Here is a 57,671-nt window from a genome sequence, read left to right on the forward strand (position 1 = left end):
GGTTAGCCGCGCTGGGCCAAGGATGGCCCATCGCGGCGGCCCACGGATTCAAGCCGGAGTGAGGGCACACCGAGCCTAGGCGAGGTGCCGAGTGTTGGGGCAAGAGCCCTTTGGTTACTTTGGGGCTCTTTTCCAAAGTGACCCGCCGTAAGGGCGGAACCAATATCAGCCATTACCCAAATAACGGATATGTCCCCAACCCAACCCAACCCAACCCAACCCAACCCAACCCAACCCAACCCAACCCAACCCAACCCAACCCGACCCGACTACCGGCTCTTGTAAGAAATTTCCCACAAGAGTACAAATGTACTCCATGACAACCCTGACCCCCCGCCGCACCGCCATCCTGACCTTCATCCGCGACCGCATCGCGCAACAAGGCCAGCCCCCCAGCCTCGCCGAGATCGCCGAGGCGTTCGGCTTCGCCTCCCGCAGCGTCGCGCGTAAACACGTCGTGGCCCTGACCGAAGCCGGCTTCATCGAGGTCAACCCCAACCAGGCGCGCGGTATCCGCCTGCTCAACCAACCCGCGCGCCCAGAATGGCTGGACGTGCCCGTGCTCGGTCGAGTCGCCGCCGGCCTGCCCATCGGCGCCGATGCCGAAGTGCACAGCCGCTTGCAACTCGACCCCGGCACCTTCGCGAAAACCCCCGATTACCTGCTGCGCGTGCAGGGCGACTCGATGATCGAAGACGGTATCCTCGACGGCGACCTGGTCGGCGTACGCCGCAGTGCCGAGGCGTTGAACGGGCAGATCGTGGTGGCGCGCCTGGATGGCGAAGTCACCATCAAGCGTTTCGAACGCAGTGGCGACCGCGTGCGCCTGCTGCCGCGCAACCCCGCGTATCAACCCATCGTGGTGGGCCCTGACCAGGACCTGGCCATCGAAGGGGTGTTCTGCGGCCTGGTGAGGCAAGGCTGATGGGTGCCGTCGTTGCCCTGGATGCGCTGTTCAATGGCGGCCGCGTCTGGAAGGGCCGGCCGGTCGCGCCTGCGGCCAGTGTTCATCCCACCGGGCTGGCTGCGCTGGATGCGGTGCTGCCCAGCGGCGGCTGGCCGGAATCGGCCTTGAGTGAAATCCTTATGGCCAAGGAGGGCATCGGCGAACTGCAACTGGTGCTGCCGACCCTGGCACGCTTGTCAAAGGCGGGGGAGCGGATTGTGCTGGTGGCGCCGCCCTACACGCCGTATCCCCACGCGTGGCAGAACGCCGGCGTGGATGTGCGTCAGCTCTCGGTGATCCAGGCCGAGGAGCGCGATGCGCTGTGGGCCGTGGAGCAGTGCCTGCGCTCCGGCAGTTGCGGCGCGGTGCTGTGCTGGCCGCGCAAGGCCGATGACCGGGCGTTGCGGCGCTTGCAGGTGGCGGCGGAAACCGGCCAGACCCTGGCGTTTGCCTGGCGCGCCTTGAGTGAGGCGATCAACGCATCGCCTGCGGCCCTGCGTCTGGCGGTCGAGGCAAAACCCGCGCAAGTGCGGGTGATCAAGTGCCGTGGCGGCTTGGCCCATCCGGCGCCGATTGCGCTGGCCGGGCATTGAGGTTGCCATGCGCTGGGTGTGTATTGTCTTCCCGCAATTGGCGCTGGACGGGGTGCAGCGTGTGCACCCCGAGCCCGACCAACCCCTCGCACTGCTGGCCGGTACGCCGCAGCGGCGCGTGCTGCAAACCGTCAACGAGGCTGCCCGCGCCTTGGGCCTGCGTCCGGGCCTTTCCCTGACGGCGGCCCATGCCCTGGCCAAGACCTTTGCCAGCGCCGAATACGACCCCGTGGAAATCGAACGCTGGCAGCAGTTCCTGGCAGCCTGGGCCTATCGCTTCAGCTCCCAGGTCAGTGTGCATTACCCGCGTGCGTTGCTGTTCGAGATCGAATCGAGCCTGGGCCTGTTCGGGCCCTGGCCGCAGTTTGAAGCGCGCTTGCGCAAGGAGTTGACCGAACTGGGCTTTCGTCACCGCATCGTCGCCGCGCCCAACCCGGCGGCGGCGCGGGTGCTGGCCAATATCTACGATGGCATGGCCATCGACGATGAGGCGTTGATGCAGGCCCTGGCACCGCTGCCCATCGACCGCGCCGGCCTTGAACCTCAGGCTGCTATCGCCTTGTCACGCATGGGCCTGCGTACCCTGGCCCAAGTGCAAGCCTTGCCCCGGCACACCCTGGCGCGACGGTTTGATGCCGGCCTGCTCAAACACCTGGATGCATTGACGGGGCAACGCCCGCTGGCCCTGGGGTTTTACCAGCCGCCGGACCAGTTCGATGCGCGCATCGAATTGAATTTCGACGTGCAGTCCCACCAGGCGCTGCTGTTCCCGCTGCGACGCTTGACCGGTGATCTATCCGCCTTCCTCTGCGGACGCGACAGTGGTGTGCAGCGTTTCGACCTGCACCTGGAACACGCCCAGATCCCCGACAGCGTGATCAAGGTCGGCCTGCTCAGCGCCGAGCGCGAACCGGCGATGCTGTTCGAACTGGCCCGTGGGCGCCTGGAGCAGGTGCAAGTCAGCGCACCGGTGCGCGGCTTTCGCCTGGTGGCCCAGGACCTGCCGGTGTTTGTGCCGCAGCGCCAGGACCTGTTCGACGACCGCCCGCAACAGACCCTGCCCTGGGAGCAACTGCGCGAACGCCTGCGCGCACGCTTGGGGGATGAGGCCGTGCAAGGCCTGCGTTTTCATGCCGACCACCGCCCGGAGTGCGCCTGGCAAGCCACCGCTGACAGTCGCCCATGCCCGACCTTGAACAAGGCGCAACGCCCCGGCTGGCTGCTCAGCGCACCCACCTTGCTGGCCGAGCAGGGCGTGCAGATCCTGATGGGCCCGGAACGTATCGAGTCCGGCTGGTGGGACGGCGCCGATATCCGCCGCGACTATTACCTGATCCAGACCCGCGCCGGCCAGCGTGGCTGGGCCTATCGCAGCGTGGGGCAGGGCGATGGCTTGTGGCTGCAAGGCTGGTTTGCATGAGCTACGCCGAGCTGCATTGCCTGTCCAACTTCAGTTTTCAGCGCGGCGCGTCCAGTGCGCTGGAGTTGTTCGAGCGGGCCAAACGCCAGGGCTACAGCGCGTTGGCGATCACCGATGAATGCACCTTGTCGGGCATCGTGCGGGCCTGGCAGGCGGCGAAGGCGGTGGAGTTACCGCTGATTATCGGCAGCGAAGTGCGCATCGAAAACGGCCCGAAACTGGTGCTGCTGGTGGAAAACCTCAGCGGCTACCAGCAACTATGCCGCTTGATCACCCTGGCGCGACGGCGTGCCGAAAAAGGCCACTATCGCCTGCTTCACGAGGACTTCGATCAACCCCTCAATGGCCTGCTGGCGTTCTGGGTCGCCGACGACAGCGACACCCAGGCCTCGATTCAATGGCTGCGCCGCACCTTCGCCGAGCGCCTGTGGCTGGCGGTGCACCTGCATTGCGGCCAGGACGATGCGCGCTATCTGGAGCAGCGCCTGCGCCTGGCCGCCAGCCTGGATATCCCGGCAGTGGCCTGCGGCGATGTGCATATGCATGCGCGCGGCCGCCGCGCCCTGCAAGACACCATGACCGCCATCCGCCATCACGTCCCGGTGGCCGAAGCCGGTACGCGTCTGCACCCCAATGGCGAGCGGCATCTGCGCAGTCTTGAGGCCCTGAGTGCGCTGTACCCCCAAGCCTTGCTTGATGAAACCCTGGCCATCGCCCGCCGCTGCACCTTCGACCTCGGCCAGTTGCGTTATCACTACCCGCGAGAGCTGGTGCCCGCAGGGCATGACGCCAAATCCTGGCTGCGCGCCGTTACCGAAGAAGGCATCGTCCTGCGCTGGCCTCACGGTATCGACGCCAAGACCTTGCAGCAGATCAACAACGAACTGGAACTGATCAGCGAGCTGGGCTACGAAAGCTACTTCCTCACCGTGCATGACATTGTGCGTTTCGCCCGCAGCCGCTCGATCCTGTGCCAGGGCCGTGGCTCGGCGGCCAACTCGGCGGTGTGTTTTGCCTTGGGCATCACCGAGATCAACCCGAGCCTGACGAATATGTTGTTCGAGCGCTTCCTGTCCCGCGAGCGCAACGAGCCGCCGGATATCGACGTGGACTTCGAACACGAACGCCGCGAAGAAGTGTTGCAGTACGTGTTCCAGCGCTATGGCCGCACCCGTGCGGCGCTGACGGCGGTGGTCAGCAGCTACCACGCCGCCGGCGCAGTGCGCGATGTGGCCAAGGCCCTCGGGTTGCCGCCGGACCAGATCAACGCGCTGGCCGACTGCTGCGGGCGCTGGAGTGACGATGCGCCGCCGCTGGAGCGCCTGCGTGAAGGCGGCTTCGACCCGGACAGCCCGATCCTGCGCCGGGTGCTCACGCTCACCCGGCAACTGATCGGCTTTCCCCGGCACCTGTCCCAGCACCCTGGCGGTTTCGTGATTTCCGAATACCCGCTGGACACCCTGGTGCCGGTGGAAAACGCGGCCATGGCCGAGCGCACCATCATTCAATGGGACAAGGACGATCTGGATGCCGTGGGCCTGCTCAAGGTGGATATCCTCGCCTTGGGCATGCTCAGTGCGCTCCGCCGCTGCTTCGATCTGCTGCGCCGCCATCGCAACCTCGACCTGGCGCTGGCGACGATCCCCAAGGAAGACCCGGCCACCTACGCGATGATCAGCAAGGCCGACACCATCGGCGTGTTCCAGATCGAGTCGCGGGCGCAGATGTCGATGTTGCCCCGGCTCAAGCCGCAGACTTTTTATGATCTGGTGATCGAGGTCGCTATCGTCCGGCCTGGGCCGATCCAGGGCGGCATGGTGCATCCGTATCTACGACGGCGTAACAAGGAAGAGCCCACCACTTATCCATCGCCGGAATTGAAAACGGTGCTGGAGCGCACCTTGGGCATTCCATTGTTCCAGGAGCAAGTGATGCAGATCGCCATGGTCGCCGCCGACTACGGTCCTGGCGAGGCCGACCAGCTGCGCCGTTCCATGGCCGCGTGGAAACGTCACGGCGGCCTGGAGCCGCATCAGGCGCGCTTGCGCACCGGCATGCTGAAAAACGGCTACACCGAAGAGTTTGCCGCGCAGATTTTCGAGCAGATCAAGGGTTTTGGCAGCTATGGCTTTCCCGAGTCCCACGCGGCCAGTTTCGCCTTGCTGACCTACGCCAGTTGCTGGCTCAAATGCCACGAGCCCGCGGCATTTGCCTGTGCGCTGATCAACAGTTGGCCCATGGGGTTCTACAGCCCGGACCAGATCCTGCAGGACGCACGGCGCCATCGCTTGCAGATTCGCCCGGTGGATGTGCAGGCCAGCGACTGGGATTGCAGCCTGGAACCCATCGACGGCCAGCAACCGGCGATCCGCATGGGCTTGCGCATGATCGCGGGGTTTCGTGAGGAGGATGGGCGACGCATCGAGGCTGCGCGCCAACGCCAGCAGTTCAGCGATATTGCCGACCTGGACGAGCGCGCCGGGTTGGATGCCCGCGCCCAGGCCTTGCTGGCCGACGCCGGCGCCTTGCGCGCCTTGGCCGGCAACCGGCACCAGGCGCGCTGGGACGTGGCGGGGGTGCACAAACAGTTGGGGCTGTTCGCCGGGCTGCCCAGCCCCGACGAAGCTGTGGTCGCGTTGCCCGCGCCGACGGTCGGCGAAGACGTGCAGGCCGATTACGCCACCGTCGGTACCACCCTCGGCCCACATCCGCTGGCGTTGTTGCGCGAGGAATTGCGCCAGCGGCGTTGTCGCAGTTCCCGCGAGCTGATGGCGGTGGAGCATGGGCGCAATGTGAGTGTCGCGGGGTTGGTCACGGGGCGGCAGCGCCCAGGTACCGCCAGCGGTGTGACCTTTGTGACCCTGGAGGACGAGTTCGGCAACCTCAATGTGGTGGTCTGGCGCGACTTGGCCGAACGTCAGCGCCAGGCGCTGGTGGGGTCACGGCTGCTCAAGGTGGACGGGCGCTGGGAAGCGGTCGGCGAAGTGCGGCACCTGATTGCCGGGCGCCTCACCGACCTCACGCCATTGCTGGACGGCATGCACGTGCGCAGCCGGGATTTTCACTGAGGTGCTCCCAAATTTATACCAGATGAAACCATCTGCGCCGTGTAAGCTCCAAAAATGGCGACTGTCCTCTCTTCTGCACTGAGCCGAACCATGCAATTTCTATCCAACCCCCATGGCTGTGACGGTTGGGCCGGTGAAATGGCCCAGCGTATTCGTACGTTCGATTGGTCGACCACCGACCTTGGCCCCATTGACCAGTGGTCCACCAGCCTGGCCTGCACCGTGCAGATGATGCTCGCGTCGCCGGTACCCATGGTGATGTTGTGGGGGCGGGCCGGTTACATGATCTACAACGACAGCTATTCGGCGTTTGCCGGTGGCCGGCACCCGTACCTGCTGGGCACGCCGGTGGAGCTGGGCTGGCCGGAAGTGGCCGACTTCAATCGCCACGTGGTGGACACCTGCCTGGCTGGCGGCACTCTGTCGTTCAATAACAAAGACCTGGTGCTGCTGCGCAATGGCCAGCCGGAAACGGTGTGGCTGGACTTGTATTACAGCCCCGTCGCCGGCGATAACCAGCAACCGGCCGGGGTGCTGGCGATTGTGGTCGAGACCACCGAACTGGTGAAGTCTGAACAGGTGCGCCAGGAACTTACCCATAACCTCGAACAACGGGTGGCCGCTGAAGTGCAGGCCCGCTCCGCTGCCGAGGACCAGTTGCGCCAATCGCAAAAACTCGAAGCCATCGGCGGCCTCACCGGCGGCGTGGCCCACGACTTCAATAACCTGCTGCAAGTGATCGCCGGCAACCTGCACCTGCTGGCTCGCCATGAGCCGGACAACGCCCAGGTGCAGCGCCGCGTCAGCGCGGCCATTGCGGCGGTGGAGCGCGGGGCCAAATTGTCGGCGCAGTTGCTGGCCTTTGCCCGGCGCCAGCCGTTGTCGCCGGCGGTGTACAACCCGCAACGCATCTATGCTGGCCTTGGCGAACTGTTGCAGCGTGCGCTGGGTGAAACCATTCATATCGATGTGCAATTGCCCCAGGATTCCTGGCACATCAACGTCGACCGCAACCAGTTGGAAAATGCGCTGCTCAACCTGGCGATCAATGCCCGCGATGCCATGAAAGGCGAGGGCGTGATCCGCATCAGTGGCGAAAACATCATCCTTAACCCTGGCGATTGCATCGGCAAAAGCATCAGCCCCGGCGAATATGTGCGCCTGGCGGTCACCGATACCGGCATGGGCATGCCGCCGGCGATCCAGGCCAAGGTGTTCGAGCCGTTCTTCACCACCAAGCGCGACGGCCACGGCACCGGCCTGGGCTTGAGCATGGTGTTCGGCTTTGTGCGCCAAAGCGGTGGACATGTCGATGTCCGCAGCGAAGAAGGCCAGGGCACCGTGGTGCAGTTGTACTTCCCGCGCTGCCTGGGCGAGGAATGCCTTGAGGCGTCAGTCGAGCCGGTCGAATCGGTCGGCGGCCAGGAAACCATCCTGGTGGTCGAAGACAACGAAGGCGTGCGCCTGACCGTGGTGGATGTGCTCGAACAATCGGGCTATACGGTCATCACCGCCGAAGATGGCGACCAGGCCATGTTGAAGCTTAAAACCGGCCTGCAACCCGAGCTGATTTTTACCGACGTGGTCATGCCCGGTCGCGTTAAAAGCACCGACCTGGCCGCGTGGGCCCGCGCACAAACCCCTCCAGTGCCGGTGCTGTTCACCTCCGGCCACACCCGCGACATCCTCTCCAGCAACCATCTGCTGAGCCCCGACATTCATCTGCTGAGCAAGCCCTACAGCCCCGAAGCCCTGACGCTACGGGTGCGCAGCGTGCTCACCGCACGATAAGGTTGACCATGACTTCACAGCGCAACATCCCTGCGATCACTGCCCAGCGCCCAGGCTTTGTCAGGGTGCGCGGCGCCCGCGAGCACAACCTGCAAAACGTCGACGTGGACATTCCCCGAGATGCCCTGGTGGTGTTTACCGGCGTGTCCGGTTCGGGCAAGTCGTCCCTGGCATTTTCCACGGTGTATGCCGAGGCCCAGCGGCGCTACTTTGAGTCGGTGGCGCCCTATGCGCGGCGCCTGATCGACCAGGTCGGCGTGCCCGACGTGGACAGCATCGAAGGCCTGCCACCCGCCGTGGCCCTGCAACAGCAGCGTGGCACGCCGAGTGCGCGGTCTTCGGTGGGCAGCGTCACCACCTTGTCGAGCCTGATCCGCATGCTTTACTCCCGCGCCGGGAGCTACCCGGCGGGGCAAACGATGCTGTATGCCGAGGATTTTTCGCCGAACCTGCCCCAAGGCGCGTGCCCGCAATGCCATGGCCTGGGCCGTGTCTACGAAGTGACCGAGGCGCTGATGGTGCCCGATCCTTCGTTGACCATCCGCCAGCGTGCGGTGGCGTCCTGGCCGCTGGCGTGGCAGGGCCAGAACCTGCGCGACATCCTGGTGACCCTGGGCTATGACGTGGATATCCCATGGCGCGACCTGCCGAAAAAACAGCGCGACTGGATCCTCTTCACTGAAGAAACCCCCACTGTGCCGGTGTATGCCGGGTTCACTCCGGAGCAAACCCGCGAGGCGCTTAAACGCAAGCTGGAGCCCAGTTACCAGGGCACGTTCAGTGGCGCACGGCGCTACATCCTGCACACCTTCAGCCACACCCAAAGCGCACTGATGAAAAAGCGCGTGTCGCAGTTCATGCAGGGCAGCGCCTGCCCTTTGTGTGAAGGCAAACGGCTGACCCAGGCGGCGCTGTCAGTGAAGTTTGCCGGGGTGGATATTGGCGAGTTATCCCAGTTGTCGTTGGCGCAGTTGGCCGACCTGCTGCGGCCGGTGGCGGCGGGGCAGGACACGATGAAGCTGTCGGTGGAGAAACGCCTGGCCGCCCAGCGTATCGCCCAGGACCTGCTGGAGCGAGTCAGCACCTTGATCGAACTGGGCTTGGGTTATCTGTCCCTGGAGCGCAGCACGCCGACCTTGTCGTCCGGGGAGTTGCAGCGTCTGCGCCTGGCCACCCAATTGGGCTCGCAGTTGTTTGGGGTGATCTACGTGCTGGATGAGCCCTCGGCGGGCTTGCATCCGGCGGATGGCGAGGCGTTGTTCAGCGCGCTTGAGCGCCTGAAGGCCGCAGGCAATTCACTGTTTGTGGTGGAGCATGACCTGGAAACCATGCGCCGCGCCGACTGGCTGATCGACGTCGGCCCGGCTGCCGGTGAGCATGGCGGGCATGTGCTGTACAGCGGGCCGCCTTCGGGGTTGGCGGATGTGCAGGCGTCCCAGACCCGTGAGTATTTGTTTGCCGAGCGGCGCGCGGTAGATCCAGCTCGCCGCGAACCCAACGGCTGGTTGAAATTGGAAGGCGTGACGCGCAATAACCTCAACGACCTGAGCGTGGATTTTCCCTTGGGTTGCTTCACCTCGGTGACCGGTATTTCCGGATCGGGCAAGTCCAGCCTGGTCAGCCAGGCGCTCCTGGAATTGGTAGGCAGTGGCCTCGGGCGCGTGGTGGAAAACGACGAAGAACCGAGCCTGGAAGATGACACGCCGCACACCAGTGGCGGGCAGATCAGCGCCGGGCTGGAGCAGATCCGCCGCCTGGTGCAGGTGGATCAGAAACCCATTGGCCGCACGCCGCGCTCGAATCTCGCGACTTACACCGGGCTGTTCGACAACGTGCGCAAACTGTTCGCCGCCACGCCGGCAGCCAAGAAGCGCCAGTACGATGCGGGTCAGTTCTCCTTCAATGTTGCCAAAGGCCGTTGCCCGAACTGCGAGGGCGAAGGTTTTGTCAGCGTCGAGTTGCTGTTTATGCCCAGCGTGTACGCACCGTGCCCGACCTGCCACGGCGCACGCTACAACCCCGAGACCTTGGCGATCAAATGGCAAGGCCTGAGCATCGCTCAGGTGCTGGGTTTGACCGTCGAGCAGGCCGTCGAGGTCTTTGCCGAGCAGCCAGGGGTGTTGCGCTCGTTGCAGGTGCTGCGGGATATCGGACTGGGTTACCTGAGGCTGGGCCAACCGGCCACCGAACTGTCCGGTGGTGAGGCGCAGCGCATCAAATTGGCCACCGAGCTGCAACGCAATGCCCGTGGCGCGACCTTGTATGTGTTGGATGAGCCAACGACCGGGCTGCATCCACGGGATGTGGATCGCCTGCTCAGCCAGCTCAATCATTTGGTGGATGCAGGGCACACCGTGGTGGTGGTCGAGCATGAAATGCGCGTGGTGGCCCAGAGTGACTGGGTAATCGATATCGGGCCTGGGGCAGGGGATTTGGGCGGGCAGGTGGTGGCCAGCGGCACGCCGCAAAAAGTTGCCAAGAGCAAGAAGAGCCGGACCGCGCCGTTCCTCGCCCGCGAGTTGACCTAACCGCTATCGGGGCATAGGTATCTACACAACTCTCAAAGGCTTACACATAACACTGTGGTGAGCGGGACAAGCCCGCTCACCACAACAGCCCATTTGCCATAGATTCAGCATCCACTGGAAGTTGTGTAGATACCTATGGCCATCGGGGGCAAGCCCCCTCCCACAGGGTGATCAGTGGCCGGCCAGGTCGATTTGTTGCTTGGCCTGGTTCACCACATGCTCAACCGTAAACCCAAACTTCTCCTGCAACTTGGCCAACGGCGCCGACGCCCCGAAGCTGTTCATCACCACCTTGGCGCCGGTCTGGCCGACATAACGGTCCCACCCCAACGGCCCGGCCTGTTCCACCACTACCCGCGCTTTCACCGCCGGCGGCAACACGCTGTCGCGATAGGCCTGGTCCTGTTCTTCGAACAACTCCCAGCTCGGCATCGAGACCACCTGCGCGGTAATCCCGTCCTTCTTGAGTTGCTCATAAGCGGCTACTGCAAGGCTGACTTCACTGCCCGTGCCGATCAGGATCACCTGGGGTTCATCCGCCCCCGCCAGCACATAAGCGCCTTTGGCAGCTCCGCAAGCTGAAGCATAGTGCGTGCGATCCAACGTCGGCAGCGGCTGGCGCGACAGCACCACACAGCTTGGCCGGTGGGTTTGCGCCAGGGCAACTTTCCATAGCTCCAGGGTTTCATTGGCATCGCCCGGTCGCAGGGTCAGCAACCCCGGCGTGGCCCGCAACTGCGTCAGGTGTTCGATGGGCTGGTGCGTCGGCCCATCCTCACCCACGCCGATGGAGTCGTGGGTAAACACAAACACCACCGGCAGTTCCATGATTGCCGCCAGGCGGATCGGCGGTTTCATGTAGTCGCTGAACACCAGGAAGGTCGAGGTGTACGGGCGCAGGTACGACAGTGCCATGCCATTGGCGATGGCGCCCATGGCGTGTTCGCGAATACCGAAATGCAGGTTGCGCCCGCTGTAGTCATCGGCGCTGAAACGCCCGGCGCCGTCGAAGGTCAGGTTGGTCTTGGTCGACGGCGACAAGTCCGCCGAGCCACCGAGCAGCCAGGGGATTTGCCGGGCGAAGGCATTCAGCACTTCGCCGCCCGCCGCCCGGCTGGCGACGCCCTTGGCATCGGCGGCAAAACCCGGCAGGTCAGCCTGCCAGTGCTTGGGCATCTCCCCGGCACGCATCCGCTGCAGTTCATCGGCCAGTTGCGGGTCGAGACGCGACAGGGTCTGGTTCCACTGCTGGAACAACGGTTCGGCGCGGGCGTGCAGCGCATCCCGCAACAGCGTGCGCGCCTCATCCGGCACCAGGAAACTGGAATCCTGCGGCCAGCCATACGCGGCCTTGGTCAGGCGGATTTCCTCGTCACCCAACGGCTCGCCATGGGCGGCGGCGGTGTTGTGCTTGTGGGGCGAGCCGTAGCCGATCACGCTGTCGACCACGATCAGGGTCGGCGCGCCAGTGTTCGCCTGGAAGGTCTCCAGGGCCGCGCTCAGTGCCTGCAAGTCATTGGCGTCGGTGACGTACAAGGTGTGCCAGCCATAGGCCTGGAAGCGCTTGATCACGTCTTCGCTGAACGCCAGTTCGGTGTGGCCTTCAATGCTGATGGTGTTGTTGTCGTAGATCCAGCAAAGGTTATCCAGCTTCAAATGCCCGGCCATCGACGCCGCTTCGCTGCTGATGCCCTCCATCATGTCGCCGTCGCCGCACAGGGTGTAGACGTTGTAGTCGAACACCACCTGATCGTCGCGGTTGAAACGCTCAGCCAGCCAGCGCTCGGCCATGGCCATGCCCACACTGTTGGCGCACCCCTGGCCGAGGGGGCCGGTGGTGGTTTCCACGCCGGTGGTCATGCGGTATTCCGGATGGCCTGGGGTCTTGGAGTCGGCCTGACGGAACTGCTTGATATCGTCCAGGCTGATTGCCGGCTGCCCGGTGCGCTGGCCATGGGCATCAATCTCCACCACACCGGCCAGGTGCAGCAGCGAATACAACAGCATCGACGCATGCCCCACCGACAACACAAACCGGTCGCGGTTGGGCCAGTCGGGATGCTCGGGGTGATAGCGTAAAAACCGGCTCCACAGGGTGTATCCCACCGGCGCCAGGCCCATGGGCGTGCCTGGGTGGCCGGAGTTGGCCTTCTGCACGGCGTCCATCGCCAGGGTGCGCAGGGTGTTGATGCATAGGGTGTCGACGGTGGTTGCGGCATGAGTCATGAAACCGGTCTCCCTCAAGTGACGATCTACAGTGGAGGGCAGTGCGTGGCGAAGGTTTGATCCTATTGCCGTTGCCGCGACGAACGGGGATGTATTGAGCGCAAACATGACAAGACCTGCTGGAATGGGCTAGCGTCTGGTATGTAGGCCATTGATCAACTTGCGGAGGTACGTCATGCCAGTGAAACACGACCTGTATCAGGATCTGGGTTTGAGCAAGGAAGTCGTTCACGAACGCAGGGCGAGTGATAAACGTCTGGACTCGCTGCTCACGCAATATGCAGCTGCCGACGAGCATGTGCTGGAGGCGGAGTCGCGCAAGGCCGACGACATGGAGGTGGAGGTGCTGAAGAAGAAACGTCTGTTGATCAAAGACGAGATTGTGCAGCGATTGGGTTAAGCCCGGACCGAGCCCCGTGCGGGAGCGGGCAAGCTCGCTCCCGCCGTGGTTTACGCCAGCAATGCCTGGGTGCATGCATCCATCGACCGCTGCTGCGTCTCGCCGTACAACTGCAATTCATCGATAGTCCTGCGCCCCAAGGCCTCCTCGAATTGCGCCCGGTTTGATTGGGCTGCGTAGTGACTCTGCGCGGCATCCCCCAGGTTCGATTGAAATATCCCCGCCGCACTCACCGGCAGAAAATCCTCATACACCAACGGCTCCACATTCACATGACCGGCGGCGATCAGCGCTTGCAGTGTGCGTGGTTGATCGGCGTGGCCGCGTGCTGCCAGGCCTTTTGGCGTGGCGAAGTAGCGGAAGTACGCCAGGCCTTGTTCACGCATCTGGTCGTGGTTGTCCGGGAAGGCCTGGAAGTGCTGTTCCATCAATTGCATGTAGTGAGCGGCGTTGGATTCGTTGGGGAACGCGCCCAACTCGTCGCGGGCGGCGTTCAGCAACTGGTCGTAGAGGGCACGGCCCTTGGGCGTGAGGGCAACGCCGCGTTGTTCGATTTCACCGAAGCGCGCGCTGTGACTGCCTTGGGCGTCGGTAAAGGCGATGGCTTCGTCGAGGGCCTTGAAGCTGGTCTGGCGCAGCAGGATCGGGCACTGACGGCGCGGTGGGCCTTCGATCACGGCCTTGGGGGTGATGCCCTTGCCGGGCATGGCGGCCTGCACCTGGTCGATGTCCAGGGTGCGTGGGGTGAGGTGGTTGATGTGCGGGCCCTTGAAAGCCACCACGTCGGCGATCAGGCGGTGCTGGTCGCTGAGTTGCTGGTATTGCGCGGCGGTCACGGTAGCGGTGTGGTGCCAGCGGAAGGTTTCCAGGGCCTGGCGGATAAATTCGTCGGCTTGGTCGGCGTTGAGGCCGCCTTGTGTTTGCGCCTGTTCGATCAACGCCAAGACGCCGGTGGTGAAGATCGAACGTTTGGCCAGTGCGCTTTCGGCGAAGGCGCGTAGCTCGGGGTTCTCAATCAGCTCCAGGCGCAGCAGTGAAGTGAACACTCGAAACGGGCTGGCTTGCAGCGCGTGTTCGTGCACCGCGCGAAACGCCGTGGAGTGCACCGGCACGCGGGCTGGCGTGAGGTCGTAGTAGCCCACCGGCTGCATGCCCATCACCGCAAACAGGCGGCTGATCGTGGCCAGTTCGGCCGCCGTGCCCAGGCGGATGGCGCCGTGGCGCTCCATGTCCAGGCGCTGGATTTCGCCGGTGCGTTGCAGCTGTTGCGCCAGGCCTGGCTGGCTGTCGAGCACGCGGCCGTTGGTCTCGGCCACCAGTTCCATCAGCGCCCCATACAAGGGGACTTCGTCCCGGTACATATCGGACATGGCCTTGGAAAAGCCCTTGCGGATCTCGTCGGGGCTGACATGTGCGGCACTGGGCATAGAAAATTTCCTGATGACGATGAAGAGGGCGATGGCCTTTTACTGGATTTTGTTGGGCTCCATGAGCGCTTGCAAACGAAGAATCCTCTGGACTTCATTCTGCAAATGAATGAATGCCAGGCTCTGCCAAGTCTTCATGTGCATCCGGGCGCCGATGGGTTCTACACTGCTCCTCACCTTGTAGGCGATGGAGGACCCCATGACGGCCACGCCCGTTACCCAAACGATTGAAGGCCAACGCTTGGCCACCGAAGACGCCGAGCGCTGGCGCGAATGGGGCCCGTACCTGAGTGAACGCCAATGGGGCACGGTGCGTGAAGACTACAGTGCCGACGGCGATGCCTGGACCTACTTTCCCCATGAACACGCGCGCAGCCGCGCCTACCGTTGGGGCGAGGACGGCCTGGCCGGTTTCAGCGACAAGGCCCAACGCTGGTGCCTGGGCCTGGCGCTGTGGAACGAGCGCGACGCGATCCTCAAGGAGCGGCTGTTCGGCCTCAATAACGCCGAGGGCAACCATGGGGAGGACGTTAAGGAACTGTACTTTTTCGTTGATGGCGTACCGAGTCATGCCTACATGCGCATGCTCTACAAATACCCCCATGGCGCCTTTCCCTACACCGACCTGATTACCGAAAACGCCCGTCGCGGGCTGGATGATGCCGAGTATGAAATCCTCGATACCGGCGTGTTTGAGGACAACCGCTATTGCGATGTCAGCGTCGAGTATGCCAAGCAGCAGCCTGACGATATTTTCATGCGTGTCACCGTGCATAACCGCTCGGAGCAGCCGACACGCTTGCAGGTATTGCCTCAGGCGTGGGCGCGTAACGACTGGAGCTGGACCTTTGATGCGCCCAAGCCGCAGTTGTCGATCGACGGCGAGCGAGTGTTGGCCCGTCATCATGAATTGCCGGATCGTCATCTGACTGCCTGGGGCGAGGATGGCGTGGAGTGGTTGTTCTGCGAAAACGAAAGCAACGTCGTCAAGCTGGACGGGAAAGTGGCGTCGGGGCCGTTCAAGGATGGCATCAATGACTACGTGGTGAGTGGCACTCAATCCACGATTCGCCGGGACACCGGCACCAAGGTCGCGGCGCGCTTCATCCTTGAGCTGGCGGCGGACGAAAGCAAAACCCTGTACCTGCGTTTTGCCCCGGTTGATGCGCCTGCGGTCAATGCGCGCAAGTTGTTTGAACAGCGTCGCCAGGAAGCCGACGACTTCTACGCGGCCCTGCAACACGGCATCGCCGATGCTGATGCGCGCAACGTGCAGCGTCAGGCCCTGGCCGGTTTGCTGTGGTCCAAGCAACTCTATTATTTCGACGTGAACCAATGGCTCGACGGCGACCCGGCGCAACCCGCGCCGCCGCCTGAGCGCCTGCATATCCGCAATACCCATTGGCGGCACCTGTCCAACTTCGACATTCTCTCCATGCCCGACACCTGGGAGTACCCGTGGTACGCCTCGTGGGACCAAGGCTTCCAGGCGGTGGCGATGGCGCTGATCGATCCGGGATACGCCAAGCAACAGCTATTGTTGCTGGTGAAGGACCGCTTCATGCACCCCAACGGCCAATTGCCAGCCTATGAATGGCGCTTCGACGACGCCAATCCGCCGGTGCATGCCTGGGCCAGTTGGCGGGTGTACCTGCAGGACAAGGCGTTGACCGGTGTAGGCGATATGGATTTTCTGGAGCGGATTTTCCATAAGCTGCTGTTGAATTTTTCCTGGTGGGTCAACCGCAAGGACGCCGAGGGCCGCAACCTGTTCCAGGGCGGTTTCCTGGGGCTGGATAACATTGCGCTGTTCGACCGCTCGGCGGCATTGCCGGCGGGGTATCAGTTGGACCAGGCCGACGGCACGGCGTGGGTGGCCGCGTATGCGCTGGACTTGATGCGCATCGGCCTGGAACTGGCCAAGCGCAATGCCGTGTACGTGGATATTGCGGTGAAGTTTTTCGAACATTTCCTGTATATCGCCGGCGCCATCAACCGGGTCGACGACAGCGCCGAAGGCCTGTGGGATGAGCAGGACCTGTTCTTCTACGACGTGCTGCACCGCCCCGACGGGCAGAGCGAACCGGTGCGCTTGCGCTCCATCGTCGGCCTGATGCCGCTGTTCGCCGTGTTGGTGCTGGAGCAGCGCGAACACGAAGCGCTGGAGGGGTTGCGCGAGCGATTGCTGGGTTTTATGAAACATCGACCGGATCTGGCCAGGTTGGTCTCACGCTGGAATGAGCCGGGGCAGGGCAATCGCCTGCTGCTGGCGTTGTTGCGCGGTGAACGTACCAAGGACTTGCTGCGGCGCATGCTTGATGACAAGGAGTTCCTCTCGGCCTTTGGCGTGCGCTCCCTGTCCAAGGCGTTCGCCGAGCAGCCGCTGGCGCTGAAGATGAATGGCGACACCCTGTGTGCCCGCTACCAGCCTGGCGAATCAGATTCACGCTTGTATGGCGGCAACTCGAATTGGCGGGGGCCCGTGTGGATGCCGGTCAACTACATGCTGATTGAATCGCTGCGTGAGTTTCATCGCTACTACGCGGATAACTTCTCGGTGGAGTACCCGTCTGGGAGCGGTTATCTGTCATCCCTGGAGGAAGTGGCTGACAGTCTCAGTCAGCGGCTGACCGGATTGTTTCTACGGGATGAAAATGGCTGTCGACCGTCGATGGCGGGGTATTCGCAGTTGGAAGCGGATCCCCTCAGCCGTGACCTGGTGCTGTTCCATGAGTATTTCCATGGCGAGACCGGGCGCGGGTTGGGCGCATCACACCAGACCGGCTGGAGTGCGTTGGTGGCGTTGTTGCTGCAGCCCAAAAACTGAATACCACCGACCCAATGCAGGAGGGGGCTTGCCCCCGATAGCGGTGGATCAGTCAACTCAGAATCGACTGAAAACCGCTATCGGAAGCAAGCCCCCTCTCACAGTGATTCAAGGTTGCCCGTGAATCAGGAAGGAAACAGTTCGCTCAGCTTCATGGCCAGCATCATGTCGCCTTCGGCGCGCAGCTTGCCGCCCATGAAGGCCTGCATGCCGTCAGTCGAGCCGTCGACGATGCCTTCCAGGGTTTCGCTGTCCATGACCAGGGTCACTTGTGCGTCTGGGTTTTCGCCTTCCTGCAGTTCGCAGGTCTTGTCTTTGACGATCAGGGAAAAGTTCTTGGTGTCGTCGATACGGAAACCAAACACCAGGTCCAGGCCTTCGGCTGCGGCTGGGTTGAACTTGGCTTTCATCGCTTCTACAGCTTTGGCTACTTCAGTCATGGTTTCGATCCTTTAGGGTAGAGTCCAGTGACCTTGGGGTCACGGTTGGCCGCACTTCATCGAAAGGTGATGAGTTGCGGCGCCTTCAACAGTTGCAAGTGGGTATGCCCGTTGAAGGAAGCCAGTGCCACCTCGCGACCGCGGAATTTCAGCTGGTTGAGCGAGGTGTTAACAATTTGCCAGTTCAGTTCGAACGCCTGGGCGGCAGGCATTCGGGTAATCAGGTGGAGCAGGGCGGTGATGGTGCCGCCGGAGGTGAACACGGCGATTTTCTGTGTGTTGTCCGCGGCTTCAAGAATGCGTTGCAAGCCCCCCTGGACGCGTTCGACAAACCCCAACCAGCTTTCGAGCCCCGGCGTGTCATAAGTGCCGGCCAGCCAGCGCTCGATGATCAGGGCGAAGATGCGCTGGAATTCGCTGCGGTTCTGCGCGGCGTTGCGCAGGATGTCCAGGGCGTCGGGTTCGGTGGTGAGCAGGTCGGGGAGCAGGGCGCGGATGATTGCGTCGGCATCGAATTCGTTAAAGGCGCTGTCGGTTTCCAGGACCGGAACCGGCAGGCCAAGGGCACGGTATTGATCGAAGGTAGCCGTGGCAGTGTGCTGCTGGCGGCGCAGGTCGCCCGCCACGCAGCGGTCGAACACCAGGCCCATGTCCGCCAGGTGGCGACCGAGCACTTGCGCCTGCTCCACGCCGACGGGCGACAGGACGTCATAGTCGTCTGCACCGAAGGAGGCCTGGCCATGTCGAATCAGATAGATGCTGCCCACGTCCGTTTTCCCGGTACGTTGAAGTCTGGCGAGGTTATGAGGATGCCAGGGAGCTGTCAATGAAAAAACATACGCTTGTTTTAAAAGCGCATTGGAGGCTGTGCTTGCTGGCGGTTTGATCACTGGCCCGGAGGCGGTGCCGCCGGTATGCTGGGGCAATCCGCGCCGCGCGCACTGCACTTGTAAGGAGCAACATGGATTTTTTGGCCGAATATGCCAGCTTCCTGGCGAAGACTGTCACCCTGGTGGTCGCTATTCTGGTGGTACTGATCAGCTTCGCCGCACTGCGCAGCAAAGGTCGTCGCAAATCCGCCGGCCAACTGCAGGTCAGCAAGCTCAACGATTTCTACAAAGGCCTGCGTGAGCGCCTGGAGTCGAGCCTGCTCGACAAGGACCAGCTCAAAGCCCTGCGCAAGTCCGAAAGCAAAACCGAAAAGAAGAACAGCAAGAAAAAACCCGAGGCCAAGCCACGGGTATTCGTGCTGGACTTTGACGGTGACATCAAGGCCTCGGCCACCGAGAGCCTGCGCCATGAAATCACCGCGCTGCTGAGCCTGGCCACGCCCAAGGACGAAGTGGTGCTGCGCCTGGAAAGCGGCGGCGGCATGGTGCACAGCTACGGCCTGGCCTCGTCGCAATTGGCGCGTATCCGCCAGGCGGGTGTGCCGTTGACCGTGTGCATCGACAAGGTCGCGGCCAGCGGCGGCTACATGATGGCGTGCATCGGCGAGAAGATCATCAGCGCGCCGTTTGCCATCCTGGGCTCCATCGGCGTGGTGGCGCAGTTGCCCAACGTCAACCGCCTGCTCAAAAAACACGACATCGACTTTGAAGTGCTGACCGCCGGCGAATACAAACGCACCCTCACAGTGTTTGGCGAAAACACCGAGAAGGGTCGCGAGAAGTTCCAGGAAGACCTGGATATCACCCATCAACTGTTCAAGAACTTCGTATCGCGTTATCGCCCGCAGTTGGCGATTGATGACGTGGCCACCGGGGAAGTGTGGCTCGGCGTTGCAGCCCTGGACAAACAACTGGTCGACGAACTGCAAACCAGCGACGAATACCTCGCCACCAAGGCTGCGACCGCCGAGGTGTTCCACCTGCATTATGCCGAGCGCAAAAGCCTGCAAGAGCGCGTGGGCCTGGCGGCCAGCGGTTCGGTGGACCGTGTGTTGCTGACGTGGTGGAGCCGCTTGACCCAGCAGCGGTTCTGGTAAGAGGCAGGTAATCCCCTGTAGGAGCGGGCTTGCTCGCGAAGGCGGTGTATCAGTCAAGCATGGACCGACTGGCACTCCACTTTCGCAAGCAAGCCCGCGCCCACATTGGTCCAGCGGTGACTGAGGGAATACAGATCTTGTAATAGTTTTGCGTTGTAGGAAAATTACCTTTCGGCTGTACGATTCAAGTCCTTTTGTCATCGCAGGATTTGCATGAACACCCTCTCGGAGCCCCCCAGTCGTCTTTCCCCAAGACACCTACTGCTGCCGTTCCCGCTGAAACATCCCGTATTCCGACTGCTAACCTTGTCCCGGTCTCCTGACCGCGTCTTGCCGTGTCCGGCATTCTGAAACCTAGATAGAGACTGATATTAATGGAATGGTTAGCGGATCCAACGGCCTGGCTCGGCCTGTTGACCTTGATTGTGCTGGAACTGGTGCTGGGTATCGACAACCTGGTGTTTATCGCGATCCTGGCAGACAAACTGCCGCCGGAGCAGCGTGACCGCGCGCGGTTGATCGGTTTGTCCCTGGCGTTGCTGATGCGCCTGGGCCTGCTGGCCAGTATTTCGTGGTTGGTAACCCTCACGCAGCCGCTGTTCGAAGTGTTCGACAAGAGCTTCTCCGGCCGTGACTTGATCATGCTGTTTGGTGGTGTGTTCCTGCTGTTCAAGGCCACCATGGAATTGCACGAGCGCCTTGAAGGGCACGTGGCCCAGCGTACGGGCAATGTGGCTTATGCGATGTTCTGGCCAATCGTGGCGCAGATCGTGGTGCTCGACGCGGTGTTCTCCCTGGATGCGGTAATTACCGCCGTGGGCATGGTCGATGAGCTGGCGGTGATGATGATCGCGGTGATCATTTCCATCGGCCTGATGATCGTGGCGAGCAAGCCGCTGACGCGCTTCGTCAACGCCCATCCGACCGTGATCATGCTGTGCCTGGGCTTTTTGATGATGATCGGTTTCGCCCTGACCGCCGAAGGCCTGGGCTTCCATATTCCGAAGGGTTACCTGTACGCGGCGATTGGTTTCTCGATCCTGATCGAGGTGTTCAACCAGATCGCCCGTGCCCGTCGCAAGAAGTCGGCGCAGGGCGTGCTGCCGGTGCGTGAGCGTACCGCCCACGCGGTAATGCGCTTGCTCGGCGGTCGCAGCCTGGCAGTGGAAGAAGTGGGCGAAGAGGTGGCCGACCTGCTGGGTGAGCCGGATACCGCCCAAGGCCCGCTGTTCGACCGCCGCGAACGGGTAATGATCAGCGGCGTGCTGCAATTGGCCGAGCGGCCGATCCGCAGCCTGATGACGCCACGAGCCAAGGTCGACTTTATCGACCTGGCGGACGATGCCGAGACGATTCGCCTGAAGCTGATGCATTCGTCTTACTCACGACTGCCGTTGATCCGTAATGGCGCGGTGGATGAACCCTTGGGCTTCGTGCACAAGAAGGAACTGCTCAAGGAATACCTGGCCGGTAACGAGCCGAACCTGGAGCACCTGGCGCGTCGGGCAATCAACCTGCTGGAGAGTTTTTCGATCCTCAATGCCCTGGAGCAGATGCGCCAGGAGTCGACCCATATTGCGTTCGTGATCAACGAATTCGGTGATTTTATGGGTGTGTTGAGCATGACCGACATCCTCGAATCCATCGCCGGTGAATTGCCGGATGCCAGTGAGATCGAAGGGCCGGACATTGTCGAGGAGGCTGACGGCTTTCGCGCCAATGGCGCCTTGAACCTCACCCAGGTTCGTCGGCGCACTGGCTTCAAGGCAAGCGCTACCGAGGATTACCAGACCCTGGCCGGCCTGGTGATGAGTCTGCTCGACCGTCTGCCGGTGGTGGGCGATAGCCTGGAGCATGAGGGTTGGCGGTTGACGGTCGCGGCGGTAGAGGAGCGGCGTGTGACTCAAGTTTGCCTGGTGCCGGTGCCTGCGCCGTAACCTTCTTTTCTGGTGTACTGCTCGAAAGCCTTTTTTAGCGCCTGCTCACCCAGGCCGGGAACGGTGTCGAGCAGAGCTTTATTGTGATAGATCAGTAGCATGGGAATGCGATCGACCTCGGGATGGCGAGGGGTGTCGGTACAGTCAAGGATCAGGATTTTAATCCCGCCCTTATACCTCTCGCTCATACGCGTGAAGCGCGGCATTGCGTCAGTGCAAGCCGGGCAATCATGTGAAATAAATACGACGAAAACCGGCAGCGGCGTATCCAGCGCGCGCTCAAACGCAGCCTTGTCCTCGATCACAGCGTTGACATAGTTCATCGGGCAACCCCCTTCAGCACCTTGGGCTTACGCTAAGGCAGGCGTTTGCGCCGGTCTACTGTCAACTTTCACAGGTAGCAGTGGCTTACACGTCGTTGGCACGCTCTGCGCGTTCCCGGGCCTTACGGGCCTGGCTTGCACATTTTCTGTATTCCTCATTGTCCCTGGAAGCCTTCGCCTGCCGGTAGCCGTGGTGATTCTGGCTGCTGTAGTTGGTATCGAAGGCCTCCTTGAGCTTTTGCAGTTCCTCTTTACATTCGCGGCGGTCGTTACTTGCCGCGGCACTGCCTGCTGCCAGTAGAGCGAGCAAAACCAGGGGGAGACGAAGCTTCATTGGAACCAGTCCTTATTTTCGGGTCTGTGCCAAAGGCTAGCCCAGCTCAGGCGTTTTTCCACGGTGCGAGTGTGCGCGGTAACGGAGCGGTGACGCACCCCGATGGCGCTGTCACTGCTGTGTGAGTCCTTGAGTAGCAATCTGATTCCAGGGGCTGGGCAGACGCCGCCGCTCACGCGCCTATTTATGTAGCTGATTAGCAAGGACTTTATCGAGTCCGTAGTTTTCGCCGAACACGTATGGCACACTTTCTGCTGTCTATTCCGTTGTTACATACTAAGTTCCGGTATAGCGGAATACACAACTCCTGGAGTGCTTGTCATGCATCACCGACCTTCCGTGTTCAACGCGTGTGTTTTTCTCTTCGCCGCATCGGCTTCCCTCGCAGGCATTGTGCAAGCGGCGGACAGCAAGCTCGATAACGTGCTCAAACGTGGGCATTTGATCGTGGGTACAGGCAGTACCAATGCGCCGTGGCACTTCCAGGGAGCGGATGGCAAGTTGCAGGGGTTTGATATCGACATTGGCCGCATCGTGGCCAAGGGGCTGTTCAATGATCCGACCAAGGTCGAGTTCGTGGTGCAGTCTTCCGATGCGCGGATTCCCAATCTGCTGACCGGCAAGGTCGACATGAGCTGCCAGTTCATCACCGTCACCGCCAGCCGTGCGCAGCAGGTGGCGTTCACCTTGCCGTATTACCGCGAAGGCGTGGGCCTGCTGCTGCCGAACAACAGCAAGTACAAAGAGATTGAAGACCTGCAGGCGGCGGGTGATGGCGTCACCGTGGCCGTGCTGCAAAACGTCTACGCCGAAGAACTGGTGCACCAGGCGCTGCCCAAGGCCAAGGTCGACCAGTACGACAGTGTCGACCTGATGTACCAGGCCGTGAACTCCGGGCGCGCCGATGCTGCCGCCACCGACCAGTCCTCGGTCAAGTACCTGATGGTGCAGAACCCCGGCCGCTACCGCAGCCCGGCCTACGCCTGGAGCCCACAAACCTATGCGTGCGCGGTCAAACGTGGCGACCAGGACTGGCTGAACTTTGTCAACACCGCCCTGCATGAAGCCATGACGGGTGTGGAATTCCCGACCTACAAGGCCTCGTTCAAGCAGTGGTTCGGCGTGGACCTGCCTGAGCCGGCAATTGGTTTCCCTGTTGAATTCAAGTGATCCGGAATAACCGGGGTGCCTGTCAAGGCGCCCCAACCAGGTACTGTTGACCATGAACTATCAGTTGAACTTTGCCGCCGTGTGGCGCGACTTCGACACCTTGCTGGCGGGGCTCGGCCTGGGCCTGCAACTGGCATTGCTGTCGATCGCCATCGGCTGCGTGATCGGCCTGCTGATGGCGTTTGCCATGCTGTCCAAACACCGTGCGTTGCGCATCTTCGCCTCGGTGTACGTGACGGTGATCCGCAACACGCCAATCCTGGTGCTGATCCTGTTGATCTACTTCGCCTTGCCGAGCCTGGGCATCCGGCTGGACAAGGTTCCCTCGTTCATCATCACGTTGTCGTTGTACGCCGGTGCCTATCTGACCGAAGTGTTCCGCGCCGGGCTGTTGAATATTCCCAAGGGGCTGCGTGAAGCCGGGCTTGCGATCGGCCTCGGCGAGTGGCGTATCCGTGCGTATATCACCGTGCCGGTGATGTTGCGCAATGTGCTGCCGGCGCTCTCGAACAACTTCATCTCACTGTTCAAGGACACCTCGCTGGCCGCTGCGATTGCAGTGCCCGAGCTGACCTATTACGCCCGCAAGATCAACGTCGAAAGTTACCGGGTGATTGAAACCTGGATGGTCACGACCGCGCTCTACGTGGCTGCCTGTTACCTCATTGCCATGCTGCTCCGCTACCTGGAACAGCGTCTGGCGATCCGTCGTTAAGGAGGGTTTCCATGTACGAATCCCCCAGTTGGCTGCATGAATTGTGGATCGCCCGGGACACCCTGTGGGCCGGGTTCCAGACCAGTATCTATTGCTCGGCGCTGGCGATTATCTTCGGCACCCTGATCGGCATTTTCGCCGGGCTGGTGCTGACCTACGGCAAATTCTGGATGCGTGCGCCGTTTCGCCTGTATGTGGATCTGATCCGCGGCACGCCAGTGTTTGTGTTGGTGCTCGCGTGTTTCTACATGCTGCCGGCGCTCGGTTGGCAGATCAGCGCGTTCCAGGCCGGTGCCGTCGGGCTCACCTTGTTCTGCGGCTCCCATGTGTCGGAAATCGTGCGTGGTGCCCTGCAAGCCATTCCCCGTGGACAGTTGGAAGCAGGCAAGGCGATTGGCCTGACGTTTTATCAGTCCCTGGCCTACGTGCTGCTGCCCCAGGCACTGCGGCAGATCCTGCCGACCTGGGTCAATTCCTCCACGGAAATCGTCAAGGCCTCGACCTTGCTGTCGGTGATCGGCGTGGCCGAGTTGCTGCTCAGTACCCAGCAAGTCATCGCACGTACCTTCATGACCCTGGAGTTCTACCTGTTCGCCGGGTTTATGTTCTTTGTCATCAACTACGCCATCGAGTTATTCGGGCGCTACATTGAAAAGCGGGTGGCCTTGCCATGAACCAACCTCAAACAACCGAGCCACTGCTGAACATCCGCGGCCTGCGCAAGCAATATGGCGAGGTGGAAGTGCTCAAGGGCGTCGACCTGTCCATGCAGCGCGGCAACGTCGTGACCTTGATCGGCTCCAGCGGCTCAGGCAAGACCACGCTGTTGCGCTGCGTCAACCTGCTGGAAGAGTTCCAGGGCGGCCAGATCACCCTGGACGGCGAGTCCATCGGCTACAGCGACGTCGGCGGCAAGCGTGTGCGCCACCCCGAACGGGTGATCGCCCAGCACCGGGCGATGACCGGCATGGCCTTCCAGCAGTTCAACTTGTTTCCCCATTTGAGCGCGTTGCAGAACGTGACCCTGGGTTTGTTGAAAGTTAAGAAAATGCCTAAGGACGAGGCCGTTGCACTCGCGGAAAAATGGCTCGACCGCGTAGGACTTCTGGAGCGCCGCAATCACTTCCCCGGCCAGCTGTCCGGCGGCCAGCAACAGCGTGTGGCGATTGCCCGTGCGATTGCGATGAACCCCAGCCTGATGTTGTTCGACGAAGTCACCTCGGCCCTCGACCCGGAGTTGGTGGGCGAAGTGCTCAGCGTGATCAAGGGCCTGGCGGAAGAGGGCATGACCATGTTGCTGGTCACCCATGAAATGCGCTTTGCCTATGAAGTCTCGGACAAGATCGTATTTATGAACCAGGGGCGGATCGAGGAGCAGGGCTCGGCCAAAGATATTTTCGAGCGCCCGCAGTCACCGCGCCTGGCGGAATTTTTGAAGAACATTCGTTTTTAATCAGGAGCACATGTATGAGCATTACTCGTTACGGCGCCGGCAGCACCGCCGGTGGCGGCCAACCCCGTCCTTTTGCACGCGCCGTAGAAGCGGACGGCTGGCTCTACGTCTCGGGCCAGGTGCCGGCGGTGGACGGTGAAATCATCACCGGCGGCATCATCGAGCAGACCCGGCAGACCATGCGCAACGTGGTGGCGATCCTCGAAGAAGCCGGCTACGAACTCAAGGACGTGGTGCGCGTCGGCGTGTGGCTGGAAGACCCGCGGGATTTCTGGAGTTTCAACAAGGTCTTCGGCGAATACTTCACCGCGGAACACGCCCCGGCGCGGGCCTGTGTGCAGGCCAATATGATGGTGGATTGCAAGGTCGAGATTGATTGCGTGGCCTACAAGAAAAAGGGCTAAATTGCCCGCCCTCTTAAGCTTCCGCAAATCCAATGTGGGAGGGGGCTTGCCCCCGATGGCGGAGTGCCAGTCGACACATCTGTTGCTGACACACCGCTATCGGGGGCAAGCCCCCTCCCACAGGAGAATTGTGTCGTACCCAACAACTTCGACCGGACCGAAATTGCCATGACCGAAGACACCATCAAACGCCGCGCCAAAGGCCTGGACCGTGCATTCGATATCCTCGATTTCCTCAAGGAAGTCGGCCAGCCCCTGCGCCCGAATGATATCGCCAGCGGTATCGGCAGCCCCAAGTCCACCGTCTACGAATTGGTCGCGTCCTTGCTGGAACGGCGCATTCTTGAAACTGTGGGCAAGGACGGTCACGTCTACCTCGGTCGCCAGTTGTACTTCCTCGGCCAGGCGCACCTGCGCCACTTCGACCTGACCCGCGAGGCCGATCACGCCTTGCAGGAGATCGTCAGCCAGACCCACGAAACTGCACAGATGTGCCTGCTCAATGGGCGCAAATACACGGTAGCGCTGATGCGCGAAGGCGAGCGGCATTTCCGGATTTCTTCGGACATCGGCGAAAACGCGCCAATCCCCTGGACCGCCTCCGGGCGCCTGTTGCTGGGGCACCTGAGCGACCAGCAGATCGTCGACCTGATCGACCATGACGATTTCATCCTGCCGGACGGTCAGCGCCTGCCGCTGGAAACGTTCCTTGCGCAGATCCGCCAGGCCACCCTTGATGGGTTCTTTTCCTTCGACAGTGTGGCCGACACCTTTACCCATTGCTTTGCCGCCCCGGTGCGGGACGCGCAAGGCATCAGCATTGCGACGCTGTGCATCGTCGCCCCACGGGCCGATGCGCAAAAAAACTACAACGACTATCGCCGGGTGTTGATCGACAGCGCCAACCACCTGGCCCGTCGCATCAACGAATAGGAGTTTTCATGTCTGCCATCAACGCCGTTGAAAAAGGCGCCGCCGCCGTCGGTGCCCACCTGGTCCGTGACGTCAGTTTGCCGGCCCTGGTCCTGCACCGCGACGCCCTGGAACACAACATCCGTTGGATGCAGGACTTTGTCAGCAAGAGCGGCGCCGAACTCGCGCCCCATGGCAAGACCAGCATGATGCCGGCGCTGTTTCAGCGTCAGATCGCCCAAGGCGCCTGGGGCATTACCCTGGCCAACGCCGTACAGACCCGCGCCGCGTATGCCGGCGGCGTGCGCCGCGTGTTGATGGCCAACCAATTGGTGGGCGCGCCGAACATGGCGTTGATCGCCGACCTGCTGGCCGACAAGGACTTTGACTTCCACTGCATGGTCGACCACCCGGACAACGTCGCCGACCTGGGCCTGTTCTTCGCCGCCCGTGGCCTGCGCTTGAATGTGATGATCGAATACGGCGTGGTCGGCGGCCGCTGCGGTTGCCGCAGCGAGCAGCAAGTGCGCGACCTGGCCAAGGCGATCAAGGCCCAACCGGCGCTGGCCCTCACGGGAATCGAGGGTTATGAAGGCGTGATCCATGGCGAGCACGCCATCAGCGGCATCCGCGAATTTGCCGCCAGCCTGGTGCGTCTGGCGGTGGACCTGCAAAACAGCGGCGCTTTCGATTTGACCAAGCCAATCGTCACCGCTTCGGGCTCAGCCTGGTATGACCTGATCGCCGAGTCCTTTGAACAACAGAACGCCGCCGGGCGCTTCCTCAGCGTGCTGCGCCCTGGCAGCTATGTAGCCCACGACCATGGCATCTACAAAGAGGCGCAGTGCTGCGTGCTCGACCGTCGTAGCGACCTCAATGAAGGCCTGCGTCCGGCGCTGGAAGTCTGGGCCCATGTGCAGTCGTTGCCTGAGCCGGGTTTTGCAGTCATTGCCCTGGGTAAGCGTGACGTGGCCTACGACGCCGGGTTGCCGGTACCGCTCAAGCGCTACAAGGCCGGCATCGTACCGGCGCAAGGCGATGATGTGAGCTCCTGCAAGGTTACGGCAGTGATGGACCAGCATGCCTTCATGGTCGTGGCGCCCGTGGTTGAACTGCGCATTGGCGACATCATTTCCTTTGGTACGTCCCACCCATGCCTGACCTTCGACAAATGGCAGGTGGGTTGCCTGGTGGATGAGCAGTTGCAGGTGGTCGAGTCCCTGCACACTTGCTTCTAGACCGCGTCGTTCCTATCGGGGCCATCAGCCCCACCGAGAAAGCAGCCATGACAACCCACCCCCGCATCGCCCTGATCGGCGAGTGCATGATCGAACTGCAGCACCGCGCCGACGGCAGCCTGCAACAAAGCTTCGGCGGCGACACCCTGAACACGGCGGTGTACCTGCGCCGCGAGCTGGGCGATATCGGCGCGGTGGACTATGTCACTGCCTTGGGCGACGACAGCTTCAGCGACGCCATGTGCCAACAATGGACCGACGAAGGCCTGGGGCTGGGCTTGGTCCAGCGTCTGCCGGGGCGATTGCCGGGCTTGTATTGCATCCAGACCGACGCCCACGGCGAGCGTAAATTCCTCTACTGGCGCAACGAAGCCGCCGTGCGCGACTGTTTCACCACGCCGGCAGCCGAGCCGGTCCTGGCGGCTTTGCCCAGCTATGACGTGGTGTATTTCAGCGGCATTACCCTGGCGGTACTGGGCGAGGTCGGGCGTGAGCGTTTGCTGCAAGCGCTGGTCGAAGCCCGCCGCCGTGGCGCCAAGGTGGTGTTCGACAACAACTACCGGCCGCGCTTGTGGGCCGATATCGAGGCGGCACGCGCGGCGTATCGCAACGTGTTGGCTGAGGTGGATATCGCCTTGCTCACCGAAGATGACGAGCGCGCGTTATTTGGTTATGCCGACAGCGAGCAGGTGTTCGCGGCGTACCCGGCGATTGCAGAAGTGGTGCTCAAGCGAGGGGCGGATGCGTGTTTGATCCGCTGCTATGGCGAGCGCTTTGTCGTGCCGGCGTTGAAAGTCGAGAAAGTGGTGGATACGACGGCGGCGGGGGATTCGTTCAGTGCGGCGTACCTGGCCAGCCGGCTCAGGGGTGGGGCGCCGGAAGAGGCTGCGTTGGCTGGGCATCGGTTGGCGAGCCGGGTGATTCAGGTTTATGGTGCGCTGATGTGAATGGCCGCCTGCGGCGGATCGGGGGCAAGCCCACCTCCCACAGGAGACCGCATTCTACAGCCGAAATGGGGGCAACTGTGGGAGGGGGCTTGCCCCCGATAGCGATCTAAAGCCAACCACTCAATCCCGGTAAAACACCTGCACCAAGTGATACCCAAACTTGCTCTTGATCGGCCCGTGAACCACCTTCACCGGTTTCTTGAAAATCACCGCATCGATCGCCCCGACCATCTGCCCCGGCCGCACTTCACCCAGGTCACCGCCGCGCTTGCCCGATGGGCAAGTGGAGTACTTTTTGGCCAGCACATCAAAGGCTTCGCCCTTGGCGATGCGCTGCTTGAGTTGTTCGGCTTCTTCGCTGGTTTTCACCAGGATATGACGGGCTTGGGCTTTCATTGATCTCTACCAGGTGTGCGACGGCGCGCGATTATGCCTGAACTCATTCGACCACGCTGATCATGCTGCGGATTTTAGTCGCCAGCAGGTCGATGGAAAACGGCTTGGCCACCATGTCCATGCCGTCCTCCAGGAAGCCCTGGCGCTCGGCGGCTTTTTCGGCGTAACCGGTCATGAATAGCACCCGCAACCCCGGACGGTGCTGGCGCGCGATTTCCGCCAGTTGCCGACCATTCATGCCCGGCAGGCCGACGTCGGTCACCAGCAGGTCCACGCGCAGGTCCGATTCCAGCAGTGGCAACGCGGTGCGTGAATCCGCCGCCTGATGCGCGGTATAGCCCAATTCATCCAGCACATTCACCACCAGCATGCGCACCGCCGGGTCGTCCTCGACCACCACCACGGCTTCACCGGCCAGGGCCACCGGCGCTTCGCCGAGGCTGGCGGGCAGGTTGCTTTCCAGCGCAGTGCCGTGCAGGCGCGGCAGGTACAGGCGCACACAGGTGCCCTGGCCGGGTTCGCTCTGGATCGTGACGTGGCCGCCGGACTGCTGGGCAAACCCGTAGATCATCGACAACCCCAGGCCGGTGCCCTGGCCGATGGGTTTGGTGGTGAAGAACGGGTCGAACGCCTTGGCGAGGATTTTCGGCGCCATGCCAGTGCCGTTGTCGCACACGCCGAGCATCACGTAGTCGCCGGCCTTGACCGGTTCGAGGGTGGTGATGTCGGTGCCGTCCAGGTAGCTGTTGGCGGTTTCGATCAGCAATTCGCCGCCATCGGGCATGGCGTCGCGGGCGTTGATCACCAGGTTGAGCAGGGCGTTTTCCAGTTGGCTGGCGTCGGTGTTGACCGGCCAGATGTCGTGGCCCAGTTGCACCTTGAGCGCGATATGCGCGCCCTTGGTGCGCTGGAACAAGTCCTCCAGGGACGCCACCAATTGGTTGGGGTCGGTGGGGCGGCGGTCCAGTGACTGGCGTCGCGAAAACGCCAACAAGCGGTGGGTGAGGGCGGCAGCGCGATGGGCCGACGACACGGCGGCATCGGTAAAGCGCCCGATCTCCTCGCTGCGCCCGGCGGCGATGTAGCGCTGCATCAGGTCCAGGCTGCCGATGATCCCGGTGAGCATGTTGTTGAAGTCATGGGCAATGCCGCCAGTCAGTTGGCCCACCGCTTCCATTTTCTGCGCGTGGCGCAGCGCATCTTCGGCGCGCTCACGTTCGAACATCTCGTTTTGCAGGCGCTGGTTGGCCTCGGCCAGGGCCTGGGTGCGCTGGGCCACGCGCTCTTCGAGGTTGTCGTTGAGGTGGCGCAGGGCTTCTTCGGTGAGTTTGCGTTCGGTTTCGTCGATCACAAAGATGTAGAAACCGTTCACCGAGCCGTCATTGCTGAAACGCGGCAAGTACTTCATCAGTGCATGACGCGGGCGCCCGTCGCGGTGGGGCGTGATGGTCATGAAGCTGCAGGCCTTGCCCTTGAGCGCGGCGGCGATCTTGTCTTCGCGTCCTGCGTACACCTCGTCGCCGAGCACTTCGCGGATGGTCTTGCCGTACAGCTCCTGGGGCGTCATGCCGTACCACTCAAGGTAGGCGCTGTTGTTCAGGCGAAAGCGCTGCTCGTGGTCGACGTAGCCGATCAGCACCGGCATCGCGTTGATGATCAGCTGCAACTCGGTCTGGCTTTGGCGCAGGGCCTGCTCGGTGTGCTTGCGCTCGGTCAGGTCCAGTGCGGCGCCGAGGAAACGCGCCGGGCGGCCATTGTGATCCTTGTAACACCGACCTCGGGCAAATACCCAGCGCACCTGGCCGTCGGCTTGTTGCAGGCGGTATTCCTCTGCGTATTCGGTGCCGTGGGTGATGCAGTGCTTGATGCTGCGCGCCACCGTGCCACGGTCTTCCGGATGCACGCCATGCAGGTATTCGCTGATGGGCAGCAGGCCAGCGTCGCTGGGGTCGACACCGTGCAGGTAGGCGAAGTGGGCGTCGGCAATAAAGTGGTCCTCGCCGATGTCCCAATCCCAGGTGCCTACGGCGTCGGTCGCCGCCAGTGCAAGCTGCAGGCGTTGCTCGGTGTTGTGCTGGGCTTTGCGGCGCTCATTGGTTTCGATGGCAGTGACGAGGATGCCGGCCACATTGGCGCTTTCATCGCGGATCGGGCTGTAGGTCAGGTCCAGCCAGATTTCCGTGTCGCGATTGTTGCGTTGCAGGACGAAGCGCTGCTCGCTGAAAGTGCGCACCTGGCCACTGAGCACGGCGTCGTAGACCGGGCCGGTAAAGCCTTCCAGCTCTGGCCACGTCTGGTGCGCCGGTTGGCCCATGGCCTCGGGGTGTTTATTGCCGGCCAGCGCCGCGAAGCCGTCGTTGTAGAGTTGGGTGAGCTGGCTGCCCCACAGCAGGAGCATCGGCATCGGCGAATGGACGACGATATCGACCGCTGTGCGCAGGCTTTGCGGCCAGTCATTGGCCTCACCGAGCGGGCTTCGTGCCCAGTCCAGCCGCGCAATCAATGCAGCGGCTTCGCTACCGGTGGATGTTCCTTTCATATAAAGCCCTGAGCGTAACGCTTTGAAAAATGACAACACCCATTATCCCGTGAGTCGGGAATGGGTGACTACTCCCGAAAAATAGCACGCATTCGGGGTTTGTCTTCAAATGAGTGCCTCAGGGCTGAAACCTTTCATCTTTACGCCAGTTCCGGGCGGTCGTGAAACTCCTCCAGTGCCTGCGGGTTGGCCAGGGCGTCGGTGTTCTTTACCGGCTCGCCATGCACCACGTTGCGCACCGCCAATTCAACGATCTTGCCGCTGATGGTGCGAGGGATATCGGTAACAGCCAGGATTTTGGCTGGCACATGGCGCGGGGTAGTGTTGGCGCGGATCACCTGGCGGATCTGCTGCTGCAGGGCCTCATCCAACTCGACGCCCTCATCGAGGCGCACAAACAGCACCACGCGCACGTCGTCCTGCCAGCGTTGGCCGATGGCGAGGCTCTCCAGCACCTGCGGGATTTTTTCCACTTGGCGATAAATTTCCGCTGTGCCGATGCGTACGCCGCCGGGGTTGAGCACGGCGTCGGAGCGGCCATGGATCAGCAGGCTGCCATTCGGGCGTTGCTCGGCGTAGTCGCCTTGGGCCCACACGCCGGGGAACAGGCTGAAATACGACGCGCGCAGCTTCTTCTGGTCCGGGTCGTTCCACAAACCGATGGGCATGGCCGGGAAGTGCCGGGTGCACACCAACTCGCCTTTTTCGCCGATCAACGGCTGGCCCTGGTCGTCCCACACCTCGATGGCCATCGCCAGGCTCTTGCACTGCATTTCGCCACGGCGCACCGGCAGCACCGGGTTGCCGATCACAAAGCAGGACACGATATCAGTGCCGCCGGACATCGACGACAGGCACAACTCGCCCTTGATCTCGCGGTAAACGTAGTCGTAGCTCTGGGGCGACAGCGGCGAACCGGTCGAGATCAACCCCTTGAGGCTGCCCAGGTCATGGCTCAGGCGCGGTTGCAGGCCGGCCTTTTCGAGGGTGGCGAGGAACTTGGGGCTGGTACCGAATACGCTGATTTTTTCGGCATCAATCAGGTCGATCAAGCGTTCGGGCCCCGGATGAAAGGGCGAGCCGTCGTACAGCACCGCCGTCGCGCCGATGGCCAGCACTGACACCAGCCAGTTCCACATCATCCAGCCGCAGGTGGTGTAGTAGAACAGGCAGTCCTCGCGGGACAGGTCGGCATGCAGGCCGTGTTCCTTGAGGTGCGTGAGCAACACGCCGCCGGTGCTGTGGATGATGCATTTGGGCACGCCGGTGGTGCCGCTGGAATAGAGGATGTACAGCGGATGGTCGAACGGCACCGCGACAAATTCGGGCTCGCCGCCGGGTTGGTAGAAGTCATTCCACAGCGCAACGTTTGCCGGGGTACGGTAGTCCTCGACCTGCGCCTCGGGCCGCGCATACGGCACCACAATCAACTGCTCCAGGGACGGCAGCCGTTCGAGGATTTCATTGAGCTTGGCGCTCTGGTCGATGGTCTTGCCGGCGTACTGGTAACCGGCGCAGGTGATCAGCACCTTGGGCTCGATCTGCCCAAAGCGATCGATCACGCCTTGGGTGCCGAAGTCCGGTGAGGAGCACGACCAGATCGCGCCCAGGCTGGTGGTGGCGAGCATGCCCACCAGGGTTTGCCAGGTGTTGGGCATGCACGCGGCAACGCGGTCACCCTGGCGGATACCGGCGGCGTGCAGGCTTTTTTGCAGGCCGGCGACGTGTGCGGCCAGTTCGGCATAGGTGAGTTGTTCGCGCTGGCCGTCTTCGCTGATGGCGACGACCGCTGGATGAGCGTCGCGACGGCGCAGCAAGTGCTCGGCAAAGTTCAGCGTCGCGCCGGGGAACCACTGGGCGCTGGGCATCTCGGTGTTTTCGATCAGCGTGGTGCTGGGCGGGCTGCGAAACTGCACGTCGAAGAAGGCGACGATGGCCTGCCAGAAGTCCGGGCGCTGGTCGATGCTCCATTGGTGCAGCGCGGGGTAGTCGGCCAGTTGCAAGGCGTGGCGGTCGTTAATGAAACGGCGGAACCCGTCCATCCGCGTATGGCGGATGCGTTCGGGGGAGGGTTGCCAGAGGATCTCGGACATCAGCAAGGTCTCTTGTTCTTATAAATGTGTCTGGGGTTATTGGGCCAGCCAGCCGCCATCGATGTTCCAGGCGGCACCACGCACCTGCGCGCCCGCTTCGCTGCACAGGAACAGTACCAACTCACCCAACTGCGGCGGCGTCACGAATTCCAGCGAGGGTTGCTTCTCGGCGAGCAGATCATGCTGCGCCTGTTGCGGGTCCACGCCTTTGGCCACGCGATCATCAATCTGCTTTTGCACCAACGGCGTCAGCACCCAACCTGGGCAAATCGCATTGCAGGTCACGTTGCTGGTGGCCGTCTCCAGGCCCACCACTTTGGTCAAACCGATCACGCCGTGCTTGGCTGCCACATAGGCCGCCTTGCCCACCGACCCGACCTGGCCATGCACCGAGGCGATATTGACGATGCGTCCCCAGCCCTTGGCCTTCATGCCCGGCAGGCTGAGGCGCGTGCTGTGGAACACCGAGGACAGGTTGATGGCAATGATCGAGTCCCAGCGGTCAGCCGGGAAGTCTTCCACGGCTGCCACGTGCTGGATGCCGGCGTTGTTGACCAGGATGTCCACGCCGCCGAATTCACGTTCGGCGTAGGCGATCATGTCGGTGATTTGCGCCGGGTCGCTCACGTCCGCCGGGTGATGGCCGACCTTGCCGCCAAATGCCTGGACCTGGGCGACCACCGCACTGGCGTCGCCGAAGCCGTTGAGAATCAGGTTGGCGCCCGCCTTGGCCAGGCTCAATGCGATCCCCAGGCCGATGCCGCTGGTAGAGCCGGTGACCAGGGCGGTCTTGCCATTCAAAGTCGTCATGAAAACCTCACACAATGCCGGTGGCGTAGAAAGTACCGATCACCACGAACACCGCGAGGGTCTTGATGATCGTAATGCCGAAAATGTCCTTGTAGGCTTCGCGGTGGGTCAGCCCGGTGACCGCCAGCAGCGTGATCACCGCGCCGTTGTGGGGCAGGGTGTCCATCCCGCCGCTGGCCATGGCCGCGACCCGGTGCAGCACTTCAAGGGGGATATTGGCCGCATGGGCCGCCGAAATGAAGCTTTCGGACATGGCCGCCAGGGCGATGCTCATGCCGCCCGACGCGGAACCGGTGATACCGGCCAGCAGGGTCACGGTAATCGCTTCGTTGACCAGCGGGTTGGGGATGCCCTTGAGCCAGTCCGCCAGTACCAGGAAGCCTGGCAGCGAGGCAATCACCGCACCAAAACCATATTCCGACGCGGTGTTCATCGCCGCCAGCAATGCGCCGCTGACCGCACTTTTACTGCCCTCGGCCAGCTTGCTTTTGATTGCCGCCCAGCCAAACACCAGCACCATGATGATCCCGACCAGCAACGCCGCCTGCACCGCCCAGATCGCGGTGAGCTTGGCGATTTCAGTGGTCACCGGTGCGCTCATCCCTGGCAGGCTGAGGCTGTGGGTCTTGCCGTACCACTGTGGGATCCAGTGGGTGAACAGCAGGTTCATCACGCCCACCAGGATCAGCGGCGACAGCGCGATCCACGGGTTGGGCAGGGTCAGGTTCTCGGCGGTTTCCGGCTCGTTGCGCAACTCGGTGCCGTAGCCTTCACCGGCGCGCTGGGCTTTGTTGCGTTGGCGCGCCAGGTACAGCATGCCGGCGCAGAAGACGAAGATGGTGCCAATCAAACCCAGCCACGGCGCGGCCCAGGCGGTGGTGTTGAAGAAGGTGCTGGGGATGATGTTCTGGATCTGCGGCGTGCCCGGCAGGGCGTCCATGGTGAACGAAAACGCGCCGAGGGCGATGGTCGCCGGGATCAGGCGCTTGGGGATATTGCTCTGGCGGAACATCTCCGCCGCGAACGGGTACACCGCAAATACCACCACAAACAGCGACACGCCGCCGTAGGTGAGCAGGGCGCAGACCAGCACGATCACCAGCATCGCCTGGCGCGTGCCGAGCAGACGGATCGCAGCCGCCACGATAGAGCGCGAGAAGCCCGACAGCTCAATCAGCTTGCCGAACACAGCACCCAACAGGAACACCGGGAAATACAGTTTGATAAAGCCGACCATTTTCTCCATGAACACCCCGGTAAACGCAGGGGCGACGGCGGATGGGTCGGTGAGCAAGACAGCGCCGAGGGCGGCTATGGGGGCAAACAGGATAACGCTATAGCCACGGTAGGCAGCCAGCATCAGCAACGCGAGCGCTGCCAGGGCAATGATCACACTCATGGTGTGTCTCCATCGGATTGTTATTGTTGTGGGGTGGTGCTTTGGAAAGGGCTATAGCGAGATGCGTGCCAAATATTCAACTCATTGAAAATAAACAATATTTAGTGAGTTTGCATGGCGGCTTGCTGGTTTTGTCTCAGTATAGAGACATGCAGGAGGCAAATGTGGGAGGGGGCTTGCCCCCGATAGCAGTGTGTCAGCCACTGCATCTGCCAACTGATCCAATGCCATCGGGGGCAAGCCCCCTCCCACAGGAGAGTGTCTTGATAGGGAGAATGTTGTCTCTTTTTTGAGATCAGGCGATGCCCAGGGCGACCATTTTCTTGTACAGCGTCGACCTGCCCAGCCCCAAGCGCCTTGCCGCCTCGACCACATTCCCGTCACAGGCCTTGAGCGCTGCCCCTATTACCTGTCGATCGAACCGCTCCCGCGCCGCCGCGAACGTCTCACCCTCAACCGCCGCAACAGCGCCGCGCTCCACAGGGCTGAACGTGCCAATCGCCGCTCGAATCTCCTCGGCATTCAGCACCAGGTCATCACTCAACAAGGCCGCCCGTTCCAGCACATTGCGCAGCTCACGGATATTCCCCGGCCACGCGTGCTGTGCCAGCAGCGCCAAGGCGTCGCGGTCCAGTTCATGCTGGCTGCGCAGCTCTTCAAGGATCGCCTCGCTCAACGCCGGAATATCCTCCAGTCGATCACGCAGGGGCGGTACCTGGATCGGCAGCACATTCAGCCGGTAATACAAATCGGCGCGAAACTCGCCGCGCTTTATGGCCGCTTCCAGGTCCATGGACGTGGCGGCAATCACCCGCACATCGCTGTGCAGCATCTCATTGGAGCCGACCGGTTCGAATTCCTTTTCCTGCAACACCCTCAGCAATTTGCTTTGCAGCGGCAGCGGCATATCGCCGATTTCATCGAGGAACAGCGTGCCGCCCTGGGCAATCTGGAATTTGCCGGGACGGCCCTTGCGATCGGCACCGGTAAAGGCACCCGGCGCGGTGCCGAAGAATTCGGCTTCCAGCAAGTCATGGGGAATCGCCGCACTGTTGATGCTCACAAACGCCTTGTGCGCCCGTGGCGAGGCACCGTGGATGGCCTGGGCCAGCAACTCCTTGCCGGTGCCGGTTTCGCCGAGCAGCAACACCGGCGACTCGGCGCTCGCACTGCGCCGGGCACGCCGCTTGACTTCAAGGCTGGCGGCACTGGTGCCGATAAAGTGCGCGAAGTTGTACTTGCTCTGGCGTGAGCGCAGCAGCGAGCGGGTTGAGGCCAACTCCTGCTGCATGCTCAGGTAGCGTTCGATCAGCGGCGAGAGGTTGCGCAGCTCATCAAACAGCGCAAAGCCAATCGCGCCGATCACCGCGCCCGCGTCGTTGTGGATCGGCAGGCGCATCACCACCAGCGGGCCTTTGGGCGTGTCCTGGATGTCCAGCAGGATCGGCTGGTCGTTGCGCACCACCTGACGCAACAGACTGTTGGAAATCACCTGCTCGCAAGGCTGGCCGATGGCTTCGTCAGCGCTTTTGAGGCCGAAGCGCTTGGCGTAGCGCTCGTTCATCCACACGATGTTGGCGTCGCGGTCGACAATCACCGTGCCTTCGCTGGACTGCTCGATGATCTCGAACAGCGACTGGATCGCCAGGCCGCGAACCTGTTGGTAGTCCTTGAGGCTGGTGCTCATGTCGACAGTCCGCACGCCGCCGCCAGCAACTCCCTGGTGTACGGATGTTGCGGCGATTCGAACACATCATGGCTGGCGCCGTGCTCCACCACCTTGCCGTCCTTGATCACGATCATGTCGTGGGCCATGGCGCGCACCACGGCCAGGTCGTGGCTGATAAACAGGTAGGTCAGGCCGTATTTGTCCTGCAGTTCGCGCAGCAGCGCCACCACTTGCTTCTGCACCGTGCGGTCCAGCGCCGAGGTGGGTTCGTCCAGCAGCATCAGGGCCGGCTTGAGCACCAGGGCGCGGGCGATGGCGATGCGTTGGCGCTGGCCACCGGAAAACTCATGGGGGTAACGATGGCGGCTGGCGGGGTCGAGGCCCACGTCCTTGAGCACCTGGATCACCTGCGCGTCGCGGTCGGCGAGGCTGCACGGTGCATGGACTTCCAGGCCCTCGCTGATGATCTGCTGCACCGACATGCGCGGGCTGAGGCTGCCGTAAGGGTCCTGGAACACCACCTGCATCTGTTTGCGCCATGGACGCATTTGCTGGTGGCTCAGCGGGTCGAGGGCTTCACCCTGGAAGCGGATGCTGCCGCTGGAATCCAGCAGGCGCAGGATCGCCTGGCCCAGGGTGGATTTGCCCGAGCCGGACTCGCCGACGATCCCCAGGGTCTTACCGCGCTGTACGCTGAGGCTGATGCCGTCCACGGCGCGCAGGTAGGTTTTGCGCCGAAACAGCCCACCGCTCAGGGGGAACTGTACGCTCAGGTCGTCGACTTCCAGCACCGTCTCGCGTGGATCGCTGCACAGCACATCGCCGGACGGCTCGGCGTCCAGCAGTAGGCGGCTGTAGGGATGTTGCGGCGCGGTGAACAAGGTCTCGCAGTCAGCCTGCTCGACAATCTCCCCGGCGCGCATCACACAGACCCGCTGGGCAATGCTGCGCACCAGGTTGAGGTCGTGGCTGATCAGCAGCAGCGACATGCCCAGGCGCTGTTGCAAGGACTTGAGCAGCAGCAGGATCTTGCGTTGTACGGTCACGTCCAGGGCGGTGGTGGGTTCGTCGGCAATCAGCAACTCCGGCTCGCAGGCCAGGGCCATGGCGATCATCACCCGTTGACGCTGGCCGCCGGACAGTTGGTGCGGATACGCCTTGAGGCGCTCCTCGGGTTTCTGGATGCCCACCAGTTCGAGCAGTTCGAGGATGCGCGCCTGCGCCGCCTTGCCGCCCAGGCCCTTGTGCAGCAGCAGGGTTTCGCCGATCTGCTTTTCGATGCTGTGCAGCGGGTTGAGGGAGGTCATCGGCTCCTGGAAGATCATCGCGATGCGGTTGCCGCGCAGCTTCTGCAAGGTTGCCGCCGACGCGCCGATCAGTTCCTGGCCGCGATACTGAATGGAGCCTGTGGTCTCAGTGCCGGCCTCCGGGAGCAGTTGCAGGATCGAATGGGCCGTGACCGACTTGCCCGAGCCCGACTCACCCACCAGCGCCAGGCATTCGCCGGGGCGCACGTCCAGGCAGAGCTTGCTGACGACCGTCTGGCCGCTGAAGGCGACGCTGAGGTCGCGGATTTCGATCAGGTTCATTAGGGACTTACTCATGACCGTGGGTCGAAGGCGTCACGCAACGCCTCGCCGATAAAGACCAGCAGCGACAGGATCAGCGCCAAGGTGAAAAACGCCGTCAGGCCCAGCCACGGCGCTTGCAGGTTCTGCTTGCCCTGGGCGATCAGTTCGCCCAGCGACGCGCTGCCCGCCGGCATGCCGAAGCCGAGGAAGTCCAGGGCGCTCAAGGTGGAAATCGCCCCGGTCAAAATAAACGGCAGGTAGCTCAAAGTGGCGGTCATCGCATTGGGCAGGATATGCCGGCTGATGATCTTGCCATCGCCCAGGCCCAGCGCCCGTGCGGCTTTGACGTACTCCAGGTTGCGCCCGCGCAGGAACTCGGCGCGCACCACATCCACCAGGGCCAGCCAGGAAAACAGCGCCATGATCCCCAGCAGCCACCAGAAATTCGGTTCGACAAAGCCCGACAGGATGATCAGCAGGTACAGCACCGGCAAACCGGACCACACCTCAAGCACGCGCTGGCCGATCAAATCCACCCAGCCGCCGTAGTAACCCTGCAAGGCCCCGGCGGCAATGCCGATGGCCGCGCTGATGGCCGTGAGCGCCAAGGCAAACAGGATCGACACCCGCGCACCGAAGATCACCCGCGCCAGCACATCGCGGGACTGGTCGTCGGTGCCCAGCCAGTTCACCGCCGACGGCGGGCTGGGGGCAGGGCGGGTCAATTCGTAGTTGGGCGTGTCATCGCTGAACGGAATCGGCGGGAACAGCATCCAGCCGCCGTCCTGCTTGATCAGCTTTTGCACGTAGTCACTGCGGTAGTCGGCCTGGAACGGCAACTGGCCGCCGAACTGCTGTTCGGTGTAACGCTTGAACACCGGGAAATACAGCTCGTTCTTGTAGCTGAGCGCCAGGGGCTTGTCGTTGGCGATCAGCTCACCGCCGAGGGTCAGGATAAACAGGCCGATAAACAGCCACAGCGACCACCAGCCACGGCGGTTTTTCTTGAAACGCTCGAAGCGTCGGCGCGCCACGGGGGACAGATTAAGCATCAGGCGTTCCTCGCGGCGAAGTCGATACGCGGGTCCACCAAGGTGTAGCAGAGGTCACCGATGAGTTTTATCAGCAGGCCGAACAGGGTGAAGATAAACAGCGAGCCGAACACCACCGGGTAATCCCGTGAAACGGCCGCTTCATAGCTCATGCGACCGAGACCATCCAGGGAGAAAATCACCTCGATCAGCAACGAGCCGGCGAAAAACACGCTGATAAACGCCTGGGGAATCCCCGAGATCACCAGCAACATGGCATTGCGGAACACGTGGCCGTACAGCACGCGTCGTTCGCTCAAGCCTTTGGCCCGTGCAGTCACCACGTATTGGCGGGTGATTTCATTAAGGAACGAATTTTTGGTGAGAATGGTCAGGGTCGCAAAGCCGCCGATCACCAAAGACGTCACCGGCAACACCAGGTGCCAGAAGTAGTCGGCAATCTTGCCCACAGTGCTCAGTTGTTCGAAGTTTTCCGAGACCAGTCCGCGCACCGGGAACCAGTTCAGTGAGGTGCCGCCGGCGAACACCACGATGAGGAACATCGCAAACAGAAACGCCGGCATCGCATAGCCGATCACGATGGCGGTGCTGCTCCACACATCAAAGCTGCTGCCATGGCGCACCGCCTTGCGAATCCCGAGGGGGATCGACACCAGGTAGGTGATCAGCGTTGCCCACAGACCCAGCGAGATCGTCACCGGCATCTTTTCCAGAATCAGGTCAATCACCGTCGAGCCGCGAAAGAAGCTATTGCCGAAGTCCAGCTGGGCATAGCTCTTGAGCATCAGCCACAGGCGCTCCGGTGCGGACTTGTCGAAGCCGTACTGTTTTTTGATGTCCTCGATCAGCTTCGGGTCCAGGCCCCGGCTGGACCGCGAGCCGCTGCTGATGCCTTCGCCGGCTGAACCGCCGACGCCACCGCCGCCAATCCCCTGCAAATGGGCGATGGCCTGCTCAACCGGGCCGCCGGGCGCGGCCTGCACAATCACGAAATTCACCAGCAGGATGATCACCAGCGTCGGGATAATCAGCAGCAGGCGCCGCACGATATAGGCAAACATCAGCGCGCTCCTCCGCGTTTTTTCAGTTCGGCGTTCATCTGTTCAGTGGTCAGTGGCGTGGGGCTGATTTCCCACCAGGTTTCCAGGGCTTCGTCGTTCTTGGCCTCGATGGCCGGGCGACCGAAACGGTTCCACCACGCTGCGGAGGTGCCGGGCGGGTAGTAATTGGGAATCCACAGGTAATTCCATTGCAGCACTCGGTCCAGGGCATGGGCGTAGGTGAGCATCTGCGCCTGGGTGTTGGCCTTGACCAGGCCCTTGATCAAGGCGTCGACTGCAGGGTCCTTGAGCACCATGTAGTTGTTCGCGCCCGAATCGAAAGCGGCGCTGGAACCAAAGTAGTTGTACAGCTCCATGCCCGGGGAGGTAGTGACGGGGAACCCGGTGACGATCATGTCGTAATCGCGCGACATCAGCCGGTTCACGTATTGCGATGAGTCGATGCGACGGATATTCAGGGTAATACCAATCTGCGCCAGGTTGCGCTTATACGGCAGCAACAGACGCTCCAGACCGGCTTGGGCATTGAGGAAGGTGAACTCCAGCGGTTCGCCTTCGGCGTTTACCAGCTTGTCGCCGGCGGGTTTCCAGCCGGCTTCCTCAAGCAGGGCCAGGGCTTGCAGCTGCTTGTCGCGGATCATGCCGCTGCCATCGGTGACCGGAGCCTTGAACACCTGGGTAAACACCTCATCAGGGATCTGCCCGCGCAGGGGTTCGAGAATCGCCAGTTCTTCCTGGGTCGGCAGTTGGGTCGCCGCCAACGGGCTGTTGGAGAAGAAGCTCTGCTGACGGATGTACAGGTTGCGCATCATCTGCCGGTTGGCCCATTCGAAATCCCATAGCATTGCCAGGGCCTTGCGCACACGGCGGTCCTTGAAGATCGGCTTCTGCACGTTGAAGACATAGCCTTGGGCCGGTTGCGGCATGTCCTTGGCCAGGTGGGCGCGTTGCAGACGGCCGTCATCCAGCGCGGGACCGTTGTAGCCGATGGAGTAGCCGGTCGCGGAAAATTCGCGATTGAAGTCATACGCGCCGCCACGTAGCACTTGGCGGGCCACTTCGGTGTCGCCGAAGTATTCCAGGCTCAAGTGATCGAAGTTGTACAGGCCACGGCTGACGGGCAAATCCTTGCCCCACCAATTCGGGTCGCGGGTAAAGGTGATGGTATTGCCGGAGTCGATTTTGCTGACCTTGTACGGGCCGCTGCCCAGCGGGGCTTCGTAGCCACCGCCGTTGGCGAAGTCGCGAGTCTTCCACCAATGCTCGGGGAACACCGGCAGGGTGGCGATATCCAGGGGCAAGGTGCGGTTTTCATTGCTGGAAAAGTCGAAGCGTACCTGACGCTCACCTTCCACTTCGACGTGCTTGACGTCGGCGAACAGCGTGCGAAAGCGCAGGCTGCCCTGGGTCATCAATAAATCGAAGCTATAGCGTACGTCTTCGGCGGTGATGGGTTTGCCATCGGCAAAGCGCGCCTTGGGATTGAGGTAGAAGCGCAGGGACAGGCCGTCTTCGGCGCGCTCCATCTTTTCGGCGACCAGTCCGTAGACCGTATAGGGCTCGTCCAGGGAACGCAGGGCGAGGGGCGCGTAGAGCCAGCCGTCAACCTGTGACACGCCGATGCCTTTGTCGATATACGGCAACACGTGGTCGAAGCGCCCGATTTCAATGGCCGAGCGCCGCAGGCTGCCACCCTTGGGCGCGTTGGGGTTGGCGTAGTCGAAATGGGTAAAGCCGGCAGGGTACTTGGCCGGTTCGCCGTACACCGTCAGCGACGGTTGCGGCGCCGCGATCACGGCGGTGCTGGCCAGCAGCAGGGCGAGGGTGGAACGAAATAGAGTCGAAAAGGCCAATCGCATTATCAGTCTTGAGCGCCGGAAGAACAGGAATAGGGATTTGTACGCTAACGGCATCAGCGTCGCCAGTCATCACATGCACAACGGCCCACCAAAAGGCGGGCCGTTGTTTATTGCATCAGCGCGGACTGGATCAGTCCTGGCGGCTGGTGACTTCCAGCAGGTGGTAGCCGAACTGGGTTTTCACCGGGCCTTGCACGGTGTTGACCGGGGCGCTGAATACCACGGTGTCGAATTCTTTAACCATTTGGCCTGGACCGAACGAACCCAGGTCGCCGCCTTGACGGCTGGACGGGCAGCTGGAGTTGGCTTTGGCGATTTCTGCGAAATCGGCGCCGCCTTCAATTTGGGCCTTGAGTTCGTTGCACTTGTCTTCAGTGGAAACGAGGATGTGACGGGCGGTGGCTTTGGCCATGGGGAGTAACTCCTTGAGTAAAAAGGGTGAGCCTACCGGATTCAGGCGGTTATTTCCTGGCAAAGTTCCCGGTATTTGATCGGTTGGGTTCAGGGCAGCACGATATAGTCGTTGCGCTGCAGGATTGCCCGGTGCGGCGCCTGGACGAGGTGCAGGTAGCGCCCATCCACCAGGTCGATGGGCAGGCAGTCGTCGATATCCAGCACACCATCGGTATGGGCCTGGGACCAATGCCCGCGCATCTGCTGCTTGCCCATGCCCATGGCTTGCTGTTTGTTGCGCGCGACCACCAGCAGGTAGTGATGGGCTTCGCCAAAGGTGTTCGCTTCATAACCGCCCAGGTTGATGAAGTACAGGTGATGCGCGTCCGCCTGGGGTGCCAGATGGCTGAGTTCGACCTTCCAGCCGTCGACGCCATCCACGGCCATCCACGAGTCGATATGCACGCCCTTGGGGCTGCCAAACCAACCGTCACGCAATTGCGGATAAGTGGCCTCCAGCGTATCCGCAGCGGCGAACACCACATCGTGCACTTCAATTTTCGCCCTGGGGTGCTTGCCCCCGAGCATCACGACAAACAGCATTGCGGGTCTTTCCTCGCGACTTGGCAAAGGCCAACCATACTGCGATTGAACGCTTTTGTCCGACCAATGCCACACTGTTAATCCGCGAACTCATCAGGAGGTTGTCATGCGTACCATTGATCTGGCGGGTGTTCCCGTCCCTGTCATCGGCCAGGGCACCTGGCGCATGGGCGAAAACCCGCACCAGCACCGCGCCGAAGTCGCGGCGTTGCAACTGGGAATCGACGAGGGCATGACCCTGATCGACACCGCTGAAATGTATGGCGATGGCCGCGCCGAGACGGTGGTCGGCGAAGCCATTCGTGGCAAACGTGACCAGGTGTTCATCGTGAGCAAGGTGTACCCGCACAATGCCAGCCACAAGGGCGTCCCGCGTGCCTGCGAAGCCAGCCTCCAGCGGCTGGGTACTGACTACATCGATCTTTACCTGCTGCACTGGCGTGGCCAATACCCGCTTGAAGAAACCGTTGAAGCGTTTGAGCGTCTGCGCGAAGCCGGCAAGATCGGTCGTTGGGGCGTCTCCAATTTCGACGTGGCAGACCTGCAGGAGCTTGCGTCCCCTGCCTGCGCAACCAACCAGGTGCTCTACAACATCGAAGAGCGCGGCATCGAATTCGATCTCCTACCCTGGTGGCAGCAACATTACCTGCCGTTGATGGCGTACTGCCCGATAGCGCAGGGCGGTGAGTTGTTGTCCAGTGCGACCCTCAAGCAGATCGCCCATCGCCATGAGGTCACACCGGCCCAGGTCGCCCTGGCCTGGGTGTTGCGCCAAGAGGGTGTGATCGCTATTCCCAAGGCTGTTTCGCCGGAGCACGTGCGACTGAACGCAGCCGCCGCCAACCTGCTGCTCGACGAGCATGACCTCGACGCCATCGACCGTGTGTTCGGCGCGCCCAAGCGCAAGCACTCGTTGGCGATGGTTTAGCCTACTCGCAGAAACGGCGCCATCCGTGGCGGCCGTTTCTGCGCGGGCCCGAGTTAACCGGCTACCGGGCTGCGCCAGTCATCCGACCCAGACGTGCCGGACACTTCGTGTGTCCACACGATCTTGCGATAGGTGAAGTACACGTCCTCCAGATGTGTGAAGTGGGCATTGTCCGGGTCTTGGCAGTTGGGCATGCGCGACTGGATGTCTACAAGGGTGGCGCCCTCCAGCTCAATGGTGAAGTAGTGTTCCTGGGTGCCGGCCGAGGACGTGCGAAACCATTCCAGCCGGCACTTGACCTCTTCACCGCTGGTCAATGCGCTGAACAGCAGTGGTGAGGACTTATCGAACACCTTGCTGACCATCAGCGGCTTGTGCACCCGCTGGCCCGTTGGCTGACCCGACTGTGGGTCGCGGGGAATGATTACCTGATGGGAAAACGCCTGCACCAGAATCTGGTCCTCATGGCCTTCCTGAAAAATATTCCCTACCGAGTCCTGGGTAAATGTGCCTGCCGTGATTAAACCTTGTTTTACACCGGTGATAGAGAGATACGCGGGTGTTGGCATGACTGGTTTCCTTGCCTGATTAAAAAGTAATTCCAATCGGCAACTGCGCCGACTGGTCAAATGCCTACAACAAGAACTGTGCCGGAAAATGCGCAAGCTAATAAAAACAAAGGGATGTGATCGCAGTTTGCTGGATGTTGGGAGTTGTGGGCAGATTTTAGTGGTTTTATAAGAATTTAGTTGCGCATAAGTGCGCATTTGTTTGCTCATGTCTCAATGCGCTGGATATTGAGTCTCTTGAGTAGGTTGGGCAGTTTATCCTGTTTTTACTGCGCAAAAACCTGCGCATGCCCTGTTTTAATTGGGTTGTAGGATGTTTCTTAAGTTTGGTTCCGATGCTTGATGATTGGGCTTAGCATGGCTAATGTTTTTGAACTTTGTAGCAGGTTTACAAAGTTTGGATGGCATTCTGATGCGACTGCTTAGTTCGCTTGGTCTGTCGATAATGTATCGATCAGTCGCATACGGTTTCAAATGGACTATTCAGAAAAGCGTTGCGCTTATTACCGTGAACTTGCCCAGTTACCCTGTTCTCCAACAAGTTTTGCGGGCAGCGATATGCGCTTTTCGGCTGAATACGAAGCGCTGGAAGCCGAACTGGGAAAGGGGCAGTCCATACATGGCGCCGGCCAACCGGATTGGCAGAAGATCCAGGAGACCAGCGAGTACCTGTTGCGCGAGCACTCCAAGGATCTGCGGGTGGCCGTCTGGCTGACCTGGGCGTTGCACCAGCGCGAATCCTTTACCGGGCTCCTGGCAGGCCTCGGTTTGCTGCGCCAGCTGTGTGAGCATCACTGGTCGGCGGTGTATCCGAAAAAACTGCGTACCCGTGGCGCTGCGTTCGGCTGGTTGGTTTTGCGCCTAGAAACACTGGCGGCGCAAAGCCTGTCTCTTCAGGGCCAGCAACCTGTATTCCGAGCTTTACTTGAGCAGTTGGCGCGCCTTGATGAGCTGTGGGCTGAGCATCTGACGGATGACGCGCCGTTGCTGCTGCCGATTCGCCGGCAATGGGACCAGCTGTTGGCTCGCGCCGCGCAAGGCCAAACGCCTGCCGTAGGGTTGGGCAGTGTGATTGCCCAAGTCAAACAGGCTGCGACTGAACGGCTTAAAGCCGAACCGACGGTAAACAACGAAAAAGACGCGCATAAATGTCTGCGCGCGTTACAGGAACAGGCCCGTCCATTGTGTACCTGGTGGTTACGCCAGAGCGCCACCGACCTGCGTGCCTTGCGCTTGAACCGGACACTGGCATGGCTGGCTCTCGTCAGCTATCCGGACGCCGACAGTGAGCGGCTCACTGCGCTGCGTGGTCCTGCGCCCGACAAACTCAAGCGTTATCACGAGCGCTTTGCCCAAGGCCATCATGCCGACCTGATCCTTGAACTTGAGGCCAGTTTCTCAAGCGCGATGTTCTGGTTCGACGGCGTGCGCATGCTCTGGCAATGCCTTGAAGCCCAGCAGGCTGGCCTGGCCATGACCGAGCTGGAAGTGAGCTTCGCCCTGTTGCTGCAACGCTTGCCCGATCTGCCGGACTTTCGCTTTTTCGATGGCGCGCCCTTTGCCGACGCCATGACCCGCGACTGGATCGCCCTGCACGTTTCTCCTCACCTGCAATCCCCGGAGGCCTCCGGCGTGGTGGTTGACGGTGAGCCATGGGAGCTCGCCTTGCAGAACGTGGTGCCCCGGTTGCGCAAGGATGGGCTCAAGGCTGCGGTACAGGAACTCAAGCAGGGCTTGCATGCCGCCCGCGGAGACCGCGCCCGATTTCATTGGCGTCTGGCTCAGGCCCGGGTGTGCATACAGGCGGGCAAACATGAGCTGGCGAAGATTCAGCTGGAACACCTGGATCTCGAACTCCAGCGCACGGGCCTGGAGCGCTGGGAGCCGGAGCTGGCCCTTCAGGTGACCCAACTTTTGTACCGCTGTTGCGACCTGATGCCCCAAGACCACGCCGTGCGCGAGCGCAAGGAAGACACCCATCGCAGGCTGTGCCTCTTCGATCTCGAAGCGGTACTTGAATAGGCTTTCGAGCCATCCATAAAAGGAGAAATACCGTGGCCAAAGAAGGTTCGGTAGCACCCAAGGAACGCATCAATATCACCTTCAAACCCGCTATCGGTGGTGCGCAGGAAGAGGTCGAACTTCCATTGAAACTGTTGGTGCTGGGGGACTTCACCCAGCGTGAGGACGTGCGAAAGCTTGAAGATCGCAAGCCTATCGCCATCGACAAGAACACCCTTGACGAGGTGCTGGCCAAGCAGGCGCTGAGCCTGACCCTGAATGTGCCCAATCGCCTCCAGGCCGACCCCGACGTCGAAGAGTTGGCGATTCAGGTACGCATCAATTCGATGAAGGATTTCAACCCCGCGAGCCTGGTGGAACAGATTCCCGAGCTGCACAAGCTCATGGCGCTGCGTGAAGCGTTGATGGCGCTCAAAGGGCCGCTGGGCAACACACCGAGCTTTCGCAAGGCCATCGAGCAGGCGCTGGCCGATGACGGGGCCCGCGCGCGGGTGCTGGCTGAGCTGGGGTTGAGCGACCACACCGTCTGAGCATTTTCAGTAAAAGGACACTGACACCATGACCACACAGCAAAAAACGTTGCCTGTACCCACCGCTGACGAGTCCAGCATTCTCGATCACATCATTGCTCAAACGTTGCTGAGTGCTGACGACGAGGCTTACGCCATTGCCAAACGTGGCGTCTCGGCATTTATCGAAGAGCTGATCAAGCCGCAGAACAGCGCAGAACCGGTCAAGAAGCGCCTGGTCGACCGGATGATTGCTGAAATTGACGAGAAACTCAGCCAGCAAATGGATGAAATTCTTCACCATCCGCAGTTCCAGGCCCTGGAGTCATCCTGGAAGGGCCTTCAGTTGTTGGTCGACCGCACCAACTTCCGGGAAAACATCAAGATCGAACTGCTCAACGTTTCGCGCCAGGACCTGCTGGATGACTTCGAAGACTCGCCTGAGGTGACCCAGTCCGGGCTCTACAAACATATCTACAGCGCTGAGTACGGTCAGTTCGGCGGCCAGCCTGTGGGCGCAATCATTGCCAACTATTTTCTGTCTCCCAGCGCCCCCGATGTGAAGCTGATGCAATACGCCTCCAGCGTGGCATGCATGGCCCATGCGCCTTTTATCGCGTCCGCCGGGCCAGGCTTCTTCGGCTTGGAAAGCTTCACCGGCCTGCCTGACCTGAAGGATCTCAAGGACCACTTCGAAGGCCCGCAGTTTGCCAAATGGCAGAGCTTGCGCCAGAGCGAAGATGCGCGCTATCTCGGGCTGACCGTGCCGCGTTTCCTGCTGCGCACGCCGTACGATCCCCTGGAGTGCCCGGTCAAGACGTTTGCGTATCGGGAAAACGTGGTGAACAGTCACGAGCACTACCTATGGGGCAATACCGCCTACGCCTTTGCCACGCGCCTGACCGACAGCTTCGCGCGGTTCCGCTGGTGCCCGAACATCATCGGCCCGCAAAGCGGTGGTGCAGTGGAAGACTTGCCCTTGCATCACTTTCACAGCATGGGCGAGATCGAAACCAAGATCCCCACCGAAGTACTGGTGTCCGACCGTCGTGAATACGAACTGGCGCAGGAAGGCTTCATTGCCCTGACGATGCGCAAGGGCAGCGACAATGCCGCGTTCTTCTCCGCCAGCTCCGTGCAGATGCCCAAGAGTTTCGGCATCAGCGCCGAGGGCAAGGAAGCCGAACTGAATTACCGCCTGGGCACGCAGCTGCCCTACATGATGGTGGTCAACCGTCTGGCCCATTACCTCAAGGTCCTGCAACGGGAGCAGTTGGGTTCGTGGAAGGAGCGCACCGATCTGGAGCTGGAGCTCAACAAGTGGATTCGCCAATACGTTGCCGACCAGGAAAACCCCAGCGCAGAAGTGCGTGGGCGACGGCCATTACGCGCCGCGCGCATCGTTGTCAGTGACGTCGAGGGCGAGCCGGGTTGGTATCGCGTCAACCTGAGTGTGCGACCGCATTTCAAATACATGGGGGCTGACTTCACGCTGTCCCTGGTTGGCAAGCTCGATAAAGAATGAGCAGGGGCCAAGGGATGACCCGCAACAGAAGCCTTTTCGAGCGACTTGAACAGCCTGCGGCTGACCCGGCAAACGGTGTGACATCCGTTGCGGCTCACTTGGGGAAAATGCTCAGCATCCGTGCCGGCAGCGTACAGACACTGCCGGATTACGGCATGCCGGACCTCAATGATATGCACCGCAGCCTGCATGAGTCGTTGAGCCAGTCGCGCGTGTTGATCGAGCGATTTATCCGGGCCTACGAGCCACGCTTGAAGCAGGTACGCGTGAGGGCACTGCCGCGTGGTCATGATCCTCTGGCCTTGGCATTCGCCATCGACGCCACGTTATGCATAGCCGGTGAGACGCAGCCTGTGGCGTTCACCGCGCACCTGCGTGACGCCGGGCAGGTAGAGGTGTTGCCTGATGTCCTTTAACCAGTATTACCAAAGTGAACTCAGTGCGTTGCGTCAGTTGGGCCGGCGCTTCTCTGAACGTAATCCTGCGCTTGCCCCGTTCCTTGGCGAGGCTGGTCAGGACCCCGATGTGGAGCGCCTGCTGGAAGGCTTTGCCTTTCTCACGGGTCGCCTGCGCCAGAAGCTGGATGACGAGTTACCTGAACTGACTCACTCTTTGATGCACCTGCTGTGGCCCAACTACATGCGGCCGACACCGGCGTTCAGCATCTTGCAGTTTGACCCGTTGAAGCAGGTTGGGCCGGGTGTGATGGTCCCACGGGACACCCCCGTGGAAAGCTCGGCGATTAACGGCGAGCGCTGCCGTTTTCGGACCTGCTACGCCACCCGGGTCCTGCCACTGCAACTGAGTGCACTGGATTACAGCCCCCAAGGCGAGCGGGCACTGTTGAGCCTGCGTCTGGAGATGAGTGCCGAGGGCAATTTCAGTGAGTGGTCGTTCGATCATGTGCGCCTGCATCTGGCGGGAGACCGTTATGTCAGTCAGGGGTTGTACCTGAGTCTGTTGCGCCACGTTGACGGGATCGAGTTGCAGCCATTCGGCTGCGATGGCCTGGTAATCAAGGGGGCGGATGGCCAGGCTTTGTGCCTGCGAGTTGGCGCCGATCAGGTGAAGCCGGTGGGGTTCTGCGAGCTGCATGCGCTGATTCCCTACCCGCAGAACACCTTTCGCGGATACCGTCACCTTCAGGAATATTTCGCTTTCCCGGAAAAATACCTGTTCGTCGATGTGCAAGGGCTGGATGTGCTGCAGCAGTTGCCCCAGGACGTACTCAAGCAAATCCGCGGAGTGAAGCTGTGCTTCGGGTTACATACCCAGAGCCAGGCTACGCAGTGCCCTACGCTGGACAACGTGAAGCTGTACTGCACGCCCATCGTCAACCTGTTCCAGCATGATGCGGTGCCGATTCGCCTTGAGGGCAAGCAGGACGAATACCTGCTGATTCCCGGCGAGTATGCGCGCGCTAACGCCAGCGTGTTTTCCGTAGACAAGGTCACGGGCTGGCGCCCTGGCGGCTTGGGGTATGCGGCTTACGTACCGTTTGAATCCTTCGAGCATGACAGTGATACGGACGCATCGGCAGCGCCCAACAGCTACAGCATTCGCCAACGCGAGTCGACACAGCACGCGGGACTCGATACCTGGCTGGGCCTGGGCAACGGCCATGGGCATGCACAGGAAACACTGTCGATCGAGCTGACCTGTACCAATCACAACCTGCCTCGGCAACTGCTGGCCGGTGAGATCAACCAACCCTGTGAGCAGACACCGGAGGGGTTGTCATTTCGCAATATCAGCGTGCCGACCGCGAGTTATGCGCCGCCCCTGGATCAGGACTTTCTCTGGCGCCTTATCAGCAACATGTCACTCAACTATCTGTCACTGAGCGATATCAAGGCGCTGAAGGTGATCCTCGAAACCTATGACCTGCCGCGTTATCACGATCGACAGGCACGCAAGGTCAGCCAGATCAGGTTAGGTGCGTTGCAGTCCATCAGCCATACCGCCGTCGACCGCTTGCACCGTGGAATGCCCTATCGGGGATTGCGGATCGACCTGACCGTTGATCCACACGGTTTCCTGGGGCCGGGCGAAGTGTTTGTGTTCGCGTCGGTGCTCAACGAGTTCTTCGCGCTTTACGCCAGCCTCAATGCCTTCCATGAACTACGCGTCATCAGCACACAAGGAGATGTGTACCTATGGCCACCCAGGATGGGCCAGCAGCCCCTGCTTTGACCGAACTGTCCCGTGTCATTCGCGAGTATTCGCTGTATCAGGCGATTTTGCAGGTGATCAAACGTCTGCGTGATGCCCATCCGTTGCTGGATGACAACGCGCTGTATGACCGGTTGGAGTTTCAGGCCAACCCAGGTCTTGGTTTCCCCGGTCACGATATTGATCGGCTGGAGTTTTTTGTCGAGCGCGATCAGTTGCACGCGCGTCTTCGCCTGAACGTGCTGGGGTTATGCGGTGCGGGCTCTCCATTGCCCGCGTTCTATGGCGAGCAGGCATTTGCCGAAGGGGTAGGCGGTACGACTACGCGAGATTTCCTGGACCTTTTTCATCACCGCCTGCAACGACTGATGCTGCCGATCTGGCGTAAATACCGCTATCGAGCGCGGTTTCAGACGGGAGCCAGCGACGCCTTTTCCGAGCAGATGTTTGCCCTGGTGGGGTTGGGGAGCAGGCACATCCGTGATGCGACGCAGTTGGACTGCAAACGGTTGCTGCCTTACCTGGGGCTGCTGAGCCTGCGGGCTCATTCGGCGGCCCTGATCGAGACAGTCCTGCGTTACTACTTCAAGCACAGCAGCGTGTACATCGAGCAGTGGGTTGAGCGCACGGTTGGCATTGCTCTAGAGCAGCAAAACCGGCTGGGTGGTGCCAACAGTTTGCTGGGGTTGGACCAGGTATTGGGGTGCCGGGTCGCCGACCGCAGCAGCAAGTTCAGGGTGCATGTAAAGAGCCTGGACTGGCGGCGTTTTCATGGGTTTTTGCCCAATGGTCCGGAGTATCCCCAACTGTGCTCGTTGGTGCGATTGACCGCACGAGACCCACTGGAATATGACCTGCGCCTGGTGTTGGCCAGGGACGAGATCAGGCCACTGCACCTCGGCGAACACAACGTCTGTCGGCTGGGTTGGACCAGTTGGCTGGCACATGAGTGCGCTGACGGTGTGGTCATTGTGGCCAGCAATGCTCAATAGGGACTGATGATTATGATGAATGTAGACCTGCAACAACTTATCCGGACGCTGAGCCCCGGGGTTCGTCGAGACCTGGAACGCTCGGCCGAGCGTTGCGTTACCCGGGGCGGACGGGAGGTGCTGGTAGAAGACTTGCTGCTGGCCCTGCTGGAGCATAGCGGTGGGCTTCTGGAACGGGCATTGGCCGATGCCGGGGTTGAAGTCGGCGAGCTGGAAGCCGCCCTGCAACCCAAATGCGAGACGAGCGCGTCGCGTAATCCGGTGTTTGCCCTGGCGCTTGTGCAATGGCTGCAACAGGCGTTGCTGGTTGCGCATTTGGAACTGCGTCAGACCGAAGTGGACCATGGCGCCCTGTTACTGGCGCTGTTGCGCCACCCACTGCAGCATGCGGGCAGTGGCTATCAGGCGTTGTTGAGCCGTTTGGACGCACAGCGCGTCCGCGATGTTGCGTTGAGCCAGGTACCCGAGATCAGGCCGGTGACCAGCGGCGAGTCATTGCTGGAACGTTTTACCCATGACCTGACGCGCCAGGCAGGCGAAGGGCGTATCGATCCGGTGCTGTGTCGCGATGCTGAGATTCGCCAGTTGATCGACATCCTTATGCGCCGGCGCAAGAACAATCCGATCCTTGTCGGTGAGGCGGGGGTGGGCAAGACCGCCGTGGTCGAAGGCCTCGCCTTGCGCATTGCCAACTCACAGGTGCCTGACCCGCTCAAGGATGTGCGGGTGCTGACCCTGGACATGGGCCTGTTGCAAGCAGGTGCCAGTATCAAAGGTGAATTCGAACGGCGCCTCAAGGGCGTGATCGATGAGGTCAACGCCTCTGCGAAGCCGGTGATTCTGTTTATCGACGAGGCACATACCCTGGTGGGTGCCGGTGCGCAGGCGGGTGCCGGCGATGCGGCCAACCTGCTCAAACCGGCGCTGGCGCGGGGCGAGTTGCGGACCATCGCGGCCACCACGTGGTCGGAATACAAGAAGTATTTCGAGAAGGACCCGGCGTTGGCCCGACGTTTCCAACCAGTGCTGGTTGGCGAGCCCAGTGTGGAGCAGGCGATCTCGATCCTGCGCGGGCTGGTTCCGGCGTATGAGACCAGTCACGGCGTGTACATCCGCGACGATGCTGTCGTCGCAGCCGCGCAGATGAGCGCCCGCTACCTCGCCGGTCGGCAACTGCCCGACAAGGCCGTGGATGTGCTGGATACCGCCTGCGCACGTGCGCGAATCAGCCAGGTAACAGCGCCCGAGGCATTGGAGCGCCTGAGTACCCAACAGGCTGAAGGCTCGCGCCAGCGCGAGGCGCTGAGTCGAGACAGGGACGCCGGGCTCCCCGTGGATGAGCAGGCCATGCACGCATTGAGCCTTCGACTGGCGGCTATCGAGAGCGAGCGTCAGCCGTTGGAACAGCGCTGGCATGAACAGCGAACTCAGGCGGAACCGGTGCGTGTGTGCCCGCGGATGGTGGCGCAGGTCATCAGCGCCTGGACGGGTATTCCGCTTGAACAGCTGTCCCTTGAACACAGCGCAGCGGTCCTCGGTTTTGCCGATGCGCTGCGTTCACGCATTCTCGGCCAGGAACCTGCTGTACAGGCGCTGGATCGCAACCTGCGCGCGGTGGCGGCAGGGCTGAACAAGGCCGATGCTCCGGTCGGCGTGTTTCTGCTGGTGGGCCCGAGTGGTGTGGGCAAGACCGAAACCGCCTTGGCTCTGGGGGATTTGCTGTATGGCGGCGAGCGTTTTGTTACCACGCTAAATATGTCGGAGTTTCAGGAAAAGCACGCCTTGTCACGGCTGATTGGCGCACCACCCGGTTATATCGGGTACGGCGAGGGCGGGGTGTTGACCGAGGCTGTGCGCCAGCGACCTTATTCGGTGGTGCTCCTCGACGAAGTCGAAAAGGCCGACCCGGAGGTGTTGAATCTGTTCTATCAGATCTTCGACAAGGGGCTGGCCAATGATGGTGAAGGACGGGAAATCGATTTTCGCAACACGCTGATCCTGATGACCTCCAACCTGGCCAGCGAGTGCATCGTCGACTTATGCGCAGGCGGCCAACGGCCTGACGCTCAAGTGCTGCAAGACGCAATCCGCCCCGTGCTGCGCGACTATTTCAAGCCAGCACTGCTCGCCCGGATGCGTGTCGTGCCTTATTACCCGGTCGCGGGTGATGTATTGCATGACCTGGCAAGGCTCAAGCTCGACCAGTTGGGGCGAAGATTGCAGTCGCGCAAGCTGGTATTCAGCTACGCAACTGAACTGCTTGCTCATATGGCCGAGCGTTGCTCCCATAGCGACAGCGGGGCACGGTATATCGACCAATGGATCGAGCTCCACCTGTTGCCACAGATGGTCGATCGACTGCTGGAGGCGATGACCATCGGTGAGTCTCTGTCGAGGGTTCATGCACGCCTGGATGGTGACGGGCAGCCGGTATGCGAGTTCAGCCGATGATGAACAGTGCATTCGCCCAATTACCCCAGCCACTGGCCTATGCCGATGCGTTGCTGGCCTGGATCACCCGGATGGGGATCGACAGTGATGAGAGTACGTTGCCGGACCTGTGCGTCGCGGCGGCTGCGCAACTGAGTCAATGTGAACTCAGCCAGTTGTATTGGCGCGATGAGGCGACGGGTCGACTCGACCTGATTGCCCAGCATTTGCCTGGAGCACTATCCCCGTGTAATCAGGCTTGCGGACCTGACTTCCAGCAAGAGCAGTTGTTGGACTATGTCCTCAGCCAGTGCCGTCCACTGAGCCTGGAAGATCTGCCTGGTAGCGTGTACCAAAGCGGGTTTTTGCCGGCAGTGGCAATGCCCTGGCGGTCGTTGTGCTGCGTACCGTTGTTCGGTCGGCGCAAAACCGTTGCCGGCGTGTTGCTGTGCGCCAGCCAGCACCCGGTGTCCTTGCAGGAATATGCCTCTTCGTTGGGCCAGTTGGGCAGCTTCGCCTTGAGCCAGCTTGCCTTGTTGCGGCGTATGCGCCCCGCGCCCGGCGGCGCCCAGGTTTGCATGCCGATACCGCGTACGGTGTATGGGCTGATCGGCAAGAGCGCGGCCATGGATGAAACCTGCCGCTTGATCGGCAAGGTACTGAACACACCCTATACCGTGCTCCTGCGCGGCGAGACGGGCACCGGCAAGGAGGTGGTGGCGCGGGCCATCCATGGGGCAGGGCCGCGCAAAAACAAAGCCTTTGTGGTGCAAAACTGTGCCGCCTTTCCCGAAGGCCTGCTGGAAAGTGAGTTGTTCGGCTACCGCAAAGGCGCCTTCACTGGCGCTGAGCGCAACCACGCCGGGCTATTCGATACGGCGGACGGAGGCACGTTGCTCCTTGATGAAATCGGCGACATGCCGCTGTCGCTGCAGGCCAAGCTGCTGCGGGTTTTGCAGGAAGGAGAAATCCGTCCGTTGGGCGCCAGCGCTGCGCATAAGGTCGATGTGCGCATTATCGCGGCGACCCACCGTGACCTTGCGGCGATGGTGGCCGAAGGCAGTTTTCGCCAGGACCTGTATTACCGGTTGGCGCAATTCCCTATCGAGCTTCCGGCTTTGCGTGAACGGGAGGGCGACGTGTTGCTGTTGGCGCGACATTTCGCGCATATCGCCTGTACCGCGCTGGGCCGTACTGCGGTGGAGTGGTCCAGCGCAGCCCTGGACCAACTGTCGAGTCACGCCTTCCCAGGCAATGTCCGCGAACTTAAATGCCTGGTGGAGCGCGCTGTATTGCTTTGTGACGACAGCGTGATCTTGCCGGTACATCTATCTCTCGCGCCAGTGCCTGAGGCTACGGCGGCGGATGCAACGTTGCGCCAGCGGCTGGAGCGAGTTGAACGGGTGTTCCTGATCGATTGCCTGCGCAAAAACCGTGGCAATCGAACCCGTACCGCTCACGAACTGGGGGTTGCACGTCGCACGCTGCTCTATCGCCTTGCACGCCTGAACATCCCCTGTGGCGCCGCCCAAGGAGAGTGCTGAATGCAGAATATGTGGGTTTTTTGCGCCGTCGCCGGCCTTACTTTTCGTGGAGATACCTGATGCCTGTTCGTCCATGGCAAGCCCTGGCGCTTGCACTGTGTTTACTGGGCGGCTGTAACGCCAATTACGTTTTTGATGATGCCGACTACCGTCCGCTGGGTGATCCCCATGCGCTCCGTCGCGGCCATTGAACTGGGGAACCCTGCCATGCAGTTAGTGTTAGAGGTGTGCAATACCACGGACGGTGAACCGCCTGCCGGCAAGGTTTTTGACGGCGTCGGTGGCGTGATCGGCCGTGGCTCGGGTTGTGACTGGGTCATCCCCGACCCCAGCCGTTTGCTCTCCAGTCAACATGGTTTGGTCAGTTACCGAGGCGGCCAGTACTTTCTCACCGATATCAGTAGCAACGGGATTGGTGTGTCGGGAAGTACCGAGCGTTTGCTGAAGGG

General features: G+C 61.5%; 48 protein-coding genes (1 of these 48 running past the window's edge). 29 read left to right on the plus strand and 19 right to left on the minus strand.

What is annotated here, in order from left to right; all coding sequences use genetic code 11:
• Positions 1 to 307: 307 nt before the first annotated feature.
• The 6 genes from lexA (at position 308) to uvrA (ending at position 10,346) form a co-directional block, all read left to right on the plus strand.
• A complete protein-coding gene (gene lexA / locus NDJ82_RS06075; protein WP_158878492.1) occupies positions 308 to 925 on the plus strand; it encodes a transcriptional repressor LexA in 618 nt (205 codons plus the stop codon).
• Complete coding sequence (imuA, locus tag NDJ82_RS06080; protein ID WP_099583175.1) at positions 925 to 1,539, plus strand: translesion DNA synthesis-associated protein ImuA; 615 nt, start codon at positions 925 to 927, stop codon at positions 1,537 to 1,539. The genes lexA and imuA overlap by 1 nt, the downstream gene beginning before the upstream one ends.
• 7 nt (positions 1,540 to 1,546) lie before the next feature.
• Positions 1,547 to 2,959, plus strand: a complete 1,413-nt coding sequence (locus NDJ82_RS06085) for a Y-family DNA polymerase (protein ID WP_099583176.1) — start codon at positions 1,547 to 1,549, stop codon at positions 2,957 to 2,959.
• Entirely contained in the window at positions 2,935 to 6,027 is a 3,093-nt protein-coding gene (locus tag NDJ82_RS06090; RefSeq protein WP_250925095.1) for an error-prone DNA polymerase, read from the plus strand. The genes NDJ82_RS06085 and NDJ82_RS06090 overlap by 25 nt, the downstream gene beginning before the upstream one ends.
• A gap of 90 nt (positions 6,028 to 6,117) precedes the next feature.
• Positions 6,118 to 7,818, plus strand: a complete 1,701-nt coding sequence (locus tag NDJ82_RS06095; RefSeq protein WP_250925096.1) for an ATP-binding protein — start codon at positions 6,118 to 6,120, stop codon at positions 7,816 to 7,818.
• An 8-nt stretch (positions 7,819 to 7,826) separates the two neighbouring features.
• Positions 7,827 to 10,346 (plus strand): excinuclease ABC subunit UvrA, encoded by a 2,520-nt coding sequence (gene uvrA, locus NDJ82_RS06100; protein WP_250925097.1) that lies wholly within the window; start codon positions 7,827 to 7,829, stop codon positions 10,344 to 10,346.
• A 171-nt stretch (positions 10,347 to 10,517) separates the two neighbouring features.
• Here uvrA and tkt read toward each other — a convergent pair whose 3' ends face one another.
• Positions 10,518 to 12,572: a transketolase gene (gene tkt, locus NDJ82_RS06105; RefSeq protein WP_250925098.1), complete on the minus strand. Its 2,055-nt coding sequence runs from the start codon at positions 12,570 to 12,572 to the stop codon at positions 10,518 to 10,520.
• Between the two features lie 175 nt (positions 12,573 to 12,747).
• Here tkt and NDJ82_RS06110 point away from each other — a divergent pair, with 175 nt between their 5' ends.
• Complete coding sequence (locus NDJ82_RS06110; protein WP_158877646.1) at positions 12,748 to 12,972, plus strand: HP1242/YdcH family protein; 225 nt, start codon at positions 12,748 to 12,750, stop codon at positions 12,970 to 12,972.
• Positions 12,973 to 13,022: 50 nt separating this feature from the next.
• Here NDJ82_RS06110 and hglS read toward each other — a convergent pair whose 3' ends face one another.
• The gene (hglS, locus tag NDJ82_RS06115; protein ID WP_250925099.1) at positions 13,023 to 14,399 is read right to left on the minus strand and encodes a 2-oxoadipate dioxygenase/decarboxylase HglS; all 1,377 of its coding nucleotides are present in this window, start codon (positions 14,397 to 14,399) and stop codon (positions 13,023 to 13,025) included.
• A 199-nt stretch (positions 14,400 to 14,598) separates the two neighbouring features.
• On the opposite strand from hglS, the gene NDJ82_RS06120 reads away from it, so the two are divergent.
• Positions 14,599 to 17,226 carry an MGH1-like glycoside hydrolase domain-containing protein gene (locus tag NDJ82_RS06120; RefSeq protein WP_250925100.1) on the plus strand — a complete coding sequence of 876 codons (2,628 nt, stop codon included), beginning with the start codon at positions 14,599 to 14,601 and terminating at the stop codon, positions 17,224 to 17,226.
• 125 nt (positions 17,227 to 17,351) lie between these two features.
• On the opposite strand, the gene NDJ82_RS06125 is transcribed toward NDJ82_RS06120, so the two are convergent.
• Together NDJ82_RS06125 and NDJ82_RS06130 are read right to left on the minus strand one after the other, a co-directional pair.
• Positions 17,352 to 17,666 carry an SCP2 sterol-binding domain-containing protein gene (locus NDJ82_RS06125; protein WP_099583184.1) on the minus strand — a complete coding sequence of 105 codons (315 nt, stop codon included), beginning with the start codon at positions 17,664 to 17,666 and terminating at the stop codon, positions 17,352 to 17,354.
• Positions 17,667 to 17,722: 56 nt separating this feature from the next.
• On the minus strand, positions 17,723 to 18,433 hold the full coding sequence (locus NDJ82_RS06130) for a histidine phosphatase family protein (RefSeq protein WP_250925101.1): 711 nt from the start codon (positions 18,431 to 18,433) through the stop codon (positions 17,723 to 17,725).
• A 194-nt stretch (positions 18,434 to 18,627) separates the two neighbouring features.
• Between NDJ82_RS06130 and sohB the strand changes: the two genes are divergently transcribed.
• Complete coding sequence (gene sohB, locus NDJ82_RS06135) at positions 18,628 to 19,653, plus strand: protease SohB (protein WP_099583186.1); 1,026 nt, start codon at positions 18,628 to 18,630, stop codon at positions 19,651 to 19,653.
• Positions 19,654 to 20,027: 374 nt separating this feature from the next.
• Positions 20,028 to 21,590: a TerC family protein gene (locus tag NDJ82_RS06140; RefSeq protein WP_158877655.1), complete on the plus strand. Its 1,563-nt coding sequence runs from the start codon at positions 20,028 to 20,030 to the stop codon at positions 21,588 to 21,590.
• Here NDJ82_RS06140 and NDJ82_RS06145 read toward each other — a convergent pair.
• Both NDJ82_RS06145 and NDJ82_RS06150 read right to left on the minus strand, forming a co-directional pair.
• On the minus strand, positions 21,557 to 21,913 hold the full coding sequence (locus NDJ82_RS06145) for a thioredoxin family protein (protein WP_250925102.1): 357 nt from the start codon (positions 21,911 to 21,913) through the stop codon (positions 21,557 to 21,559). The genes NDJ82_RS06140 and NDJ82_RS06145 overlap by 34 nt on opposite strands.
• A gap of 85 nt (positions 21,914 to 21,998) precedes the next feature.
• Complete coding sequence (locus NDJ82_RS06150) at positions 21,999 to 22,247, minus strand: hypothetical protein (protein WP_158877659.1); 249 nt, start codon at positions 22,245 to 22,247, stop codon at positions 21,999 to 22,001.
• A gap of 321 nt (positions 22,248 to 22,568) precedes the next feature.
• Here NDJ82_RS06150 and NDJ82_RS06155 point away from each other — a divergent pair, with 321 nt between their 5' ends.
• From NDJ82_RS06155 to NDJ82_RS06190, 8 genes are all read left to right on the plus strand, one after another.
• Entirely contained in the window at positions 22,569 to 23,417 is an 849-nt protein-coding gene (locus tag NDJ82_RS06155) for a transporter substrate-binding protein (RefSeq protein ID WP_250925103.1), read from the plus strand.
• Positions 23,418 to 23,469: 52 nt separating this feature from the next.
• Positions 23,470 to 24,132, plus strand: coding sequence for an amino acid ABC transporter permease (locus NDJ82_RS06160; RefSeq protein ID WP_250925104.1), 663 nt, complete (start codon positions 23,470 to 23,472; stop codon positions 24,130 to 24,132).
• A gap of 11 nt (positions 24,133 to 24,143) precedes the next feature.
• Positions 24,144 to 24,806, plus strand: a complete 663-nt coding sequence (locus NDJ82_RS06165) for an amino acid ABC transporter permease (RefSeq protein WP_099583191.1) — start codon at positions 24,144 to 24,146, stop codon at positions 24,804 to 24,806.
• Entirely contained in the window at positions 24,803 to 25,585 is a 783-nt protein-coding gene (locus NDJ82_RS06170; RefSeq protein ID WP_099583192.1) for an amino acid ABC transporter ATP-binding protein, read from the plus strand. Before NDJ82_RS06165 ends, NDJ82_RS06170 begins: the two co-directional genes overlap by 4 nt.
• Positions 25,586 to 25,599: 14 nt before the next feature.
• Positions 25,600 to 25,989, plus strand: coding sequence for a RidA family protein (locus tag NDJ82_RS06175; RefSeq protein WP_065952451.1), 390 nt, complete (start codon positions 25,600 to 25,602; stop codon positions 25,987 to 25,989).
• Between the two features lie 168 nt (positions 25,990 to 26,157).
• Entirely contained in the window at positions 26,158 to 26,922 is a 765-nt protein-coding gene (locus NDJ82_RS06180; RefSeq protein ID WP_032886547.1) for an IclR family transcriptional regulator, read from the plus strand.
• A gap of 8 nt (positions 26,923 to 26,930) precedes the next feature.
• A complete protein-coding gene (locus NDJ82_RS06185) occupies positions 26,931 to 28,139 on the plus strand; it encodes an amino acid deaminase (protein ID WP_250925105.1) in 1,209 nt (402 codons plus the stop codon).
• Positions 28,140 to 28,186: 47 nt separating this feature from the next.
• Positions 28,187 to 29,086, plus strand: a complete 900-nt coding sequence (locus NDJ82_RS06190) for a sugar kinase (protein WP_250925106.1) — start codon at positions 28,187 to 28,189, stop codon at positions 29,084 to 29,086.
• Positions 29,087 to 29,206: 120 nt separating this feature from the next.
• Here NDJ82_RS06190 and NDJ82_RS06195 read toward each other — a convergent pair whose 3' ends face one another.
• The 12 genes from NDJ82_RS06195 to NDJ82_RS06250 form a co-directional block, all read right to left on the minus strand.
• Entirely contained in the window at positions 29,207 to 29,482 is a 276-nt protein-coding gene (locus NDJ82_RS06195) for a peptidylprolyl isomerase (RefSeq protein ID WP_003174397.1), read from the minus strand.
• Positions 29,483 to 29,525: 43 nt separating this feature from the next.
• Complete coding sequence (locus NDJ82_RS06200; RefSeq protein WP_112195693.1) at positions 29,526 to 32,021, minus strand: PAS domain-containing hybrid sensor histidine kinase/response regulator; 2,496 nt, start codon at positions 32,019 to 32,021, stop codon at positions 29,526 to 29,528.
• A gap of 140 nt (positions 32,022 to 32,161) precedes the next feature.
• Entirely contained in the window at positions 32,162 to 34,114 is a 1,953-nt protein-coding gene (locus tag NDJ82_RS06205; protein ID WP_250925107.1) for an acetoacetate--CoA ligase, read from the minus strand.
• Positions 34,115 to 34,150: 36 nt separating this feature from the next.
• Positions 34,151 to 34,924: a 3-hydroxybutyrate dehydrogenase gene (locus NDJ82_RS06210; protein WP_250925108.1), complete on the minus strand. Its 774-nt coding sequence runs from the start codon at positions 34,922 to 34,924 to the stop codon at positions 34,151 to 34,153.
• Positions 34,925 to 34,931: 7 nt separating this feature from the next.
• Positions 34,932 to 36,323: a GntP family permease gene (locus tag NDJ82_RS06215; protein WP_099583199.1), complete on the minus strand. Its 1,392-nt coding sequence runs from the start codon at positions 36,321 to 36,323 to the stop codon at positions 34,932 to 34,934.
• Positions 36,324 to 36,618: 295 nt separating this feature from the next.
• A complete protein-coding gene (locus NDJ82_RS06220) occupies positions 36,619 to 38,010 on the minus strand; it encodes a sigma-54 interaction domain-containing protein (protein ID WP_099583200.1) in 1,392 nt (463 codons plus the stop codon).
• Entirely contained in the window at positions 38,007 to 39,581 is a 1,575-nt protein-coding gene (locus NDJ82_RS06225) for an ABC transporter ATP-binding protein (RefSeq protein ID WP_112195685.1), read from the minus strand. Before NDJ82_RS06225 ends, NDJ82_RS06220 begins: the two co-directional genes overlap by 4 nt.
• An 11-nt stretch (positions 39,582 to 39,592) precedes the next feature.
• Positions 39,593 to 40,615: an ABC transporter permease gene (locus NDJ82_RS06230; protein ID WP_160385023.1), complete on the minus strand. Its 1,023-nt coding sequence runs from the start codon at positions 40,613 to 40,615 to the stop codon at positions 39,593 to 39,595.
• Positions 40,615 to 41,676 carry a microcin C ABC transporter permease YejB gene (locus NDJ82_RS06235; protein ID WP_250925109.1) on the minus strand — a complete coding sequence of 354 codons (1,062 nt, stop codon included), beginning with the start codon at positions 41,674 to 41,676 and terminating at the stop codon, positions 40,615 to 40,617. The genes NDJ82_RS06230 and NDJ82_RS06235 overlap by 1 nt, the downstream gene beginning before the upstream one ends.
• Positions 41,676 to 43,535 carry an extracellular solute-binding protein gene (locus NDJ82_RS06240; protein ID WP_191958954.1) on the minus strand — a complete coding sequence of 620 codons (1,860 nt, stop codon included), beginning with the start codon at positions 43,533 to 43,535 and terminating at the stop codon, positions 41,676 to 41,678. Before NDJ82_RS06240 ends, NDJ82_RS06235 begins: the two co-directional genes overlap by 1 nt.
• 130 nt (positions 43,536 to 43,665) lie before the next feature.
• On the minus strand, positions 43,666 to 43,947 hold the full coding sequence (locus tag NDJ82_RS06245; protein WP_005788801.1) for a peptidylprolyl isomerase: 282 nt from the start codon (positions 43,945 to 43,947) through the stop codon (positions 43,666 to 43,668).
• A gap of 89 nt (positions 43,948 to 44,036) precedes the next feature.
• Positions 44,037 to 44,531, minus strand: coding sequence for a DUF1543 domain-containing protein (locus tag NDJ82_RS06250; protein ID WP_099583205.1), 495 nt, complete (start codon positions 44,529 to 44,531; stop codon positions 44,037 to 44,039).
• 106 nt (positions 44,532 to 44,637) lie between these two features.
• On the opposite strand from NDJ82_RS06250, the gene NDJ82_RS06255 reads away from it, so the two are divergent.
• On the plus strand, positions 44,638 to 45,459 hold the full coding sequence (locus tag NDJ82_RS06255; RefSeq protein ID WP_250925110.1) for an aldo/keto reductase: 822 nt from the start codon (positions 44,638 to 44,640) through the stop codon (positions 45,457 to 45,459).
• Positions 45,460 to 45,512: 53 nt separating this feature from the next.
• On the opposite strand, the gene NDJ82_RS06260 is transcribed toward NDJ82_RS06255, so the two are convergent.
• Positions 45,513 to 46,028, minus strand: a complete 516-nt coding sequence (locus tag NDJ82_RS06260) for an Hcp family type VI secretion system effector (RefSeq protein ID WP_099583207.1) — start codon at positions 46,026 to 46,028, stop codon at positions 45,513 to 45,515.
• Positions 46,029 to 46,502: 474 nt separating this feature from the next.
• On the opposite strand from NDJ82_RS06260, the gene tssA reads away from it, so the two are divergent.
• The 10 genes in view from tssA to tagH are tightly spaced (at most 59 nt apart) and all read left to right on the plus strand, a layout consistent with a single transcriptional unit that may run on beyond the window.
• Entirely contained in the window at positions 46,503 to 48,050 is a 1,548-nt protein-coding gene (gene tssA / locus NDJ82_RS06265) for a type VI secretion system protein TssA (RefSeq protein WP_250925111.1), read from the plus strand.
• Positions 48,051 to 48,082: 32 nt separating this feature from the next.
• Positions 48,083 to 48,580, plus strand: coding sequence for a type VI secretion system contractile sheath small subunit (gene tssB / locus NDJ82_RS06270; RefSeq protein WP_112195675.1), 498 nt, complete (start codon positions 48,083 to 48,085; stop codon positions 48,578 to 48,580).
• Positions 48,581 to 48,608: 28 nt separating this feature from the next.
• Positions 48,609 to 50,084 (plus strand): type VI secretion system contractile sheath large subunit, encoded by a 1,476-nt coding sequence (tssC, locus tag NDJ82_RS06275; RefSeq protein ID WP_250925112.1) that lies wholly within the window; start codon positions 48,609 to 48,611, stop codon positions 50,082 to 50,084.
• Between the two features lie 14 nt (positions 50,085 to 50,098).
• Complete coding sequence (gene tssE, locus NDJ82_RS06280) at positions 50,099 to 50,500, plus strand: type VI secretion system baseplate subunit TssE (protein WP_158877675.1); 402 nt, start codon at positions 50,099 to 50,101, stop codon at positions 50,498 to 50,500.
• On the plus strand, positions 50,490 to 52,277 hold the full coding sequence (gene tssF, locus NDJ82_RS06285) for a type VI secretion system baseplate subunit TssF (RefSeq protein ID WP_250925113.1): 1,788 nt from the start codon (positions 50,490 to 50,492) through the stop codon (positions 52,275 to 52,277). The genes tssE and tssF overlap by 11 nt, the downstream gene beginning before the upstream one ends.
• Positions 52,241 to 53,248: a type VI secretion system baseplate subunit TssG gene (tssG, locus tag NDJ82_RS06290; RefSeq protein ID WP_250925114.1), complete on the plus strand. Its 1,008-nt coding sequence runs from the start codon at positions 52,241 to 52,243 to the stop codon at positions 53,246 to 53,248. Before tssF ends, tssG begins: the two co-directional genes overlap by 37 nt.
• A gap of 12 nt (positions 53,249 to 53,260) precedes the next feature.
• A complete protein-coding gene (locus tag NDJ82_RS06295; RefSeq protein ID WP_250925115.1) occupies positions 53,261 to 55,699 on the plus strand; it encodes an AAA family ATPase in 2,439 nt (812 codons plus the stop codon).
• Entirely contained in the window at positions 55,696 to 57,222 is a 1,527-nt protein-coding gene (locus NDJ82_RS06300) for a sigma-54 interaction domain-containing protein (RefSeq protein ID WP_250925116.1), read from the plus strand. The genes NDJ82_RS06295 and NDJ82_RS06300 overlap by 4 nt, the downstream gene beginning before the upstream one ends.
• Positions 57,223 to 57,281: 59 nt before the next feature.
• Positions 57,282 to 57,413, plus strand: a complete 132-nt coding sequence (locus NDJ82_RS06305; RefSeq protein WP_099583216.1) for a type VI secretion protein — start codon at positions 57,282 to 57,284, stop codon at positions 57,411 to 57,413.
• A 16-nt stretch (positions 57,414 to 57,429) separates the two neighbouring features.
• Positions 57,430 to 57,671, plus strand: partial view of a type VI secretion system-associated FHA domain protein TagH gene (tagH, locus tag NDJ82_RS06310; protein ID WP_250925243.1) — the beginning only. Its footprint extends 940 nt past the window's final position; the window shows 242 of its 1,182 coding nt (coding positions 1-242); it begins with the start codon at positions 57,430 to 57,432; its stop codon lies beyond the right edge, outside the window.

It is taken from the genome of Pseudomonas sp. SR18 (assembly GCF_023701505.1).
GTDB lineage: Bacteria > Pseudomonadota > Gammaproteobacteria > Pseudomonadales > Pseudomonadaceae > Aquipseudomonas > Aquipseudomonas cyclaminis.

Excerpts from the sequence above, each read along its gene's own strand:
- lexA (WP_158878492.1), top strand. The coding sequence starts at position 308 with ATGTACTCCATGACAACCCTGACCCCCCGCCGCACCGCCATCCTGACC.
- tkt (WP_250925098.1), bottom strand. The coding sequence starts at position 12,572 with ATGACTCATGCCGCAACCACCGTCGACACCCTATGCATCAACACCCTG.
- NDJ82_RS06230 (WP_160385023.1), bottom strand. The coding sequence starts at position 40,615 with ATGCTTAATCTGTCCCCCGTGGCGCGCCGACGCTTCGAGCGTTTCAAG.
- NDJ82_RS06220 (WP_099583200.1), bottom strand. The coding sequence starts at position 38,010 with ATGAGCACCAGCCTCAAGGACTACCAACAGGTTCGCGGCCTGGCGATC.
- NDJ82_RS06225 (WP_112195685.1), bottom strand. The coding sequence starts at position 39,581 with ATGAACCTGATCGAAATCCGCGACCTCAGCGTCGCCTTCAGCGGCCAG.
- tssG (WP_250925114.1), top strand. The coding sequence starts at position 52,241 with ATGGCCACCCAGGATGGGCCAGCAGCCCCTGCTTTGACCGAACTGTCC.
- NDJ82_RS06085 (WP_099583176.1), top strand. The coding sequence starts at position 1,547 with ATGCGCTGGGTGTGTATTGTCTTCCCGCAATTGGCGCTGGACGGGGTG.
- tssA (WP_250925111.1), top strand. The coding sequence starts at position 46,503 with ATGGACTATTCAGAAAAGCGTTGCGCTTATTACCGTGAACTTGCCCAG.
- NDJ82_RS06250 (WP_099583205.1), bottom strand. The coding sequence starts at position 44,531 with ATGCTGTTTGTCGTGATGCTCGGGGGCAAGCACCCCAGGGCGAAAATT.
- tssE (WP_158877675.1), top strand. The coding sequence starts at position 50,099 with ATGACCCGCAACAGAAGCCTTTTCGAGCGACTTGAACAGCCTGCGGCT.
- NDJ82_RS06255 (WP_250925110.1), top strand. The coding sequence starts at position 44,638 with ATGCGTACCATTGATCTGGCGGGTGTTCCCGTCCCTGTCATCGGCCAG.
- NDJ82_RS06260 (WP_099583207.1), bottom strand. The coding sequence starts at position 46,028 with ATGCCAACACCCGCGTATCTCTCTATCACCGGTGTAAAACAAGGTTTA.
- NDJ82_RS06195 (WP_003174397.1), bottom strand. The coding sequence starts at position 29,482 with ATGAAAGCCCAAGCCCGTCATATCCTGGTGAAAACCAGCGAAGAAGCC.
- NDJ82_RS06170 (WP_099583192.1), top strand. The coding sequence starts at position 24,803 with ATGAACCAACCTCAAACAACCGAGCCACTGCTGAACATCCGCGGCCTG.
- NDJ82_RS06305 (WP_099583216.1), top strand. The coding sequence starts at position 57,282 with ATGCCTGTTCGTCCATGGCAAGCCCTGGCGCTTGCACTGTGTTTACTG.
- NDJ82_RS06125 (WP_099583184.1), bottom strand. The coding sequence starts at position 17,666 with ATGACTGAAGTAGCCAAAGCTGTAGAAGCGATGAAAGCCAAGTTCAAC.
- NDJ82_RS06210 (WP_250925108.1), bottom strand. The coding sequence starts at position 34,924 with ATGACGACTTTGAATGGCAAGACCGCCCTGGTCACCGGCTCTACCAGC.
- NDJ82_RS06215 (WP_099583199.1), bottom strand. The coding sequence starts at position 36,323 with ATGAGTGTGATCATTGCCCTGGCAGCGCTCGCGTTGCTGATGCTGGCT.
- NDJ82_RS06295 (WP_250925115.1), top strand. The coding sequence starts at position 53,261 with ATGATGAATGTAGACCTGCAACAACTTATCCGGACGCTGAGCCCCGGG.
- NDJ82_RS06145 (WP_250925102.1), bottom strand. The coding sequence starts at position 21,913 with ATGAACTATGTCAACGCTGTGATCGAGGACAAGGCTGCGTTTGAGCGC.
- NDJ82_RS06240 (WP_191958954.1), bottom strand. The coding sequence starts at position 43,535 with ATGCGATTGGCCTTTTCGACTCTATTTCGTTCCACCCTCGCCCTGCTG.
- NDJ82_RS06160 (WP_250925104.1), top strand. The coding sequence starts at position 23,470 with ATGAACTATCAGTTGAACTTTGCCGCCGTGTGGCGCGACTTCGACACC.
- NDJ82_RS06095 (WP_250925096.1), top strand. The coding sequence starts at position 6,118 with ATGCAATTTCTATCCAACCCCCATGGCTGTGACGGTTGGGCCGGTGAA.
- NDJ82_RS06120 (WP_250925100.1), top strand. The coding sequence starts at position 14,599 with ATGACGGCCACGCCCGTTACCCAAACGATTGAAGGCCAACGCTTGGCC.
- NDJ82_RS06235 (WP_250925109.1), bottom strand. The coding sequence starts at position 41,676 with ATGTTTGCCTATATCGTGCGGCGCCTGCTGCTGATTATCCCGACGCTG.
- NDJ82_RS06140 (WP_158877655.1), top strand. The coding sequence starts at position 20,028 with ATGGAATGGTTAGCGGATCCAACGGCCTGGCTCGGCCTGTTGACCTTG.
- NDJ82_RS06200 (WP_112195693.1), bottom strand. The coding sequence starts at position 32,021 with ATGAAAGGAACATCCACCGGTAGCGAAGCCGCTGCATTGATTGCGCGG.
- NDJ82_RS06155 (WP_250925103.1), top strand. The coding sequence starts at position 22,569 with ATGCATCACCGACCTTCCGTGTTCAACGCGTGTGTTTTTCTCTTCGCC.
- NDJ82_RS06165 (WP_099583191.1), top strand. The coding sequence starts at position 24,144 with ATGTACGAATCCCCCAGTTGGCTGCATGAATTGTGGATCGCCCGGGAC.
- imuA (WP_099583175.1), top strand. The coding sequence starts at position 925 with ATGGGTGCCGTCGTTGCCCTGGATGCGCTGTTCAATGGCGGCCGCGTC.
- NDJ82_RS06190 (WP_250925106.1), top strand. The coding sequence starts at position 28,187 with ATGACAACCCACCCCCGCATCGCCCTGATCGGCGAGTGCATGATCGAA.
- NDJ82_RS06110 (WP_158877646.1), top strand. The coding sequence starts at position 12,748 with ATGCCAGTGAAACACGACCTGTATCAGGATCTGGGTTTGAGCAAGGAA.
- tssF (WP_250925113.1), top strand. The coding sequence starts at position 50,490 with ATGTCCTTTAACCAGTATTACCAAAGTGAACTCAGTGCGTTGCGTCAG.
- uvrA (WP_250925097.1), top strand. The coding sequence starts at position 7,827 with ATGACTTCACAGCGCAACATCCCTGCGATCACTGCCCAGCGCCCAGGC.
- NDJ82_RS06185 (WP_250925105.1), top strand. The coding sequence starts at position 26,931 with ATGTCTGCCATCAACGCCGTTGAAAAAGGCGCCGCCGCCGTCGGTGCC.
- tssC (WP_250925112.1), top strand. The coding sequence starts at position 48,609 with ATGACCACACAGCAAAAAACGTTGCCTGTACCCACCGCTGACGAGTCC.
- hglS (WP_250925099.1), bottom strand. The coding sequence starts at position 14,399 with ATGCCCAGTGCCGCACATGTCAGCCCCGACGAGATCCGCAAGGGCTTT.
- NDJ82_RS06300 (WP_250925116.1), top strand. The coding sequence starts at position 55,696 with ATGATGAACAGTGCATTCGCCCAATTACCCCAGCCACTGGCCTATGCC.
- NDJ82_RS06180 (WP_032886547.1), top strand. The coding sequence starts at position 26,158 with ATGACCGAAGACACCATCAAACGCCGCGCCAAAGGCCTGGACCGTGCA.
- sohB (WP_099583186.1), top strand. The coding sequence starts at position 18,628 with ATGGATTTTTTGGCCGAATATGCCAGCTTCCTGGCGAAGACTGTCACC.
- NDJ82_RS06205 (WP_250925107.1), bottom strand. The coding sequence starts at position 34,114 with ATGTCCGAGATCCTCTGGCAACCCTCCCCCGAACGCATCCGCCATACG.
- NDJ82_RS06150 (WP_158877659.1), bottom strand. The coding sequence starts at position 22,247 with ATGAAGCTTCGTCTCCCCCTGGTTTTGCTCGCTCTACTGGCAGCAGGC.
- NDJ82_RS06245 (WP_005788801.1), bottom strand. The coding sequence starts at position 43,947 with ATGGCCAAAGCCACCGCCCGTCACATCCTCGTTTCCACTGAAGACAAG.
- NDJ82_RS06175 (WP_065952451.1), top strand. The coding sequence starts at position 25,600 with ATGAGCATTACTCGTTACGGCGCCGGCAGCACCGCCGGTGGCGGCCAA.